This is a genomic window from Hyphomonas sp. (genome assembly GCF_036964145.1).
Classification (GTDB): Bacteria; Pseudomonadota; Alphaproteobacteria; order Caulobacterales; family Hyphomonadaceae; genus Hyphomonas.
This window is the reverse complement of the sequence record NZ_JBALUC010000004.1, coordinates 395,326-436,118: the sequence shown is the minus strand read 5'-3', so window position 1 is coordinate 436,118 and position 40,793 is coordinate 395,326. Positions and strand designations below refer to the sequence as shown.

The 40,793-nt window shown below is 61.6% G+C and carries 34 protein-coding genes (1 of these 34 running past the window's edge); 12 read left to right on the top strand and 22 right to left on the bottom strand.

Going from position 1 to position 40,793, the window contains the following annotated elements; genetic code table 11:
* Positions 1–114: 114 nt before the first annotated feature.
* The 8 genes from fusA to rplJ all read right to left on the bottom strand — a co-directional run bounded on the left by fusA (position 115) and on the right by rplJ (position 13,416).
* Positions 115–2,262 carry an elongation factor G gene (gene fusA / locus V7660_RS14200; protein ID WP_335603712.1) on the bottom strand — a complete coding sequence of 716 codons (2,148 nt, stop codon included), beginning with the start codon at positions 2,260–2,262 and terminating at the stop codon, positions 115–117.
* Between the two features lie 90 nt (positions 2,263–2,352).
* The gene (rpsG, locus tag V7660_RS14195; protein WP_034812523.1) at positions 2,353–2,823 is read right to left on the bottom strand and encodes a 30S ribosomal protein S7; all 471 of its coding nucleotides are present in this window, start codon (positions 2,821–2,823) and stop codon (positions 2,353–2,355) included.
* Positions 2,824–2,835: 12 nt separating this feature from the next.
* Positions 2,836–3,207 carry a 30S ribosomal protein S12 gene (gene rpsL, locus V7660_RS14190; RefSeq protein ID WP_027837380.1) on the bottom strand — a complete coding sequence of 124 codons (372 nt, stop codon included), beginning with the start codon at positions 3,205–3,207 and terminating at the stop codon, positions 2,836–2,838.
* Positions 3,208–3,463: 256 nt separating this feature from the next.
* On the bottom strand, positions 3,464–3,721 hold the full coding sequence (locus V7660_RS14185; protein ID WP_335603711.1) for a hypothetical protein: 258 nt from the start codon (positions 3,719–3,721) through the stop codon (positions 3,464–3,466).
* Between the two features lie 109 nt (positions 3,722–3,830).
* On the bottom strand, positions 3,831–8,051 hold the full coding sequence (gene rpoC, locus V7660_RS14180; protein WP_335603710.1) for a DNA-directed RNA polymerase subunit beta': 4,221 nt from the start codon (positions 8,049–8,051) through the stop codon (positions 3,831–3,833).
* A 119-nt stretch (positions 8,052–8,170) separates the two neighbouring features.
* Positions 8,171–12,304, bottom strand: a complete 4,134-nt coding sequence (rpoB, locus tag V7660_RS14175) for a DNA-directed RNA polymerase subunit beta (RefSeq protein ID WP_335603709.1) — start codon at positions 12,302–12,304, stop codon at positions 8,171–8,173.
* Positions 12,305–12,459: 155 nt separating this feature from the next.
* Entirely contained in the window at positions 12,460–12,840 is a 381-nt protein-coding gene (rplL, locus tag V7660_RS14170; RefSeq protein ID WP_335603707.1) for a 50S ribosomal protein L7/L12, read from the bottom strand.
* Positions 12,841–12,900: 60 nt separating this feature from the next.
* Positions 12,901–13,416: a 50S ribosomal protein L10 gene (gene rplJ / locus V7660_RS14165; protein ID WP_335603706.1), complete on the bottom strand. Its 516-nt coding sequence runs from the start codon at positions 13,414–13,416 to the stop codon at positions 12,901–12,903.
* Between the two features lie 548 nt (positions 13,417–13,964).
* Here rplJ and V7660_RS14160 point away from each other — a divergent pair.
* From V7660_RS14160 to V7660_RS14150, 3 genes are all read left to right on the top strand, one after another.
* Positions 13,965–14,678, top strand: coding sequence for a hypothetical protein (locus tag V7660_RS14160; protein ID WP_335603705.1), 714 nt, complete (start codon positions 13,965–13,967; stop codon positions 14,676–14,678).
* A gap of 140 nt (positions 14,679–14,818) precedes the next feature.
* Entirely contained in the window at positions 14,819–15,241 is a 423-nt protein-coding gene (locus V7660_RS14155; protein ID WP_335603704.1) for a hypothetical protein, read from the top strand.
* A 66-nt stretch (positions 15,242–15,307) separates the two neighbouring features.
* A complete protein-coding gene (locus tag V7660_RS14150) occupies positions 15,308–17,395 on the top strand; it encodes a TonB-dependent receptor plug domain-containing protein (RefSeq protein WP_335603703.1) in 2,088 nt (695 codons plus the stop codon).
* A gap of 248 nt (positions 17,396–17,643) precedes the next feature.
* Here the strand turns inward: V7660_RS14150 and rplA are convergent, their stop codons facing one another.
* The 8 genes from rplA to V7660_RS14110 form a co-directional block, all read right to left on the bottom strand.
* A complete protein-coding gene (gene rplA / locus V7660_RS14145; RefSeq protein WP_335603702.1) occupies positions 17,644–18,345 on the bottom strand; it encodes a 50S ribosomal protein L1 in 702 nt (233 codons plus the stop codon).
* Positions 18,346–18,350: 5 nt separating this feature from the next.
* Complete coding sequence (gene rplK, locus V7660_RS14140; protein ID WP_335603701.1) at positions 18,351–18,797, bottom strand: 50S ribosomal protein L11; 447 nt, start codon at positions 18,795–18,797, stop codon at positions 18,351–18,353.
* A gap of 170 nt (positions 18,798–18,967) precedes the next feature.
* A complete protein-coding gene (locus tag V7660_RS14135; RefSeq protein ID WP_335603700.1) occupies positions 18,968–19,498 on the bottom strand; it encodes a GNAT family N-acetyltransferase in 531 nt (176 codons plus the stop codon).
* Positions 19,499–19,528: 30 nt separating this feature from the next.
* A complete protein-coding gene (locus V7660_RS14130) occupies positions 19,529–20,344 on the bottom strand; it encodes a class I SAM-dependent methyltransferase (RefSeq protein WP_335603699.1) in 816 nt (271 codons plus the stop codon).
* A gap of 146 nt (positions 20,345–20,490) precedes the next feature.
* Complete coding sequence (locus V7660_RS14125; RefSeq protein ID WP_335603698.1) at positions 20,491–20,700, bottom strand: cold-shock protein; 210 nt, start codon at positions 20,698–20,700, stop codon at positions 20,491–20,493.
* A gap of 258 nt (positions 20,701–20,958) precedes the next feature.
* Complete coding sequence (locus V7660_RS14120) at positions 20,959–21,810, bottom strand: M48 family metallopeptidase (protein WP_335603697.1); 852 nt, start codon at positions 21,808–21,810, stop codon at positions 20,959–20,961.
* Positions 21,811–21,935: 125 nt separating this feature from the next.
* A complete protein-coding gene (locus V7660_RS14115) occupies positions 21,936–23,576 on the bottom strand; it encodes a hypothetical protein (RefSeq protein WP_335603696.1) in 1,641 nt (546 codons plus the stop codon).
* On the bottom strand, positions 23,576–25,030 hold the full coding sequence (locus tag V7660_RS14110; protein ID WP_335603695.1) for an OmpA family protein: 1,455 nt from the start codon (positions 25,028–25,030) through the stop codon (positions 23,576–23,578). Before V7660_RS14110 ends, V7660_RS14115 begins: the two co-directional genes overlap by 1 nt.
* A 110-nt stretch (positions 25,031–25,140) precedes the next feature.
* On the opposite strand from V7660_RS14110, the gene V7660_RS14105 reads away from it, so the two are divergent.
* Positions 25,141–25,953 (top strand): TrmH family RNA methyltransferase, encoded by an 813-nt coding sequence (locus tag V7660_RS14105; protein ID WP_335603694.1) that lies wholly within the window; start codon positions 25,141–25,143, stop codon positions 25,951–25,953.
* Complete coding sequence (locus tag V7660_RS14100; protein WP_335603693.1) at positions 25,950–26,843, top strand: class I SAM-dependent methyltransferase; 894 nt, start codon at positions 25,950–25,952, stop codon at positions 26,841–26,843. The genes V7660_RS14105 and V7660_RS14100 overlap by 4 nt, the downstream gene beginning before the upstream one ends.
* A gap of 115 nt (positions 26,844–26,958) precedes the next feature.
* Here the strand turns inward: V7660_RS14100 and V7660_RS14095 are convergent, their stop codons facing one another.
* The 3 genes from V7660_RS14095 to V7660_RS14085 all read right to left on the bottom strand — a co-directional run bounded on the left by V7660_RS14095 (position 26,959) and on the right by V7660_RS14085 (position 33,150).
* Positions 26,959–30,051 carry a TonB-dependent receptor domain-containing protein gene (locus V7660_RS14095; RefSeq protein ID WP_335603692.1) on the bottom strand — a complete coding sequence of 1,031 codons (3,093 nt, stop codon included), beginning with the start codon at positions 30,049–30,051 and terminating at the stop codon, positions 26,959–26,961.
* A gap of 333 nt (positions 30,052–30,384) precedes the next feature.
* Entirely contained in the window at positions 30,385–31,500 is a 1,116-nt protein-coding gene (locus tag V7660_RS14090; protein WP_335603691.1) for a DUF3667 domain-containing protein, read from the bottom strand.
* A 24-nt stretch (positions 31,501–31,524) separates the two neighbouring features.
* A complete protein-coding gene (locus V7660_RS14085; RefSeq protein WP_335603690.1) occupies positions 31,525–33,150 on the bottom strand; it encodes a peptide ABC transporter substrate-binding protein in 1,626 nt (541 codons plus the stop codon).
* A 113-nt stretch (positions 33,151–33,263) separates the two neighbouring features.
* Here V7660_RS14085 and V7660_RS14080 point away from each other — a divergent pair, with 113 nt between their 5' ends.
* Positions 33,264–33,761: a hypothetical protein gene (locus V7660_RS14080; RefSeq protein WP_335603689.1), complete on the top strand. Its 498-nt coding sequence runs from the start codon at positions 33,264–33,266 to the stop codon at positions 33,759–33,761.
* 337 nt (positions 33,762–34,098) lie between these two features.
* Positions 34,099–34,920 carry a mechanosensitive ion channel family protein gene (locus V7660_RS14075; protein ID WP_335603688.1) on the top strand — a complete coding sequence of 274 codons (822 nt, stop codon included), beginning with the start codon at positions 34,099–34,101 and terminating at the stop codon, positions 34,918–34,920.
* A gap of 3 nt (positions 34,921–34,923) precedes the next feature.
* Here the strand turns inward: V7660_RS14075 and V7660_RS14070 are convergent, their stop codons facing one another.
* From V7660_RS14070 to V7660_RS14060, 3 genes are all read right to left on the bottom strand, one after another.
* Positions 34,924–35,595, bottom strand: coding sequence for an SDR family oxidoreductase (locus V7660_RS14070; RefSeq protein WP_335603687.1), 672 nt, complete (start codon positions 35,593–35,595; stop codon positions 34,924–34,926).
* Positions 35,596–35,662: 67 nt separating this feature from the next.
* On the bottom strand, positions 35,663–35,944 hold the full coding sequence (locus V7660_RS14065) for a hypothetical protein (RefSeq protein WP_335603686.1): 282 nt from the start codon (positions 35,942–35,944) through the stop codon (positions 35,663–35,665).
* 269 nt (positions 35,945–36,213) lie between these two features.
* Entirely contained in the window at positions 36,214–36,636 is a 423-nt protein-coding gene (locus V7660_RS14060) for a hypothetical protein (RefSeq protein WP_335603685.1), read from the bottom strand.
* A 205-nt stretch (positions 36,637–36,841) separates the two neighbouring features.
* On the opposite strand from V7660_RS14060, the gene V7660_RS14055 reads away from it, so the two are divergent.
* From V7660_RS14055 to V7660_RS14035, 5 genes are all read left to right on the top strand, one after another.
* The gene (locus V7660_RS14055) at positions 36,842–37,831 is read left to right on the top strand and encodes a Gfo/Idh/MocA family protein (RefSeq protein ID WP_335603684.1); all 990 of its coding nucleotides are present in this window, start codon (positions 36,842–36,844) and stop codon (positions 37,829–37,831) included.
* 56 nt (positions 37,832–37,887) lie between these two features.
* On the top strand, positions 37,888–38,094 hold the full coding sequence (locus V7660_RS14050; protein ID WP_335603683.1) for a ParD-like family protein: 207 nt from the start codon (positions 37,888–37,890) through the stop codon (positions 38,092–38,094).
* A gap of 1 nt (position 38,095) precedes the next feature.
* Complete coding sequence (gene map / locus V7660_RS14045) at positions 38,096–38,875, top strand: type I methionyl aminopeptidase (RefSeq protein ID WP_335603682.1); 780 nt, start codon at positions 38,096–38,098, stop codon at positions 38,873–38,875.
* 81 nt (positions 38,876–38,956) lie between these two features.
* Positions 38,957–39,463: an HdeD family acid-resistance protein gene (locus V7660_RS14040; RefSeq protein WP_335603681.1), complete on the top strand. Its 507-nt coding sequence runs from the start codon at positions 38,957–38,959 to the stop codon at positions 39,461–39,463.
* A gap of 178 nt (positions 39,464–39,641) precedes the next feature.
* On the top strand, positions 39,642–40,793 hold the 5' portion of the coding sequence (locus V7660_RS14035; RefSeq protein WP_335603680.1) for a tryptophanase. 213 nt of this gene lie beyond the right edge of the window; only the first 1,152 of its 1,365 coding nucleotides appear in the window; it begins with the start codon at positions 39,642–39,644; its stop codon lies off the right edge, out of view.

The window sequence follows — 40,793 nt, the reverse complement described above, 5'->3', positions numbered from 1 at the left end:
CAACGTGGCCAATCGTGCCGATGTTAACGTGCGGCTTGTTACGTTCAAACTTTGCCTTGCCCATCGGGCCTCTCCTTTATTCTAAATACAGGACCGGAAACCGGCCTCAATTGCTTACGAACCAGCGACGTCCGAGATGATCTTCTGCGCTTCAGCACGCGGCACTTCATCATAGTGATCGAAGAGCATCGTGAACTGGGCGCGGCCCTGCGACATGCCGCGAAGGTCGGACACATAGCCGAACATGTTGACCAGCGGAACGAAGGCCTTGACCACGACGGCGTTGCCGCGCGGTTCGGAACCCTGGATCTGGCCACGGCGAGAGTTCAGATCGCCGATCACGTCGCCCATATAGTCTTCCGGCGTGACAACTTCCACTGCCATGACCGGTTCCATCAGGCGTGGATCGCCCTGGCCCTTCAGTTCGCGGAACGCAGCGCGGGCTGCGATCTCGAAGGCGAGGACCGAGGAGTCGACATCGTGGAAGGCGCCGTCCGTCAGCGTGGCCTTGAAATCCGTCACCGGATAGCCAGCCAGCAGGCCGTTTTCCTTGGCACTTTCCAGGCCTTTTTCGACGCCCGGAATGTATTCCTTCGGAACAGACCCGCCAACAATCTTGCTTTCGAACACGAAGCCCGAACCCGATTCCAGCGGCTCGAAGTCCAGCTTCACGCGAGCGAACTGACCGGTACCACCGGACTGCTTCTTGTGCGTGTAGTCGATCTGGGCAGCGCGGCCGATCTTCTCACGGTAAGCCACCTGTGGCTGACCGATATTGGCTTCGACCTTGAATTCGCGCTTCAGGCGGTCGATCAGGATGTCGAGGTGAAGCTCGCCCATGCCTTTCATGATCGTCTGGCCGGATTCGAAATCGGTCTCGACGCGGAACGACGGATCTTCTGCAGCAAGGCGCTGCAGGCCAACCGACATTTTTTCCTGGTCAGCCTTGGTCTTCGGCTCAACAGCGATCTCGATCACCGGATCGGGGAACGTCATCGTTTCGAGCACGACAGGCTTGTTCGGGTCACAGACCGTATCCCCGGTCGTGGTTTCCTTCAGGCCGGCGAGTGCAACGATGTCGCCTGCATAGGCTTCCGTGATCTCGTCCTGCTTGTTGGAGTGCATCATGACCATCCGGCCGACACGCTCTTTCTTGCCCTTGGTCGAGTTCATGAAGCTGTCGCCCTTCGACAACGTACCGGAATAGATACGCGTGAAGGTCAGCGTGCCCATGTAAGGGTCGTTCATGATCTTGAAGGCGAGGCCCGAGAAAGGCTGCGCATCATCTGCGCGGCGCTCGATGTTGCGGACTTCTTCTTCATCACCTGGCGCAAAGCCCATGTAAGGCGGCACGTCGAGCGGGCCCGGCAGGTAGTCGATGACAGCGTTCAGCATTGGCTGCACGCCCTTGTTCTTGAACGCGGAACCCGCCATGACCGGCACGAAGGACATGGACAGCGTGCCCTTGCGGATCAGCGACCGCAGGGTAGCTTCGTCAGGCTCGTTGCCTTCGAGATAGGCTTCCATGGCCGCGTCGTCCATTTCGACGGCAATTTCGATGAGCTCGGAGCGCATCTCTTCGGCCTTCTCTTTCAGGCTGTCGCGAATCTCGCGCACGACCCAGCTTGCGCCGAGGTCTTCACCTTCCCAGACCCATTCCTTCATGGTGACCAGGTCGACATGACCTTCCAGCTCGGTCTCAGCGCCGATTGGCAGCTGGATCGGAGCCGGGATCGCACCCGTGCGGTCCTTGATCATGTGAACGCAGTTGAAGAAGTCTGCGCCGATCTTGTCCATCTTGTTGACGAACACGATCCGCGGAACCTTGTAGCGGTCAGCCTGACGCCAGACGGTTTCGGTCTGCGGCTCGACACCGGCGTTCGCATCGAGAACGCACACAGCGCCATCGAGCACGGCCAGGGAGCGCTCGACTTCGATCGTGAAGTCAACGTGTCCGGGCGTATCAATGATGTTGAAGCGGAATTTCGCTTCGTCCGGCGTGTCGCCGTAAATGCCCGATGGGTTTTCGCCATCTTCGGTGCGGAACCAGAACGTCGTGGTCGCAGCGGACGTGATCGTGATGCCACGCTCCTGCTCCTGCTCCATCCAGTCCATCGTGGCAGCGCCATCATGGACTTCACCGATCTTGTGGGACTTGCCGGTGTAGTAAAGGATGCGTTCGGTCGTGGTCGTTTTGCCAGCATCAATGTGAGCCATGATGCCGAAGTTACGATAGCGATCCAGCGTATATTCGCGGGCCATGAGATAAACCTTCGTGTCTGGTTTCCGGGAGGAAGTTCGGAGCGATTTTCGGGCGCGTTACCCGCAATCGCTCCGCAGTTCCAGTGCTGATTACCAGCGGTAGTGTGAAAACGCCTTGTTGGCGTCTGCCATGCGGTGTGTGTCTTCCCGCTTCTTCACGGCATTGCCGCGGCCCTGAGAGGCATCCATCAGTTCGCCGGCGAGGCGCTCACGCATGGTGTTCTCATTGCGGCCAGCGGCAGCAGCGGCCAGCCAGCGAATGGCGAGAGCCTGACGGCGCTCGGTGCGGACTTCAACCGGAACCTGGTAGGTGGCACCCCCGACGCGGCGCGAGCGCACTTCGACGGACGGGGCAACGGCTTCGAGGGCTTCATGGAAGACTTCGACCGGGTTCTTCTTGGCGCGGCCTTCGACCAGGTCAAACGCACCATAGACAATACGTTCGGCAACGGACTTCTTACCGTCGCGCATGATCTGGTTCATGAACTTCGAGACAATGATGTCCTTGAACTTCGGATCAGGAAGGACTTGGCGCTTCTCAGCAGAGTGACGACGAGACATGCTTCGGCTTCCTTACTTAGGCTTCTTCGCACCATAGTGCGAACGGCGTTGCTTACGGTCTTTGACGGGTTGGGTATCCAGGGCACCACGCACGATGTGATAGCGCACGCCCGGAAGGTCTTTCACGCGGCCGCCGCGGATCAGCACAACGGAGTGCTCCTGCAGGTTGTGGCCTTCGCCGGGAATGTAGCACAGCGATTCGAAGCCGGATGTCAGGCGCACCTTGGCCACTTTACGAAGCGCGGAGTTCGGCTTCTTTGGCGTGGTCGTGTAGACGCGCGTACAAACGCCGCGACGCTGTGGGCAAGCCTTGAGGGCCGGTGTCTTGGTACGCGTCGGCTTTGGCTGACGCGGTTTGCGAATAAGCTGTTGAATCGTTGGCATTCGGGCCTTCTGTCTCTTTTGATCTCAGTGGCCCGATGGGCCGGTAACGAATGATGCCCCGAATGCCGAGAATGGCTTCCGGGACGGACGAAAACTTGGGGGCCAGATTGACCGGAACCGCCTGTTCCGGTGCGGCAGTCAGCCTTTTCAAGCTTCCCACCTCTCTGACGATTGGTGGCGTTTAAGCCTCTCAGGGGCTGGCGTCAAGGGCGGGGTGCTGTCTGGCTACAGCTGTTTCGGGCCCGTGATGGTCTCCTCAAAAGGGCAATCCGATCCGCTGGACGCAGGCCGCCTCTTCCACACTCCCCTCCCCGGCCCGCAAGCGGGCCTCCAGCGCGGCCAGATCGGGGTCAGTCACGCCGCCTTCCGCAGAGGCAAAATCGCCGAATCGGAGCAGGTCTCGACAATCTGCCCGGGCCCAGCTGTCGCCCGCCAGGACCGCAATCATGCCGATCGCCAGCACGGCGCAGGCGGCCCCGATCATGTCCTTGCGATCAAACTGCGAACTGCGCATGGCGCTCCCCGATCAGGCTTTCCAGTGCGGGCCAGAATGCAGGCCCAAAAGCAGGAAAGCCCGCCAAGACTGGCAGGCTTTCCCAAAAGGTACAAGCTGGAGGCCCGGCCTATTCGGCGGACGTTTCCGGCTCTGGGGCCGGCAGCGCGGCCGTCGTTTCCAGCGCTTCCTGCTCCTTGGCGGCCGCAGCGGCGCGCTTGGCACGCAGCTTCTGGTCGCGGTCGGCGGCAACGCGGCGGAACTGGCGGATGCCCCCACCCGTACCGGCCGGGATCAGGCTGCCCACGATGATGTTCTCCTTGAGACCTTCCAGCGTGTCGATCTTGCCCATGAGCGCCGCCTCGGTGAGGACGCGGGTGGTCTCCTGGAACGAAGCTGCCGACAGGAAGCTGCGGGTCTGCAGGGAGGCCTTGGTGATGCCCAGCAGGAGCGGGTTGGCTTTCGCCTCGACCTGATCCTTCTTGCGGGATTTGCGCACCGCTTCATTGGCCTGTTCGAACTCGATCACGTCGACATGCTCGCCCTTGATCAGCGCTGTGGAGCCCGGATCGGTGATCTCGACCTTCTGCAGCATCTGACGTACGATCACTTCGATGTGCTTGTCGTTGATCGGCACGCCCTGCAGGCGATAGACCTTCTGCACTTCGTCGATCAGGTAATTGGCGAGCGCCTCGACGCCCAGCGTCAGCAGGATGTCCTGCGGGGCCGGGTTACCGTCCATCAGGTATTCACCACGCTTGATGAAGTCCCCGTCCTGAACGGCAAGGTGCTTGCCTTTCGGCACCAGGTAATCGATCTGCTCGCGATCTTCCTCCAGCGGAACGATCGAGACGCGACGCTTGTTCTTGTAATCGCGACCATAGACGACCTTGCCGTCCACTTCCGCGATGATGGCGTGGTCCTTCGGACGACGCGCTTCGAACAATTCGGCCACACGCGGCAGACCACCGGTGATGTCCTTGGTCTTCGCGCCACCGGTCGTGACACGGGCAATCGTGTCACCGGCAGAGATCGTGTCGCCGTCTGCGACCGACAGGATTGCGCCCACGGACAGCAGGTAGACCGCATCGGAGCCATTCGGCAGCTTCACCGGTTCGCCATCCTTGCCGATGATCTGAACCGACGGCTTGATGTCTGCCGACTTGATGGCGGAACGCCAGTCGATGATGACCCGCGACGAGATGCCGGTGGCTTCGTCGGTTTCTTCGCGGACAGACACGCCGTCGATCACGTCGACCAGCTTGATCTGGCCAGTGACCTCGGAAACGATCGGCTGGGCAAACGGGTCCCAGTCGGCCATCAGCGTACCGGCCGGAATCTTCTGGCCATCCGTGACCATCAGGCGCGTACCATAGGCCGGGCGGAAGGACTGACGGGTGCGACCATCGCTGTCCACCAGTTCCACCTGCATACGACGTCCGACCACGATCAGCGACTTGTCCTTGCGGGCAACGATCTCGGCATCCTTGAAGCGGATCGTGCCTTCGAAGCTCGATTCCACCGAGGACTGGTCAGCCACCTGGGCCGCCCCACCAATGTGGAAGGTCCGCATGGTCAGCTGGGTACCCGGCTCACCGATGGACTGGGCCGCGATGACGCCGACGGCTTCGCCGCGGTTGACCACGGTGCCGCGTGCCAAGTCACGACCATAGCACTGGACACAGATGCCGTTCTTGGCTTCGCAGGTCAGGGCCGAACGGGCCTTGATCATGTCGACGCCGGCTTTCTCGATCGTGTCGGCTAGATCCTCGTCGATATAGGTGTTGGCCGGAACGACCAGTTCGCCTTCGACATTCTTCACGTCGATGGCCGTGACACGGCCAAGGATGCGCTCTGCCAGGGAGACGACCACATCGGCGCCTTCCAGGACAGCCGCGATATCGATGCCGTTTTCCGTACCGCAATCATCTTCGTTGATGATGCAGTCCTGGGCCACGTCAACGAGACGGCGGGTCAGGTAACCCGAGTTCGCCGTTTTCAGAGCCGTATCGGCCAGACCCTTACGGGCACCGTGCGTCGAGTTGAAGTATTCAAGGACGGTCAGGCCTTCCTTGAAGTTCGAGATGATCGGCGTCTCGATGATTTCACCCGACGGCTTGGCCATCAGGCCGCGCATACCGGCCAGCTGTTTCATCTGGTTCTTCGAACCACGTGCACCGGAATCAGCCATCATGTAGATCGAGTTGACCTGGGCTTTCCGGTCGCCCTTGGCAGCCTGTGCCTCAGCGGCCGAATCCATCATGGCGTCAGCAACCTTGTCGGTACAGGTCGACCAGGCGTCGACCACCTTGTTGTACTTCTCACCACGCGTGATGAGACCGTCAGCATACTGACGCTCATACTCGGAGACCTGCTCCTTGGTTGCGTCGACCAGTTTCTGCTTGGCGGCCGGGATGACCATGTCATCCTTGCCGAACGAGATGCCGGCCTTGCAGGCTTCACGGAAGCCCAGCTCCATCATCTTGTCACAGAAGATCACCGTCGCCTTCTGGCCACACAGGCGATAGACCTCGTCGATGATCTTGGAGATCGTCTTCTTGGTCATCGTCGTGTTGACGAGGTCAGGCTGGATGCCTTTGAAGCGTGGCAGGATGTTGGCGATCATGAAGCGACCGGCCGTCGTGTCAATCACACGGCGCCATGAATTGCCTTCATCATCGACGCCTTCATACATCGCCTTGATCTTGGAGTGCAGGCTGATGTGACCATTGTCGAGCGCCTGCTCGATTTCGGCGACGTCGGTGAACATCATGCCTTCGCCCACTTCGCCATCGCGGTCCAGCGACAGGTAGTACAGGCCAAGGACGATGTCCTGCGACGGAACGATGATCGGCTTGCCGTTGGCAGGCGACAGGATGTTGTTCGTCGACATCATCAGGACGCGGCACTCAAGCTGGGCCTCAAGGCTCAGCGGCACGTGCACGGCCATCTGGTCACCGTCGAAGTCGGCGTTGAACGCGGCGCAGACCAGCGGGTGCAGCTGGATGGCCTTGCCCTCAATCAGCTTCGGCTCGAATGCCTGGATGCCGAGACGGTGCAGCGTCGGCGCGCGGTTCAGCAGAACCGGGTGCTCACGGATGACCTCGTCCAGGATATCCCAGACTTCCGGCTTTTCCTTTTCGACCAGCTTCTTGGCAGCCTTGACGGTGCCCGCCAGGCCCTTGGCGTCGAGACGCGCATAGATGAACGGCTTGAACAGCTCCAGCGCCATCTTCTTCGGCAGGCCACACTCGTGCAGCTTCAGGCTTGGGCCAACCACGATGACCGAACGGCCGGAATAGTCGACGCGCTTGCCGAGAAGGTTCTGACGGAAGCGGCCCTGCTTGCCTTTCAGCATGTCGGACAGCGACTTCAGCGGGCGCTTGTTGGTGCCCGTGATCGTGCGGCCGCGACGGCCATTGTCGAACAGGGCGTCGACGGATTCCTGCAGCATCCGCTTTTCGTTCCGGATGATGATGTCCGGCGCGCGAAGTTCCATCAGGCGCTTCAGGCGGTTGTTCCGGTTGATCACGCGGCGATACAAATCGTTGAGGTCGGAGGTGGCAAAGCGGCCGCCATCCAGCGGGACCAGCGGGCGCAGATCCGGTGGGATGACCGGAATCACGTGCAGGATCATCCATTCCGGCTTGGCGCGCGATGTCAGGAAGGCATCGACGACTTTCAGCCGCTTGGACAGTTTCTTGGTTTTCAGCTCGGACGTGGACTCAGCCAGCTCCTCGCGAAGCGTCTCGGCCAGGACCGGCAGCTCCAGGGCCTGCAGCAATTCGCGGATGGCTTCCGCACCGATCATGGCGGTGAACGCGTCCTCGCCAAGCTCGTCCTGCTTGTCCATGTATTCTTCTTCGGTCAGCAGCTGACGCGGCTCCAGCTCGGTCAGGCCCGGCTCGATGACGATATAGCTTTCGAAGTAGAGCACGCGCTCCACATCCTTCAGCGCCATGTCGAGCAGCGCGGAAATCCGGGACGGCAGCGACTTCAGGAACCAGATGTGCGCAACCGGCGCAGCCAGATCGATGTGGCCCATCCGCTCGCGGCGCACGCGCGCCAACGTCACTTCAACGCCGCACTTCTCACAGGTGATGCCGCGATACTTGATGCGCTTGTACTTGCCGCAAAGGCACTCATAGTCCTTCGTCGGGCCGAAGATACGGGCACAGAACAGGCCGTCCCGCTCCGGTTTGAAGGTCCGGTAATTGATGGTTTCAGGCTTCTTGATCTCGCCTGAGGACCAGGACCGGATCTTTTCCGGGCTGGCGATAGAGATACGGATCGCCTCAAAAGTGGGCGACGGGGTATTCGGGTTGAAAATGCTGGCGACGTCCTGGCGCATGGGTGTCTGCTCCTTGGGTGGGCGGTTGTTACGGGGCTGGCGGGCCCCTGCCCTATGAAATCTCAGTTTCGTCCGGGTCGCCCCGCCGGTCTGGCGGGGCTATCCGGTTGGTATCAGCTCTACTCGGCGGCGACGGGGGTATCCGCGTCGTCATTGCCCGAACCTTCTTCGATCAGTTCGACGTTGAGGCCGAGCGACCGCATTTCCTTGACGAGCACGTTGAAGGATTCCGGGATACCGGCTTCGAACGTATCGTCGCCGCGAACGATGGCCTCGTAGACCTTCGCACGGCCGGCCGTGTCATCGGACTTCACGGTCAGCATTTCCTGCAGCGTGTAAGCGGCGCCATAGGCTTCGAGTGCCCAGACCTCCATCTCCCCGAAGCGCTGGCCGCCGAACTGGGCCTTGCCGCCCAGAGGCTGCTGCGTGACGAGCGAGTAAGGTCCGGTCGAACGGGCGTGGATCTTCTCGTCCACCAGGTGGTGCAGTTTGAGAAGATACTTGTAGCCCACCGTGACAGGGCGCGAGAACTGGACCCCGGTCCGGCCGTCGAACATCTTGACCTGACCCGACGAGTCGAGACCCGCCCGTTCCAGCATCGCGTTGATGTCGCTTTCGCGGGCACCATCGAACACCGGCGTGGCCATCGGCACACCATTGCGAAGGTTTCCGGCGAGTTCGATGATCTCGCCATCTTCTGCCGGCAGCTCCTGCTCTTCACCATAGGCGATCTTCAGGGCTTTCTTCAGGCCTTCGACATCATTGTCCTGATGGAACTCGTCGAGCGCGTTCTGGATGATCCGGCCAAGACCACGGCAGGCCCAGCCTGTGTGGGTCTCGAGGATCTGACCGACGTTCATCCGCGATGGAACGCCCAGCGGGTTCAGAACGATATCGACCGGCGTACCATCTTCCAGGAACGGCATGTCTTCCTGCGGGTTGATCTTGGAGATAACCCCCTTGTTGCCGTGACGGCCGGCCATCTTGTCGCCCGGCTGCAGCTTGCGCTTCACGGCCAGGAACACTTTGACGACTTTCATCACGCCCGGTGGCAAATCATCGCCGCGCTGGACCTTCTCAACCTTGTCGTTGAAACGGGCCTCCAGCTCGCTGATCGATCCGTCGAACTGGTCGCGCAGGGCGTCGAGGTCGGCTTGGGCCTTCTCGGACTTCAGGGCGATGTCCCACATCTGGGTTTCGCTCAGCTCGTCCAGGGCGGACGCGCTGATCTTGCCCGGTGTGAAGCCTTTCGGCCCGGCTGCCGCTTCCTTGCCCGTCAGCAGGTCGCGCAGACGGTTATAGGTGTTGCGTTCCAGGATGGCCTGTTCGTCTTCTTTGTCTTCCTGCAGCTTCTCGATCTGCTCACGCTCGATCTGAAGGGCACGCTGGTCCTTGTCGATGCCGTGGCGGTTGAAGATGCGAACATCCACGACCGTACCGGCGTCGCCCGGAGGCACGCGCAGCGAAGTGTCCCGCACGTCAGAGGCTTTCTCACCGAAGATGGCGCGGAGGAGTTTCTCTTCCGGCGTCATCGGGCTTTCGCCCTTCGGCGTCACCTTGCCGACGAGAATGTCGCCAGCTTTGACTTCGGCGCCCACGGCCACGATGCCGGCTTCGTCGAGGTTGCGGAGCGCTTCCTCACCGACGTTCGGGATGTCGCGGGTGATTTCTTCAGGGCCGAGCTTGGTGTCACGGGCCGCGACTTCGAATTCCTCGATGTGGATCGAGGTGAAGACGTCGTCTTTCACGATCCGCTCGGAGATCAGGATGGAGTCCTCGAAGTTGTAGCCGTTCCACGGCATGAACGCGACGAGCACGTTGCGGCCGAGGGCCAGATCACCAAGGTCCGTCGACGGGCCGTCAGCGATGATGTCGTTCTTGGAAACGACGTCGCCCACGCGCACGATCGGACGCTGGTTGATACAGGAGTTCTGGTTCGAGCGGCGGAACTTCGCGAGGCGGTAGATATCGACGCCCGATTTGGAGCCTTCGAGATCTTCCGTGGCACGGACCACGATCCGCATGGCGTCAACCTGCTCGACCACACCGGAGCGGCGGGCCGTGATGGCTGCGCGGCTGTCACGGGCCACGACGGCTTCCATGCCGGTGCCGACGAAGGGCGCTTCCGACTGGACCAGTGGCACAGCCTGGCGTTGCATGTTCGATCCCATGAGCGCGCGGTTGGCGTCATCGTTTTCGAGGTACGGGATCAGCGAGGCAGCCACCGAGACAACCTGTTTCGGCGAGACGTCCATGAACTGGATGTCGTCGCGCGACACCATGGTCGCTTCGCCAGCCACACGGGCGTTGACGAATTCATTGGCCAGCATCCCCTTCTCGTCGACCGTCGCATTGGCCTGGGCGATGGAATAGATGCTCTCTTCCATGGCCGACAGGTAGACCACTTCATCGGTCTGCTTGCCGTTCACGACCTTGCGGTACGGGCTTTCGATGAAGCCGTACTTGTTGACGCGGGCATGGGTGGCCAGCGAGTTGATCAGGCCGATGTTCGGGCCTTCCGGCGTCTCGATCGGGCAGATCCGGCCATAATGGGTCGGGTGCACGTCGCGGACTTCAAAGCCGGCACGTTCGCGGGTCAGGCCGCCCGGTCCAAGCGCAGACAGGCGGCGCTTGTGGGTGATCTCGGACAGCGGGTTGGTCTGGTCCATGAACTGCGACAGCTGCGAGGAGCCGAAGAATTCACGTACCGAGGCCACAACCGGCTTCGCATTGATCAGGTCGTGCGGCATCACGGTATCGATATCGACCGAGCCCATACGTTCCTTGATCGCGCGCTCCATGCGCACGAGGCCGATGCGGTAATTGTTTTCCATCAGCTCGCCAACGGACCGGACGCGGCGGTTGCCGAGATTGTCGATGTCATCGACTTCGCCCTTGCCGTCCTTCAGGTCGAGGATGACCTTCATGACGCCGATGATGTCTTCGTGACGCAGCACGCGCATGTCGTCCGCAGCGGATTCATAGCCGGGCACGCCGACATTCAGGCGCATGTTCATCTTCACGCGGCCAACGGCCGAGAGGTCATAGCGCTCCGGATCGAAGAAGAGCTGGCCGAACAGGGCGTCAGCGGCGTCCTGGGTCGGTGGCTCGCCGGGACGCATCACGCGGTAGATGTCCGACAGGGCTTCGAAACGGGTTTCGTTCTTGTCAGCCTTCAGCGTGTTGCGCAGCCACGGGCCACGGCCGGAGGCGTCAATGTCGAGCACTTCGATCGTGTCGAGGCCATACTCGCGCATCTCGGCGATCATTTCCTCTTCCAGCATGTCGCCGGCTTCCCCGAAGATCTCGCCGGTTTCATTGTTCACGACGTCACGCGCCAGGAACTTGCCGACGAGGGCGTCGGACGGCACGAGGATCTCGTCCGTATCGGCTTCGGCGATCCGCCGCGCCTTCAGGGCGGTGATCTTCTTGCCGGCTTCAGCGACCGATTTGCCGGTCTTGGCATCGACCAGGTCGAATTCAGGCTTCACACCCTTCCACGCATCGGCGCGGAAGCCGGTGATCCAGCCCGCCTTGTCCATGCGATAGATGGAATTGGTGTAGAACAGGTCGAGGATCTGCTCGGTGTCATAGCCGAGCGCGTATAGCATCGTCGTGGCCGGCAGCTTGCGCTTGCGGTCGATCCGGATGTTCAGCACGTCCTTGGCGTCGAACTCGAAGTCGAGCCACGAGCCACGGTAAGGAATGATGCGGGCCGCGAACAGCAGCTTGCCGGAGGCGTGGGTCTTGCCCTTGTCATGGTCGAAGAACACACCCGGCGACCGGTGCATCTGCGAGACGATCACGCGCTCGGTGCCGTTCACGACGAACGTCCCCTTGTCGGTCATCAGCGGGATGTCGCCGAGATAGCATTCCTGCTCTTTCACTTCCTTGACGGAGCGAGCGCCGGTATCTTCGTCAACGTCGAACACGACGAGTTGGAGGCGAACCTTCAGCGGCGCCTGATAGGTCAGGTCGCGCTGGACGCACTCTTCCACGTCGAATTTCGGCGTTTCAAATTCGTAAGAGACATATTCCAGCGTCGCGCGCTCGGAAAAGTCGGAGATCGGGAACACGGATTTGAACACGCCGCCCAGGCCATCATCTGTCCGCTTGTCGGCGGATGTGTGCATCTGGAGGAAGTGTTCGTAGCTTTCGCGCTGAACCTCGATCAGGTTTGGCATTTCGATGGCTTCGGGAATGCGCCCGAAGGATTTGCGGATACGTTTCTTTTCCGTGAAGGAGAGTGCCATCCCAGGATCCCATTTTTTGTGTCGACAGCCACCGGGCTGACAACTTTATCGCCAGAACGCGAGTTCGCGGCGGCCTCAAAAATGAAACCGCCGCGCAAGTCATTGATAGGGCTGCGCCTCGCGCGAACGCCGCCCGGATTTGAAGTCGCCGGAGCTTACTTGAGCTCGACTGTTGCGCCGGCTTCTTCGAACTTCTTCTTGAGCTCTTCGGCTTCTGCCTTGGAAGCGCCTTCCTTGACAGCTTTCGGAGCGCTTTCGACGAGCTCCTTGGCTTCTTTCAGGCCCAGTGCAGGCTGAACTTCGCGGACGAGTTTGATCACGTTGATCTTCTTGTCGCCAGCGCCGGTCAGAACAACGTCGAACTCGGTTTTTTCTTCTGCAGCAGCAGCGCCGCCCGCATCACCCGCAGCGGCTGCAACAGCAACCGGAGCAGCGGCGGAAACGCCCCATTTGTCTTCGAGCAGTTTTGCCAGCTCAGCCGCTTCGAGAACGGTGAGGGCGGAGAGGTCTTCGACAATCTTTTCGAGATCTGCCATGTTTCTAATTCCTATATATGGTTCGGTGTTTGTAGTCTTTAAAGTGCGAAAACGGGTAGCTTATGCGGCATCCTTGGAGCCGTAGGCCGCCACCACACGAGCGAGCTGTCCAGCCGGAGCCTGAACGACGCCTGCAACTTTCGTTGCCGGTGCCTGCAGGAGGCCAACAAGCTTGCCACGAAGCTGGTCGAGAGAAGGCAGTTTCGCGAGGCTTTCGACGCCCTTGGCATCGAGAACCTGATCGCCCATCACCGCGCCGATGATTACGAGTTTGTCGTTTTCCTTGGCAAACTCGTCAGTGGCTTTCGCCGCCGACACCGGATCGGGAGAGTAGGCAATCGCCACAGGACCCGAGAAGAGTTCCTGGGCAGCATCGCCGCCTTGTCCGTCTAGAGCGATTTTCGCCAGACGGTTCTTGACCACCTTAAGCTGTGCGCCATCCTTGCGGAGCATGCCGCGCAGCTTGGTCATTTCCGCAACAGTAAGACCGGTATAGTGCGCCACGACGACAGCACCGGACTCGCCGAAAACCCCTTTGAGGGTTTCGAGAGCCACTGTTTTTCCAGCTTTATCCATAGCGGGTCTCCAGTTTGAGGCGCCCGGACCATCCGGCCGCCCTGGTAATCGCCTTCTGGCCTTGCGGCCGTCCAGCGCCTGCCCAGGGATTGGCCTGCCCGGTTGTTTAACTCAGGGCGCTAACCCCTTGTATCCGAACCGATTATACGCCTCACCCCGTCTGCATAGGTGACAGAAGACTGTCTTTATCCCTCCCGAAAGAGGGGCCTATGGTCTAGGACAGGAAAACGGGAGGTCCCCGATGCATATCAGAGAACTCCCGTCAAGAGCGGGTTGTTAACGCTTCTTGTGGAAACCCGCAACCCCCCATTGTGATAAAAAGTCAAGGGCGGGGCAGAAAGCCTGCTGAGGCTTGCGGGGCCGGTCCGGTGAGTGGCCGCCAGCCCGGCAGCGACCGGGTCCGGATTGCTGCAATTCCTTCACCACGAATCACCCGCCCGCGCAATCGTGCCCGGCCTCTCCGACGAAGTTTCTACTCCCGCCCTCAATCAAATCAACCTCTTGTAAAAAATTCCGGCAATCTCATCCCCCTCCTCTCAGGCTGGGCGATGCTGCAACGCATGGAAACGCATCCCGACCCCTTCCCCACGCCTGCCGAGCCGGAGCGGCTTGAAGCTCTCGCGCTGGACATTATCGCGACCATGGCCACGGCGCTGACCGAACTCGCCGGGCGCGGCCTCGCGCTGGCCCGGCGCGGCATGCGGGATCTCCCTTTCGTCGAAGACCTGCTGCGCCGCGTGATCTATCTCATGGCCCTGCGGCTCGATGTGCCGGCCCCGGCGCCATCACCCGCCGCCCCGTCACAGCGCCGCGACACGCCAACACCGTCTTCCGATGCGCCCCGCGCACCTTCGACGCCCCGCTTCCGCCTGATCGAACCGGAACAGGACCGCGATCCGCGCCCCCTGCTCGCCCCGGCCGATTGCCCGCGCATCACGCTGATGGACAGCGCGGCCCGGCCCTTCATTCCTGATGAACCCACCCCCGCTGCGCCGCGCCCAAGACCAGGACCCGGACTTGAAGACCGCTACCTCCGCCGCACCCTGGCGCTTGCCGACGCCGTGGCCAATCTCGATGCCTATGCCATGCGAATGGCCCGGTGGATCGTCCGGCAGGCATCGGAGAATGCAAAACGCCTCAGCCCGCTCGCCATCGCCCCGGCGCCCGAACATGCCAAGATCGCAAAGACCCAGCCCGCCGTGCCAGTCCTGTCCGATCTCTACCTCCTCGTCCTGATGGCGCTCGGCCCCGACACGAGCTGACGCAAGCAGCCATCGCCAGCCCTCCCGAAACGCCCCGGCTCCGCCGGCGGCGACACCCCTGCTGCTGCCCCCAAGATCAGCCCCCCCGTGTGCAAGTGTCGCGTTCGCATGTCGGGACAAGAGCGCTATAGGCCCGCTCCATGCCTGCCCTGTTCAGACATCTGCGCCTGTTCGCCCTGCTGCTCCTCGTGGCAGGTCTCGGCGTGCGCGGCGCGGTCCCGGCAGGTTACATGGTCGATACGGCTGAGAATGGCGGCATCATCATCCGCATCTGCGGCGATGGGGCAGGCTCGCTGATGCGGCTCGACCCCGAGGCCGGCACGCTTGAAAAGCTGCCGGACGATTTCGACCCGCACGCCCCGGCCGACACCGATGCCTCCGACACCTCGACCTGCCCCTTTGCACTGACAGCAGCCTTTGATCTGCCGCACACGCCGCCCGCCCTGCCGGCCCCGGCAGAGTTCGGCCTGCCCCGGCTCGGCGCCAGCCTCTATGTCCTGCCGCTCACCCAGCGGCCCATCGACACCCGCCTGCCTGCGCGCGGGCCGCCCCTCTCCGCCTGATCTGACTTTTCCCGAATTTCAATCAGACACCGCCTGACCGCTTCGGCAGGCGAAGAGGACTTCCACATGAAACGCATTCTTTCCGCTGGCACGGCGCTGATCGCCCTTGCCACCTGCCCCCTGCTCGCCGCCGCCGAGACGCCTGATCCTGCCCTGCAGGACGTGATCATCGTCACCGGCCACCGCACCACCACCGCCACGGACGCGGCACTTCTCCCCGAGGCTGCCCCGATGGACGGCATGGACATCACCCGCCTGATCGCCCGCACCCCCGGCGCAGCCCGCATCGGCAATGGCGAAATGTCCGGCCAGATGCAGTATCGCGGCCTGTTCGGCCCGCGCCTCAACCTGCGCATCGACGGCCACAGCTTTGCCTCCGGCGGCCCGAATTTGATGGACCCGGCGCTGCACTACGCCCCCACACCCCTCGTCGCGGCGGTCCATATTGATCGCGGCATCAGCCCGGTCTCCGAAGGCCCCGGCATCGGCGGCGGCGCGGACGCCGTCTTCAAGAAGACCGATTATGCCAATTCGTCTGAGGCCACGCTCGGATATGATCTGACGATTGGTGGCCGGACCGTGAATGACAGCCTCTCCACCGGCGGCATCATCGGCGCCTCGACCGATACATGGCGAGCAAACTTGCTCGGCGCCTATGAAGAGGGCGGCGATACGGCGTACAAGGACGGCACGATTGGGGGCTCGGAATTCCAGCGCAGCATCCAGGGCCTCTCCACGGGCCTGCGCACCGATCTTGGCGAGTTCAGCCTCGACTGGCGGCGCCACAATACCGGCTTTTCCGGCAACCCGCCCTTCGGCATGGACATCCGCTTTGTCGACACGGACGTCGTGAAAGCGAGCTATGAGAAAAGCTTCGGCGATGTGCTCATTGAAGCTTCCGCCAGCTATACCGACGCCGCGCATGGCATGAACACGTATGATTTGCGCCCCGCCATGATGCGGCGCGAGGCCCTCGCCTATGCCATCACCCGCAAGGCCGACATCTCCGCCACCTTCCCCGCCTTTGGCGGCAGCCTCCAGCTTGGCGCGGACACGGCGGAAGAAGACCACAACATCCATGTGGTCGAGCCGGAAAATCTCGACAATTACATCTATTCCCTGCCGGACATCGTGATCGACCGCTACGGCGCCTTCGCCGAATGGACCGGCACGCTCGGCGCATTCAATGCCGAGCTTGGCCTGCGCGTGGATGAATATGACGGCAAAGGCGGCACGGCCACTTTTGGCGAAGATGCGTCAATGGGCCAGAAAATGCTGGCCGCCAGCTACAATGCCTCGGATCGCAGGGCGGACGCCACCACGGTCGATGCGGCCGCCCGGCTCTGGCGTCCGATCACGGATGATCTCACCTGGCGTGTCACACTGGCCCGCAAGTCTCGCGCGCCCTTCTATCTCGAATGGTTCCAGTGGCTGCCATCCGGCTCCAGCGCAGGCCTTGCCGACGGCAACATCTATCTCGGCGACCCGTCACTCGACCCGGAAGTCGCCCTGATCGCCGAGACCGGCTTCGACTATGTTACCGAAAACGCCTATATCCGGCCCACGGTCTATATCCGCCAGATCGACGACTTCATTCAGGGCACGCCCTTTGATGACACGCCGGGCGTGGCCGACTCACTGGAAGAGATGATGGCCAGCATGCATGGCAGCTCCGCCGCCCTGCTGCGGTTCACGAATGTCGACGCGCGTCTGATCGGCTTTGACCTTGATGCGGGCATGAATCTGCCCGGACCGTTGCGCGCAGATGCCGTCCTCTCCTATGTGCGCGGCGAGCGGCGCGACCTCGACGAGGATCTCTACCGCATGGCCCCGCCCAGCCTCACCGCCGGCCTGACCTGGGAAGGGCAGGACTGGTCCGCCACGTTCGAGACCCGCGCGGTCGCCGAACAGGACAAGGTCTCGCAAACGCTTCAGGAAGCCGGGACACCGGGCCATGTCACGCTCAGCCTGTATGGCGACTGGCAGGTAAATGACGGCGTGCGCCTGTCGGCAGGTGTCGAGAACCTCCTCGACCAAATCACCCGCGACCACCTCTCCGGCTACAACCGCAACGCCTATGGCGATGTCGCCATCGGCACCCGCCTGCCCGGTTCTGGTCGCGGCGCGTTTGTCCGCCTATCCCTCGTGGGCTGACGATACAAGCTGTCATCCCGGAATACCCAAAGGGCGTATCCGGGATCGACTCCAAGCCCGCGCTCGTGCTTCGACTTCGCTCAGCATGAGCGCTTCGAAAATGCGGAAACAAAGTGCGGACTCATCCTGAGCGGGGCCTGCCCGGTGAAATCCGGGGTCGAAGGATGAGGAGGCCGGCATGAAAAAAAGCCCGGCGCATCTCTGCGCCGGGCTTCAATTTGTTCTCTCTCTGAAATCCGGTGCCGGATTTAAGCCGTCTGGTTGGCCTCGGACGTGTCGATCGTGACGCCGGCGCCCATGGTGGACGACAGGGTGATCTTGCGCACGAACTGGCCTTTGGCGCCCGATGGGCGAGCCTTGGTCAGGGCATCAAGGAAGGCTTTGACATTGGTTTCGATGTCGCCTTCGGTGAAGCTGGCCTTGCCGATACCGGCATGGATGAGACCGGCCTTTTCGACGCGGAACTCGACCGAGCCGGACTTCGCGTCCTTGACGGCCTGTGCCACGTTTGGCGTGACCGTGCCGACTTTCGGGTTCGGCATCAGGCCGCGGGGGCCGAGCACCTTACCGAGACGACCGACAACGGCCATCATGTCTGGCGATGCGATGACGCGGTCGAAGTCCATGAAGCCGCCCTGGATTTTTTCCATCAGGTCTTCGGCGCCGACGAAATCGGCTCCGGCTTCCTTGGCTTCGTCAGCCTTGGCATCCTTTGCGAACACGGCGACGCGAACGTCCTTGCCGGTGCCCGACGGAAGGTTGACCACACCGCGGACCATCTGGTCTGCATATTTCGGGTCAACGCCGAGGTTCACGGCGATCTCGACGGTTTCGTCGAATTTCGCTTTCGCGTTCGACTTCACCAGCGCGACAGCTTCGGTGATCGTGTAGGCCTTGTCGGCATCCACGGTTTCCGCGATTGCGCGGGTACGCTTTCCTGGTTTCGCCATGATGCTTACTCCGTCACTTCGATGCCCATTGCGCGGGCGGACCCGGCAATGATTTTCGAGGCTGCGTCGAGGTCGTTTGCGTTCAGGTCTTCCATCTTCATTTCCGCGATCTCGCGAACCTGAGCCATGGTGACCTTGCCGACCGTCTCATAGCCCGGCTTGTTGGCGCCGGAAGCGGGCTTCTTGCCGAGCTTCAGCTTGGCAGCCTTCTTCAGCAGCACAGTGGCCGGCGGAGACTTGGTGATGAACGTGAACGATTTGTCCTGATAATAGGAAATCACGACCGGGGTCGGAAGACCGGGTTCCATGCCCTGGGTCTTGGCGTTGAACGCCTTACAGAATTCCATGATGTTGATTCCGCGCTGACCGAGCGCCGGGCCGACTGGCGGCGACGGGTTGGCTTGGCCGGCAGGAATCTGGAGCTTGAGATGCCCCAGGAGTTTCTTAGCCATATTGTCCTCTCGAACGTTTCAGATGGGGCGGTGGTCTTTCGATCCGCCCGGTTACTTTGGAGGTTCGTGGTCTGGCCGGGCTAACGGCCTCCCACGGAAGTGGGGCGTATGGCTGAAAGTGCGGGGAATTGCAACTCCCCAGCTGAATCGCCGGGCCACAGCCTGCGCGGCTAATCCTGCGCAATCTTCTTCTTCATCATCACGTCGGTCTGCTCATCGTCCCCCAGGCGGAAACTGTGGCGGCCGAAGGGCTCGAACCCCTGATGCTCGTAAAAGGCGATGGCCCTCTGATTATGCTCCCAGACGCCCAGCCAGACCCAGTCCACACCGGCCTCCCGCGCCGCCTCCAGCGCCGTGGCCATCAGGCACTTTCCGATGCCCCTGCCCTGAAAGGCGCGGGTCGCATAGATGCGTTCGATTTCCATCGCGTTTTCGAGGTCATGCTCGGTCTGGGCAGGCCCGGTATTCAGCTTCAGATATCCCGCAATTTCGGGGCCGGTCCGGGCAAAATAAAAGCGGGAATGGGTATTCTCATACTCTGCCCTGACCCTGTCCATATCGAAGGCGACGGACGTATAGGCGGAAACGTCCTGCGGAGCGTTCTGGCTTGAAAACGTGTCGAGGAAAGTGGCCTCGGCCAGATCCCGCAATACCGGCAGGTCTTCGGGCCCAACCGGGCAAATTCTCATCAGGTCAGTCATGCTGAAGGGCTGCCAGATCACCGGCAGAGTTCAAGTCTTTTTTCCTGCCGGCGTGGCAAACAACAGCCGGCAGGTCGCGCCAATGCGCACGCGGCCATCGGCCTGAACGAAGGGCGCAATCGCGGCGGCATGGGCTGCGTTCACTGCCTCCTCGCCCGAGGCGTCCATGGCCTTCGCCGCCACACCGGAGGCGCCGATCCCGCGCACGGCCAGCGCTTCGCTTTCATATTCCCACGGGCTGGACACATCCACGACCTCCAGCGGCGTCAGCCCGGCCTCGGCGGCGAATGCCCGCAGCCTGGCCTCGTCCGACAGCGCAAACGGTCCGGGTGCGCCCGGTGGCGGGGGCGGCAGGAGCGGTTTTAGCGCGCCCACAATGGCGGCCGCCTCCATGCCCTCCGGCTCGCCCCAGGTCATGATGACCACAATGCCCGAAGGCGCCGTCACGCGCCGCGCTTCGGCCAGCGCTGCGCCGGGATTTCCGGCATATTGGAAAGAGTTGAAGCCGACGACCACATCGAAGCTGTCATCCCCGAATGGCAGGTCTTCCAGGTCGCCCGTCTGGAAAGCGCCCTGCGGGACACGGTCTCGGGCAATCTGGAGCAGCGAGTCCGAGGCATCGATCCCCGTCACCTGCGCGCCGCGATCCGCCGCCAGCGCCGCAGCCATGCCGGATCCGCACCCGGCATCAAGGTAGCGCGTGCTCGACCCGACCGCCGCACGATCCAGCGCGGCAAGGTATCCGGCGCGGAATCCACCCTCCTGCAAATCGGCCCAGTCACGCGAGCGCAGGCCCCACAACCGGCCATTTGTGCCGGCCGTCCTTGGCGTGTTGGTTGCTGTCACCTGTCCCCCCGTTCCTGCGCAGCGCGACGCGCTTTTGCTCCCCGGTCAGGACATCACGAATGACGGAGTAATCCCACCCCCATAACCAAAAAGGCCGCCCCCTTTCGGAGACGGCCAATCTGGTCCTACTGGAAAGTCCTTGCGGACTATTCAGCAGTGATCGTGTCAACGGCGGTCTTGCCGCTGCGCTGGTCAACGGCGGTCGTGAAGGAAACCTTCTGACCTTCGGACAGCATGCGCATGCCGGCGCGCTCAAGCGCGGTAGCGTGGACGAACACGTCGGTGCCGCCATCGTCAGGCTGGATGAAGCCGAAGCCTTTTTGGTCGTTGTAGAATTTTACGGTGCCACTTGTCATGAAACACTCCTGATTAATTTGCGGTCCTGCAACATGCCGGTCCGCGGGAACACGAATTTTGTAAGGGAGGTCTCTGAAAGGAGCTGCAGGGCAAGGCCCTTACGCTCAATGCCTGATCGTCCGGCGAAAAGTCGAAAAACGTATATGCCCCCTTTTTCCGGCTTCCGCAAGGGCGTGTGCACAGGCTGGGCAGTCAGAGGCAGCAAAAAGCCCGGCGGCACGGGGCAACCGGGCTCTCGGAAATTCAGCAGCGACCGCCTACATCAGGGCATAGCCCTTGGCATTGATGTAGCGTTTGAGCTCATCGGCCCGGCGCAGCGGGTCCGGATGGGTGGACATGAATTCAGCCGGGCGCTGGCCCTGAGACTGCGCCGCCATCAACTCCCACAGGCGCACGGATTCACGCGCATCATAGCCGGCATTGTGCATGTAATCGACGCCGAGCTTGTCGGCTTCCAGCTCATGGCGGCGGCTATAGGGCAGGATCACGCCGAATTGCATCGCCGCGCCGCCAAGGGCGCCAATGGCAGTGCCATACTTGCTCAGCTCTTCCGACTGCGCGACCGCGATCTGGCCCGCCATCAGGCCAACCTGCGCCGCAGTCGAGACCGACAGGCGCTCCGCAGCGTGGCGGCCGACCACATGGCCGGTCTCATGGCCCAGCACGGAGGAGAGCTGGTCGTCATTCTCGGTCAGTTCGGTGATGCCGCGATAGATGCCGACCCGATTGCCGGGCATGACAAAGGCATTGACGTCATCGGTGTCGAACACGGCGACATCCCAGTTTGCATTCGGGTCGATATGCCCGGCCTTGGCCGCGCCTGCCGAGGTCCGCTCCCATACGTTCAGCACCTGGTTTTTCAGGCGGGTATTGGACACAACCGGAGTCTGGGACTTCATGTCGGTCCAGGCCGTCGCAGCCATGCTCGCCACCTGGGCTTCATCGAACAGGATCAGCTGGCTGGCCCCGGTCGCCGGATTGGTGGTGCAGCTGGAGATAAAGGGAAACACGGTGCCGGCGGCAATGCCTGTGATCAGCGCGCGGCGTGACAGGCGCACCTGCGGCGCTCCGGCCAGAACTTCACTATCGAATTCGACTAGATCGGCCATCTCAAATCTCCCTATCGCCTCTGGGACGAGGGTAACCCTGCCCAATCAAAAAGCAATCGCACCCCTGCACGATTGGTTCCCAGATTGGACGATCCCGGCTGAATTGGCCCTGAACGGCCCGTTGCCTAGGCGTCCTCGTCGATCGTGTCGCCGGCCAGGATCGCGGCCTGCTGGACCCAGCCTTCGCGCACGATCCGGCCGGAAAAATTCAGCTCATGATCGACCCAGGTAATGTTCTCCGGCGACCATGCGGCGATCTGGTCATAATGCCAGATGCCCATGGCGTTCAGCACTTCCTGGATCTTGGGGCCGATGCCGCCAATCACGGTCAGGTCGTCCGGCGCATTGGCCACCGGCTTGTCGAGCGCCATCGGCTGGACGCCTGCCGGTTCATCGTCAGCTTCGGCCTCTGCCTGCGTGTCGTCCTCGGTCTCGTCTGCATCCGCTTCGGTCAGATCGGTTTCTTCGTCTGCCTCTGATGCGTCCGCGGCATCAGTCAGTTCCAGCGCCGCCAGGATGGCCTGGCTGGCCTCCTCCGCGCTGACCAGATCGGTCTCGCGGGACTCTTCGGACTCCTCCGCCTCGTCCGCATAGTCCTCCGCGAGTTCGTCCTCGACCGGCGTCAGCTCCGCGTCATGGCTCTCCTCTTCCGGCTCTGTGGGCTGGGGATCGGCGAACCGGTCCATAATCTCGAAAGGCGGCACATCCGGCTCGGCGTCGGGGTCGGCGGCCAGCTCGACGGGCGCTTCGATAACCGGCGCGTCCTCGACAGGCTCTTCGGCCTCTGAAAAGTCGTCTGCGGCAGGTTCATCTTCGCTCAGCTGGGCTTCGGCCTCGGCGAGTTCGGTCTCCGGCTCAGGCTCGATTTCGGGCTCAATGTCGGCTTCGGGCTGAATGTCTGTTTCCGGCAGGTCGGCCAGTGGCATCGGCTCGGCCACAATCTCCGCGACAGGCTCCGACGCGGCAGTCTCTTCCGCCTCAGCCTCAGCGCCCTCTTCGGCTGCATCCTGATCGCCTTCAAAATAGGCGAGGCGCCCTTCCAGGAAGCGGTTGCGCCAGCGCAGGCGTGCCAGTTCCTCTTCTGCGTCGCCATTACCCTTGCGCCCGCTCGGCGCAGGCGCCGGGGCTTTCGCCTTGGCGAGTTCGTTTTCCAGCGCCTCGACGCGCTGTTTCAGGAAATTCTTTTGCCATTCGGCCTTCGCCGCATCGGATTCGCTGGCCACTGCAGCAGCGGCCATGACCGGCGCGGCCTCGCCTGTCGGAGCGCTTGCCGCGGCCTCGCCGCCTTCGCCCACGAGCGCTTCCAGATGGCGCACACGGCTTTCCAGATGACGATTGCGCCAGACCAGGGCCGGGTTCGGATCGGTCGCCCCACCGACGGAGGCCAGCGTGCCACCCGCGGCCACTCCGGCGGCCCCTGCCGCTTTCGCGCCGCTTACCAGCGCCTCGTCAGCCTTTGCCTTCAGCGCGTCCAGCTCGCTCTTGGCACGGGCCAGTTCATCGGTCAGGCGCTGCATCTTGACGGTCTGTTCGGCCTGCGCTTCGCGGGCATTCGTATTGCCCACAGGCTGGCCCCGCTGGGCCGCATACAGGCTTTCAATCTCTTCCTTGGCTTGTTCCAGCTCGGTCTGGGTGACATCGCGCTCGACCACGGCCCGGCGCATCCGGCCGACCAGCAACATGCCCCGAATGGACCAGCCGAGCAGCAAGCCGAATACGGCGACCCCTATCAGCGCCGCCCACATATGTGCCAATAGCCACGCCATCATTCGCTCCGTTCTCGAACCTTGAACCCAATCCGGCGATTCTTCGCCCGACCGTCTTCGGTGTCATTACTCTGCACCGCCTCGTCGGGACCATACCCAATTACAGTCAGCCGCGAAGGAGAAAATCCGGCAGACACCATATAATCCCGCACCGCCCGCGCCCGTGCCTCGCTGAGCGCAATGTTTGCCTCCCGCGCCCCCGTGGCGTCGGTATGGCCGCTTACTTCGAACACCAGATCCGACGCACACCGCTGCGAAACGGTCATCACCTTGTCCAGCGTCTGGCCGCTTTCGCGGGTGATATTGGCAAGGCCAGTCTCGAAATTCACCTTGTTGGTCTCCATCACCGCGTCGAAAGCGCTCTGGCAGGCCGCCACCGGGTCTGCGTCAAAGTCGATGCCGCGAATCTCGTCCACGTCCACCTGAACCGTATCGGTGAAGACTGTGACAGGATAAGGGCCGCTCACGGTCGCGAGGTCCTGCTGGAGATAGGCGATGGTGGAACCCGACGCCTCCCCCTCGAAACTGAGGCCGGTCTCCTCCGGATCAAACGCCATTTCACCCGACTGGAAATGCGCAAAATGCGGCAGGCCCACGCGGACCCCTTCCAGCCAGCCCGGATGCGGATCGCCGGCCACCTGCATCTCGTCCCGCACGGTGCGGGCATAGTATTGTCTGGCGATGGCGAGGATTTCCGCGCGCTCGGCCTCGGTCGCCACCTTGCCGGACAGGACCAGTTCGCCCTCGCCATGCACCGCGCTCCACAAGGCCGGCCCGCGCAGGAAAGGCTCGCCCCGGAACGGCGCCGTGACATTGGCGACATCGGCCGAAATCCGCGCCCGTGTGGCCGTGTCCATCGAAATACCGCGCAGGCGCACAGTCTTGTCCTGCAGGCGCACTTCGCCTGAATCGAGTTCCGCCAGGCGTTCAAGCGCCAGCCGGGCCATGCCCTGCCAGTTCGCGGCGGGCGCCCCATTGGCAAGCTGCATGCGGTCCTCGACGGCCGCATCACCCGCATGGGAGGCCGCTTCGCCCATCAGGTCGGCACGAATGGTCCGCGAGGGCACATGGCCGATCAGGATATAGTCGCCGGAATGGGTCTTGATGGCGCGCCAGACATAGGGCGAGACAGGCGGCGCCGTACCGACCCCGCTCTGCACCATCGTCACGCCGCCGAGAAGCACCCCGCCAGCCCCGCTGGAGGTCAACACGGTCTCGGCCGCCGCATCGATCGCATCAATGGATGGTGCCTTGCCGGTCAGCTCGGCGCGCTGGCCGTGCATCCGCACACCCGCCCAGTCAAACCCCTGTTCGGTGAGCGCCGCATTGGCGTTGGCTTGCAGCCGCGCTTGGAGGTTTACAGGCGTGTTGGCCGACTGGTACACGGCCCACCAGCCCGTGCAGACCAATCCCAGCAAGGCTACAAATCCGAAAAGGTAGTCGAGCAGTCTCATAGAGGCCCCACGACCTCCTCCATTGCTAATCCCCTGATAATCAGGGATGCCCTATTCAGCATGTCCTCGCAAGACTTACCCCGCACAGCCAGAGACGCCGAAATTTCCGCATGACCCGCCCCTTAGAGACGATCAGCAGCGCATCAAACCCTCTCATCAAGTCCTTGAAAAGTCTTGAAAGAAAGAAAGGCCGCGCCGAAACCGGCCTGTTTCTCGCAGAAGGCGCACGCCTGATCGGCCAGGGGCTTGCAAACGGTTGGAAGGCGGACTCCCTGATTGTCGCCGCCAGCATGGCAGATCGGCCACACCTCGCGGAATTGATCCGGCAGGCCGAGGCCTCCGGCGCGCGGGTCGTGCTGGCCGCCGACAAGCTGATGTCGCGCATCACCCACAAGGACAATGCCCAGAGCGTGGTCGCCGCCTTCCACCAGCGCCACCTCGGTCTCGATGCCCTGCCGCAGGACGGCAATGGCCTGTTCGTCGCCCTCTATGAAGTGCGCGATCCCGGCAATCTGGGCACGATCCTGCGGACGGCCGACTGCGCTGGCATTTCCGGCGTCATCCTGGTCGAAACCTGCTGTGATCCTTACAGTTTCGAGGCGGTGCGTGCCTCCATGGGCTCGATCTTCGACATGCCGTTCGCGACCGCCTCGTTCGACCCGTTCAATGCTTGGCGCAAAGGCCTCGGCCTGACCATGAGCGCGGCGTCGGTCAACGGCACGGCCCGCCATGACCGCACCGATTTCACCTCCGGCTCGGTCCTCATCATGGGCAATGAACAATCCGGCCTGCCGCCCGAAACCGAAGCCGCCTGCGACCAGCTCTGCCTTATCCCGATGCGCGGCGGCGCCGACAGCCTCAACCTCGCCCAGGCCACAGCCATCATGACCTATGAGGCATGGCGCCAGAGGGATTACACATGAAGACCGAAACCCGCCTCCTGATTGCCGATGACTGGGATGATTACGCCCTGCTCGACAGTGGCCACCTCCAGAAGCTCGAACGCTTCGGCAGCCAGACCGTGATCCGCCCGGACCCGCAGGCCTTCTGGGAACCGGCCCGCCCCGTCGAGAGCTGGCGCGCCGATGCACGGTTTTCCACCAAGTCGCAGGATGATGACGGCGCCGGCAATTGGGACGTGCTCTCCCCCAAGGCGCTCGACAGCTGGCCGATGCAATGGAACGGCCTGACTTTCGAGGCCCGCCGCACCGCCTTTCGGCATATGGGCGTGTTCCAGGAGCATTCGGTCCATTGGCGCTTCGCGCAGGAGAAGATCCGCGCGGCTGGTCGGCCGATCAGGGCACTGAACCTGTTCGGCTATACCGGCATGATGTCACTCGCCTGCGCAGCCGCGGGCGCCGAAGTGGTCCATCTGGACGCGAGCCCGAAATCGAACAATTATGGCAAGGACAACCAGGCCATGAGCGGCCTGCAGGACCGTCCGATCCGCTGGATCGCCGATGATGCGATGAAGTTCACGGCGCGCGAAATCCGCCGCGGCAATACCTATGACGCGATCATTCTCGACCCGCCAAAATTCGGACGCGGCCCGAAGAACGAGACCTGGCGCTTTGAAGAGAACCTTCCCGAATTGCTGGATGTGGTGAAAGAGCTGCTCAGCGACCGGCCGCTCTTCGTGATCCTGACGGCCTATGCCGTGCGCCTGTCCTATCTCGCACTCTCGCAGGCGCTGGCCGACCGGCTCTCCCCGCTCGGCGGCGTGATGGAGACCGGCGAGATGGCCCTGCCCCAGCAAGGCGCGGACCGCCTGTTGCCGACGGCCATCTATGCGCGTTGGCACGCGGGCGCCTGACCCCTGACAGGACCTGAACTCACCGGGCCCCAACCCCTGATTTCAAAACATTTTCCCCAAAAGAAAACGGCGGCTCCGAAGAGCCGCCGTTCCTGTTTCTGGTAAGGCGTTCGACTTAGAAGTCGAGCGTCGCACCGAAGAAGACGTAACGACCGAAGGCGTCATACACCTGCGGGTAGGTGTTACCGTTACCCGGTGCCGTACCAACGATGGAGGAGAGCGGTGGCTCTTCGTCCGTGATGTTGTTGATACCTGCGCGCAGGGTGATCGTGTCGTTTGCCATCCAGTTGCCCGAGAGATCCAGATAGTTCTGGGCGTCGAGGGTTTCGTTGATGGCAGCGAACGAGCCGCTGAGGGCCGCTTGAGACGAGGTTTGCGCAACGCTCACCTCATCATAGTAGCGCCACGTACCCGTCACGCTGACGGCACCGCTTGGAGCCGACCAGGTCAAGGAAGCCTTGTGGCGATATTCCGGGTTGGAAGCACCACAGCTGGAACCGTAGAGGCCTACGCAGTCGTAGATCTCATCGGCGCCGGACGTTGGCAGTGGCTTCGTTTCCAGGCTTTCGAGCCACGTTGCGACGTAATCGAAGTCCAGGCCGCCGCGGGCGTCCAGATCGATTGCGTAGCTGGCCAGAAGGTCAACACCGGAGGTCGAGAGAGACCCCGTGTTGATGTTCGTGGCGGTGATGTAGCCCGTGTTGGAAGCCCAGAGCGTGCCGCCTGCACCGCGATTGATCAGCGAGCAGAAGAACTCGCTGCCAGTCTCAGCACACTGAGACACGGTCAGGGTTTCTGGAACCGTACCAACCAGGTCTTCAACGGAGATGTCGAAGTAGTCGAGCGAAACCGTCAGGCCAGGAATGGCCGAAGGGGTCGCAACGAAACCAACCGTATAAGTATCGGAGGATTCTGGCTCGAGGTTCGGGTTACCGCCCTGAAGCGTGTTGAACTGACCAGCCGGGTTGTCGACGATCGAGCCGTACTGACCTGGCAGAACACCTGTGTTGGCACACTGGGCTTCGGTATAGGTCGGGTTGGCACCCGCACATGGGTCATAAAGACCGTTGTCGCCCTGAGACAGGTCGAACAAGGTCAGGCCCTGAGCAGCAAACAGTTCGAAGATGTTCGCAGCACGAACAGCCCGCTGATAGGAGGCGCGGAAACGAATGTCTTCAACCGGAGCATATTCCACCCCGATCTTGTAGGCGTCCGAAGACACGGCATCATAGTTCGACCGGCGATAAGCCAGGTCAACACCGAGAGACTCGATACCTTCATAGCCTTCGATCAGAGGTGCGTTGACCTCAGCGAAGTAGTCATAGACTTCCTGTGAACCGGCAATCGGGTTCGTGGGTCCGCCTTGACCAGCGCCATCTCCGGAGATGAAGTTCGGGTCCGGACGGGAATTCAGGGAATCCCGACGGTATTCAGCACCGAACGCAACCTTGATGCCCTCTTCGGCCATTGGCGACACTATGCCATAGTCCGCGAGGTCAGCGTAGGTCTTGGCCGTAACAACCGTCTGTTTCACGTCACCATCCCGGAAGAGTGGGTTGACGATGTAGTTCAGAGCAGCGTCGCTTGGGCCTGCACCGGAGAAGATGTCATAAGGTGCACAAGCGGCATCATCATTGTTTGGATCGTCGTCGACGTTGATCGCACAGACCGGATCGCCAGTGACAGGGTCTGCAACCGCATAAAGCGCGGCAGACATCTTCTTGATGGAGAGGTCGTTGTTGTAGACTTCCGAGCGGTGCACATTGGCGTACACAGCTGAGACATCATAGCCCCAAGGCGTATCGCCCAGAGTACCCTGAATACCAATCACGCCGCGATAGGTGGTGTGACGGATATCGTTGTTCCGGCTACCGCCTTCGACGTTACGGCGAAGGAAGTACAAACCGTTGGTTTCGGCTTCCGCATCGAAGAGTCCGACGATGTCGTCACCGCCTGCCCCACGTGCAGTACAGACGAAATCAACCTGCTGAGCGGACAGGAACGGGTTATCACAGTTGATACCGCCATTCTCGCCAGCCACACCGTAACCGAACACACCGGACGGTGCGATCTGGGAATTGGTGCGGTTGTCCATGAACATCATTTCGGCATACGCATTCACGTATTCGTTGATGTCATAATTGGCAAACGTGCCAAAGGAATAGCGCTCGTTCGGACGCTGATAGTGGTTGTACGGGTTGTAGTTGAACGTATCAGGAACCGTACCATCTCGTGCCTGGAAGGTGTCCGTCGTAGGATCAACACGCGCACCTGAGCCGGTTGGCAGCAGGCCATCGAGATCCAGAATGTTTGTGAACTGGTTGGTCGAGGAACCCGCACAAGTGAAGTCCTCACCACCATTGGTGGTCGACAGGGCGCACTGCGAGTAGTCGCGGTTGGCCTGAAGGATTTGCTTCGTGTTGGTGTAGGACAGGAAGCCGGAAACATGGCCGCGGCCATTGTCGAGCTTGCCGCCGAACGCAGCGGTCAGATCGACCGTCTCACCATCCGCGGTGGAGCCATCTGGGACCTGATACTGGGATGGGTTGTCTGCTGCAAAGCCGGACAGGATGTCCTGGATGTAGCTGTTGGAATTGTCGTGCTGGTAGAAGGAGTAGTTACCTTCCAGGCGAACGCCTTCAAACTCGGTGTCGAGCACAAAGTTCACAACACCAGCCACAGCGTCCGAACCGTAGGTCGCGGATGCACCACCAGTCAGGATGTCAACTTTCTTCACGAGTGCGGAAGGAATGAAGTTGATGTCCGGAGCCGCCGTGTTCAGCGAGCCGTAAGGCAGACGACGGCCGTTAAGCAGCGTCAGCGTGCGGGTTGCGCCAAGACCACGCAGGTCAACAGACGACGTACCAGTTGCACCGTTGGCGAGGTTGGACCCCTGCGCGCCGAATGCTTGCGGCAGCGAGTTGATCATGTCTTCCGCACGGACCACACCGCGCACGTCGAAGTCGGCGGAGCCGAGGGACGTGACCGGGCTGGTTTCAACCAGATTGCCGCTTTGCGGGATCAGCGAGCCCGTGACGACGATGGTCTGTTGCACGGAAGCTTCTTCGTCCCCGCCCGCCTCTGTTACAGCAATTACGTCTTCGTCCGCGTCCTGTGCGTACGCTGGCATTGCCGCAGCTGCAGCAAGTGCAGCGCCGGCAAATACCGACGACGCCAATAGGCGCTTCTTCAAGTTAAGTTCGCTCACCTGAACCTCCGAATAGGATTGTCAAAAAAGGTGTCCGCTAGGCACGGACAAACCTGGCCCCCTAGACCAAGTCTTACCCTGCAGTAAGGATGGCGCATTCATTATAGTCAATCGGAGGCAGCGGCACCGGAAAGCAAAATGACGCTGGTGTGACAGAATCGCATCACCTTTTTGGCCCATTTGGGGCAAGATTGTCCTATTTACCCCCAAGAAATCCGAAAAACCACCTAAACGGGGTTTAGCGCCTTGCTATCTCCTGCCCATTTTTTGGGCAAATTTCAGGCCATTGGCGATGGGCCCCGCCCGGTTCTCCCCTCCTGCGACCTGTAGCAGTCAGACCAGCATGAAGCTGACAATGATCAGGATGGCAGCGAGACTCACAAGCACCAAAAAGCTGGTGACGAGCACGATGAAAGTCCGCAATGCCGCCATGAACCGGCCGGTCCCGTACGTCACGCGCAATTGCCGATAGATATAGGCGACAACAAGAATATTCCCGATCAGGACCAACCATCCGATGCTGGCCGGGTTGATCGCGGCAATCACCAGCATCACCGTCATCATGAGGTAGATATAGGTCTGCACATGCAGCGCCGTGACCACATGGTCATAGATGTAGCGGCTGCGGTGCCACGCATAGAGAAGGGTCAGGACCAGGGCCAGGATCGGCATGAACATCAGACTGAACCGGGGCGCCCACTCCCGCATCCGGGCCCCGTACCGGTCCTGGTTCTCGTACACGGTCGCAGCGTGGTCGGCTGTGCGCCAGGCCTGTTCTCGTTCAGCCGGCGTCGCCTCTTCACTGAGGCGCGAGGTGACTTCCTCATACAGGGCATCCCGGTTGATCCGGCCATCTTCCTGCAGAATACGCCGGAGCGAGATGCCCCCCTCGGCCTGGGCAAGCTCCATCGTCGCGGCCTGCTGCTCTTCCGCGCTGAGATCCGGATCTTCGGTCCGTTCCCGCAAGGTCTCAAGCCGGTCCTCGGTAATGACCGGGATCGGCTCCTCCCCTTCCGCCAGGGACTCGACCCCATCCTCGACAAGACCGTCAATCTTGAGGGCGGAGTACCACCCCATCTGCTCTCCGAGCGTGAACAGGGTCAGGAAGAAGATCACCGATGCCATCAGGAACATGCGGAACGGCGGCACATAGCGTGCGCGCTTTCCATTCAGATAGTTACGAGTCATCCGGCCGGGCCGGAACAGCAGCATCGGCAGGGATCGCCACAACCGGCCATCCAGCGCGAACACGTCCGCCAGGCTGCTCATGACGAGGTCCCAGATCGGGCGATGGAAGTCAGACGCGAGCTGGCCGCAAGTGGTACAGAACCGGTCCTCGACGACCGTCTCGCAATTGGCGCAGGGTTCGCCCGACTTTACCGGATGATGGTCCCCGGTCGACAGGCCACTGGCCGAACCAAGGCCTGCCGCTTCCATTTCATGTTCCATCTCGAGACCCCCGTCTTCTTGCCCCTATTCAGCGTCCAGCCCCTGCCGACACAGGAAGCGGGAGCGGTGCTGGTCCTTGGCATTCTCTTCCCAGCCGGTAATGGCCGGATCAACCATGTTCTTGGTCACCTGGAACCACATCGGCGTGATCGGATATTCCTCCAGCATCAGCGCTTCGGCCTCCGCGAACGTCTCCGCCCGCTTCTGAAGGTCCAGCTGCTGGTTCGATTGCTTCAGCAGCGCATCATATTCGGGATTGGAATAATCGCCATAATTTTGCTGGCCGGTATTGGATTCGAGCAGGTAGAGAAAATTGATCGGATCATCGAAATCGGCCACCCAGGCCGCATCCGCGGCGACAAAGTTGCCGGTCCGAAGACGCGAATACAGAACCTTGGTGTCCTGTTTCACGATGGTTGGATTTACCCACGGGGCAATATCACTCCAATTGGACTGGGCGACCGGCGCGACCTTCGGATTGTCATCCGTCGAGCGGTGGATGAATTCGAAATCGAGCGGATTGTCCGGCCCGAACCCGGCCTCTTGCAACAGGCGGCGCGCTTCGGCCAGACGCTCTTCACGCGGCATGTCCTTCCACGACATCGAAGGCCGCTCGACATCGTAATTGTCGATGCCCGGCGGCACGAAGGAATAGGCCGGCAGATAGCCCTGGGTCAGCACGTTGCGAACCATGAATTCCCGGTCGAGCGCCATCGCCAGCGCCTTGCGCACCCGGGCATCGTCGAAGGGGGCAACGGTCGTGTTGAAGGTCCAATAGGTCGAGATCAGGGACGGCGTCGTGCGCAGCCAGCCGGGAAATTTCGAATCCAGTTCGGTATAGCGCGAGCCGTCAAAGGCATTGTTGATATCCAGTTCGCCGGCAGCGATCTTGTTCTCAACCGCTGTCAGGTCTTCCAGTTCGAGATACACGACCCGGTCGAAACACGCTTCTGGCGCGCCGAACCCGGTCGGGTTCTTGTCGGCCACCAATTGGTCGCCGGTGCGCCAGTAGACCAGTTTGTACGGCCCGTTCACCACAATGTTCTCGGGCTGGATCCAGGCATCGCCATGCGCTTCGATGGCCCAGCGCGGCAGCGGATAAGTCGTGTAATGGCTGAGCAGGCCCAGCAGGTAGGGCGCGGGATACTCCAGCGTGATCTCAAGCGTCTTGTCATCAACCGCTTTCACGCCCAGCTCTTCCGGCGGCAGTTCCTGCTCGCTAACCTTTTGTGCATTCTTGATCAACCAGAGAAGCGATGCGTATTGCGATGCGGTTTCCGGCTGCTGGATACGGCGCAGGCTGTAGACAAAGTCTCCGGCTGTGACGGGCGTCCCGTCGGACCAGACATGATCGCCCAGCGTGAAAGTCCAGATGAGGCCGTCTTCGCTCACATCATAGCTCTCCGCCATGCCGAGTTGCGGGCGCCCATCCGGGCCGTCCGTGGTCAGGCCGATGATCATGTCGCCGATGATGATGTTTTCCCACTGGGCGGATGATTTGTTCGGGTCCAGAGTGTCCACCTTGGCCGAAATGCCCCGGCGAAGCGTCGGCACATCGGATGCCCCGGAATCCCCTCCACCTCCACACGCGGCCAGGGTCAGGGCAAGCGCAGCGGCCAGGCCGGTGCTCATCAAGGCGGTCAACTTCATGGGTTTTGTGTCTCCAATGTCTTTTCGGCTCTCGCACGATTTGCAACAGTGCTGCCAGACCATTACGGTTTTGCAAAGCCTTCCTGCTGGAAGTCGCACATGAGGTAACAGGAATGACCCGAATTTGGTGCATTGCAGGGATGGTTTTTGCGCTCGGCGCAACAGCCACTGCACAAGACGTTTCAACAGACGACGTTTATGCCTGCACATCTGTCGCCGAAGATGCTGATCGCCTTGCCTGTTATGACGCAGCCGTTGGTCGTCTTCAGGAGGCCGAAGCGGCCGGCGACGTCACCACCGTGACCCGCAAGGAAGTCGAGCAGGTGCGGCAGGATTCCTTCGGCTTCTCCATCCCCTCCCTGCCCTCGCTGATGATCGGCAAGTCCGACGATAACAGCCTCACGGAAGTGGTCCTTCCCGTAAAAGCCGTTCGCGGCGCGCGCGGCAATCTCGTCATCACGCTGGAGAACGGGCAAGTCTGGCGACAGATCGATTCCAAGCCCCTGCGAAACAATGATCAGACCGAAGCCCAGATCTATGAAGCAGCCCTGGGCAGCTTCAAGATGAAGCTCGATGGCGGCATCGCGTTCCGGGTCGAACGGGTCAAATAGCGGCGGGACCCCCTGCCGCAAACTTCGGCGCATCCTGCCCGGAGCCCTCGCAAGTGAGGCCCGGCACAGCCTATTCCGGCGTCGCGCCTTGCCAGATCGATGAAACCTTTCACAGGCTGGGGCGTAGTCCCGACTGACCATTGAAAGGGGATCGCGTATCCGGACGAAGATCAGCGCCCACAGAAATACCCGCTGGCTGAAGCGCTTTCGCCCTCCGGTCCTGTTCGCACTGGCCGGGGCGGCGCTGGTCTTCGCTGCGCCTTATCTTCATCGCTACATTCCCGACACCGTCATCGCAGCCCCGCAAGTCGAGCAGGTCGCGGAAATCGGCTCCGGCGTGCTGTTCATTGTCGCCTTCGGCTGGCTGGTCGGCACGATTGTCGATGCGCTGCTGAAGCGCCGGCTGGCTGGCCTTCATCTCGATGCAGAGGACAATCTGGAGGCGCGCAAATCCGCCACGCGGCTCGATGTGGTGCGACGTATCTGGATCGTCCTGGCCGGAATTGTCACGCTCGCCGCCGCGCTCACCGTCATTCCCGGCGTGAAACAGATCGGGGTCAGCCTTTTCGCCTCCGCAGGTATCGCGGGCATCGCCCTCGGTCTGGCCGCGCGGCCCGTGCTGAGCAACCTCATCGCGGGCCTGCAGATCGCCTTTACCCAGCCAATCCGGCTGGATGACGCCGTCGTGGTCGAAGGTGAATGGGGCTGGATCGAGGAAATTGGTCTCTTCTATGTTGTCATCAAGATCTGGGACTGGCGGCGCCTCGTCGTGCCCCTCTCCTATTTCATCGAGACACCTTTCCAGAACTGGACACGCAAGAGCGCTTCCATCATCGGCAGCGTCTACTGGACGGTCGACTATCACGCGCCAATTGCAGCGATGCGCGAGAAACTGGAAGAGATCTGCAAGTCTACCCCGCTCTGGAACGGCGAGGTAGTGAATTTGCAGGTAACCGAAGCGGCGGGCAATTCCGTGACGGTGCGCGGGCTCGCTTCCGCCAGCACATCGCCAAAGGCCTGGGACCTTCGCTGTCTGATCCGTGAGCAGATGATCGAATGGCTACAGGCCGAGCATCCCGAAGCGCTGCCGCGCCTGCGCGCCGATACCGCGGTGAATTTACCAGAAGACTTTGGTGGCTTCACGCCCCAGCAGGGATAATCCCTACCAGGGGTGCGTCTGTCCTTCGAAATCGAGAAAGCGCAACTCGCTGGATGGCCCTGCGGTGGTAATCACCTTGTAGAGCCCCGCAGCGCTCTGGACCGGACTGACCGGCGCCTGCTTGCCGCCCATGTCGGTATGCACCCAGCCCGGATGCAGGGCCAGCAGGGTGATCCCCTTCTCGGCAAGTTCCGGCGCAGCTGCGCGCAAGGCCATGTTCAGGCCGGCCTTGGAGGTACGGTACATCAGCCCGTAGGAGGCGGTCGTGTTTTCGATGGAGCCCATCATGCTGGACAGGCTGGCGGCCATCTTCACATCACTGGCGGCGACATTGTCGAGAAACGTGTCGATCATCCGCACAGGCGCAATCGTGTTTACCGCCAGGATATGGGCGAACTCGTCAAAGTCGACATCCTTGAAGCCGGCGAAGCTGCCAATGCCCGCATTGTTGATCAGATAGTCGATTGGCCGATCTCCGAGACTGGCCTTCAGGGCCGCGACCGACCCGGCATCTGTCACCTCCAGCGGATAGATGGTGGCACCCGTCGCATTCAGCTCATCGGCCTTGCCCGGCTCGCGCGCGGTGGCGATCACGTCATGCCCTTCAGCGAGAAATTTCCGAACCAGTTCAAGGCCAATCCCGCGATTGGCGCCGGTGATGAGGGTGGTGGGCATGATGTCTCTCCGTCAGGCTGCTGTCCGGAGAAGGGATATGCCATTCAGGGCATTCGGCAAGGGCCGATCAGGCCTCCGGCAGGATCCGGTAGACGGCCGTCGCCTTCATGACCGGCGTATCGCCCTGGCGGGCCATGCCGCCGGTGAACAGGATGGTCCGCGTCCGCCGGTCGATCCGGGGTTCGATGATCGTCTCGGCGCCCTGCCCGGCCTCGGACGAGACATCAATCGTGACCGACACCATCTCGACGGGGCTTGGCGCACAGGCCGCCTCGGCATCGGCGCGGATGGCCGCCATCAGGTCCAGCGCCAGGCGCTCGTCGGGTTTCACGGAATTGACGTCCTGCATGTGGCGCGGCCCCTCTTCTTGTCGCCGATGCACATAGACAGGCTCGGCCCAAAAGAAAAGGGCCAAGCCGGCGGGGGGAAGAGAGGGGGAGTCCGACTTGGCCCTACATTGGGAACCTCTTGAGGCACTGACAATGTCAGGGGGTATGCCTTCAAGATACAGGCTTTACGCTCCATGAGCGGATTGGTTCAAATTGAATGCAAAAAAAATTTGCTGCATGAAAAAGCCGCCCTGAGAGCGGCTGGTTCAGCTTGGATTGTGACCCGTCATCAGGCCGCTTGCGCAGCCGCTGCAATGGCGTCGAGGTCGGATCCGATCAGGTCGCCGAGATGGCCGAACCCGACAAGGCCATGATGCTCGTCCATATAAGTCGAGATGCATGGGAGGAGCTGGCCTATGGCCTTGTGATCGAGGCCCAGCCTGTGAAGCTCGGTAATCATGGATTGGGCGACAACCCGCTTGCCGCCAGGGGTCTGCTCGATCAGGCGGGCGATGGCGCCGGTCGGTGCGCCGATCTCGCTGCCGGTACGGGCGGACAGGGCACGGGCGCCCGGAACGGTCTTGAACATCGCCGCGGCGAAAGGAGACTCCTGACGCTCGGCAGCATTCAGGACAATCCCCAGAGCCTGTTTGGATGTTTCCTCCGAGAGGCCGTTATGCCGGGCGAGGTGCGCAGAGATATCGTTCAACATGTGCGGAAGCACTCCTGAGATTAACGGCTTCGGAAATGCCATTAACCCTTATTGTGCTTACCGCTTGGTTACCGGACATGTTCATGTGCGATCCAAAAGGGACAAAGAGCGTTAAGACGCGTTAGGGCCGGGTAAACAAACCCGGTCAATTCGTTTACCTTTTAACCGACGTTTTCCCCTCCAGCCCCCTCGACAAGGAGCCCTCATGATCCGCATCGGCATTCTCGGCGCAGCCAAGATCGGCCCCAAGGCCATCATCGATCCAGCCGCAGCCCGCAGCGACTGTGAGATTGTCGCCGTTGCGGCGCGAGACGAAGCGAAAGCGCGCACCTATGCCAAAACGCACGGCATTGCCCATGTCGAGACCGATTATGGCGCGCTGGTGCGCCGCGCGGATGTGGACCTGATCTACAATGCCCTGCCCCCGCACCGGCACGCCGATCTGACCATTGCCGCCCTGGAAGCCGGCAAGGCGGTCCTGTGCGAAAAGCCCTTCGCCATGAACACCGCCGAGGCGATCCGGATGGTGGACGCCGCGCACCGCACCGGACAGCCCCTGATCGAAGCGTTTCACTATCGGTTCCATCCTGCCTTCCTGCGCGTGCTGGAGATCGTGCGCAGCGGGGAACTCGGCGCGATCAAGACGATGGATGCCGTCTTCAATGTGTCGATCCCCTACCGGGAGGGGGAGCTGCGCCATACGCTCAACCTCGGTGGCGGCGCGCTGATGGATCTTGGCTGCTATTCCATCCACATGATCCGCACCTTGGCGGACGCCGAGCCCAATGTGCTGTCAGCCAGCGCGCAGTGCGACCGGCCGGGCGTCGACATCAGCACGAAGGCGCACCTCGGCTTTTCGAGCGGCGCGTCAGCGAGCGTCGAATGCAGCATGGCCGACGGCGAGCGCAAGATCTGGCTGGAAGTCGTCTGCACCGATGGCTGCGTCTCCCTGCTCAATCCGGTGCACCCGCATCGCGGCCATGAAATCACCATCCGGCGCGGCGGAGACGTGCGCACCGAGACGGCCGAAGGCAACATCACCTATGAGCACCAGTTGGACCATGTGATGGATGTGCTCACCGGACGGGCCCTTCCGCTAACCGGCGGGGCGGACGCCATCGGCAACATGGCCACGATTGATGCGATCTATGAAGCGGCAGGCCTGTCGCCACGGAGTGATCTCCCGCCCGCTTGACCGCTCGATATATGAAACGTATACGATATGTATATGTTTCGTATGGAGGGGCACTCATGGGTATCGTGAAAATTGACAATGACCTGCATGAGGAGGTCCGACGGGCCAGTGCGGTCATGTGCCGGTCCATCAATGCACAGGCCGAATTCTGGATAAAGATGGGCCGGCTCGCTGAGGCCAACCCAACCCTGTCCTTCAATGACATCGTGAAGATGCAGCTTGAAGCGGCAGACCTGCCCGTGGCGGATTTGAAAGTCGCCTGACATGGTCAAGACGCCGGACGAACTCACGCTCATGCGTAAATCGGGCAAGCTGCTGGCATCCGTCTTCGAAATGCTGGACCAGAAGAACCTGGCTGGCATGTCCACGCTTCAGGTCAATGATCTGGTCGACCGTTTCATCACGGTCGACCTCAATGCGCGCCCAGCAAGCAAAGGACAATACGGATTCAAATATGTCCTGAACTGCTCAATCAATCACGTCGTCTGTCATGGCGTACCCAATCCGGACGAGATTATCCGCGATGGCGACATCATCAATCTCGACATCACGCTGGAGAAGAACGGCTTCATCGCGGATTCGAGCAAGACCTACATGGTCGGGAACGTCTCCCCTGCCGCAAGGCGGATCGTCCGGATCGCCCAGACGGCGATGTGGAAAGGCATTGGACAGGTCCGGCCGGGGGCTTATTTGGGCGATATCGGGTTCGCGATAGAACGGCACGCCAAGAAGAATGGCTGCTCGGTCGTGCGGGAGTATTGCGGACACGGCATCGGCCGCGAAATGCATGAAGACCCGCAAGTGCTGAATTTCGGAAGACCCGGAACGGGCCTCAAGCTGCGCGAAGGCATGGTCTTCACCATTGAACCCATGATCAATCTGGGCACACGCCTAGTCTCGACAGAGGCTGATGGCTGGACCGTCGTAACCGATGACGGAAAACTGTCCGCCCAGTTCGAGCATACGGTTGCTGTAACGAAAACCGGTGTTGAAGTCCTGACCCTGCGGCCCGACGAGACGCCCATGCAGGCGCGCCGGGCGTAGTCAATACGGCAGAGTCCGGTACAAGCGCATGGCAAGACATGATAGGCTGAACCGGTCTGAATTCGACCGGGAGCTGATCACATGAAAATCGCAGGCATCATCTTTGTCATCCTCGGCGCACTGGCCATCCTCTTCCCCTATGTGGCCGGGCTCTCCTACAATTTCATCCTCGCCTATCTGATCATCTTCGCAGGAGCGGCCCATCTCTGGTGGGCCTGGCGCCCGAGCCTGGAAGGGCGCACGCAGCATTTGCTGCTTGGCCTACTCTTTCTGGCAGGCGGGATCAGCCTGCTTGTCTTCCCGTGGATCGGGCTCATCTCCTTCACCATCATCCTTGGCGTCTCCTTCCTGATCCAGGGCGGGGTTCAACTCGCCCTCGCCTCCAACAGTCCGCGTCTACGCGGCAACAGCAAGACCATGCTGATCGTGGCAGGCCTTGCCGGCATCATCGCAGGCGCGCTGATCCTGATCGGCCTGCCCAGCACGGCGGCCTGGGCCATTGGCACGCTAGCCGGGATCAACATGCTGTTCTTCGGTGTCGCCCTGCTGGCAATGGACAAGGCCCTGTCGGACGTCTTTAACGACTGACAAGCGCCCTGCGCGGCATCTTGCGCCGCGCGCCGGCTCCATGATATTCGACCCATCTCACAACAGGCGCTGAGCGCGGTCGCGTCACCAAGACGAGGCAACCGCGGCGCAGGATAAGTCCTGTGTGTGCGCCGCTGTCGGCACCCCCCAGGACATTCAGAGCCAGGAGTGCTGACAGATGAAAACCATTATCGAACCCTTCCGCATCAAATCGGTCGAGCCGATCCGCATGACCACGCGGGACGAACGCGAACGCCTGCTGAAAGAGGCTGGCTACAACCTCTTCAAACTGCATTCGGATGACGTGCTGATCGACCTGCTGACCGATAGCGGCACCTCGGCCATGAGCGCCGCCCAATGGGGCGCGGTCATGACCGGCGATGAGAGCTATGCCGGCGCGCCGAGCTTCTACCGGTTCGAAGCGGCCGTGAAGGATCTGATGGATTTCAAGCACATCATCCCGGCCCACCAGGGCCGCGCGGCAGAGCACCTGCTTTTCTCGCTGATTGCCAAACCCGGTCATGTCATTCCGTCCAATACGCATTTCGACACGACGCGCGGCAATATTGAAGCCGCAGGTGCCGAAGCGCTGGACCTGCCCATTGCAGAGGGCAAGATTCCGTCCCTCGACCATCCCTTCAAAGGGAACATGGACCTGGACGCCCTCGCCAAGCTGATGAGCGAGCGCGGCGACGCCGTGCCGTGTGTGATGATGACGATCACGAACAATGCGGGCGGCGGCCAACCGGTCAGCCTCGCCAATATTCGCGGCGCGGCCGAGATCGCCCATGCACATGACAAGCCCTTCTTCATTGATGGCTGCCGGTTCGCCGAGAATGCCTGGTTCATCAAGCTGCGCGAGGACGGCCAGCAGGATCGCTCGATCAAGGAGATTGTCCGCGACACGTTTGACGTGGCCGACGGCATGACGATGAGCGCCAAGAAGGATGCCTTCGCCAATATCGGTGGGTGGCTCGCGCTGAATGATGACGCACTGGCCGAACAGGCTCGCACAAGGCTGATCCAGACCGAGGGCTTCCCGACCTATGGCGGCCTTGCCGGACGCGACCTCGACGCCATAGCACAGGGCCTGACCGAGATCGTGGATGAGGATTATCTGCGCTACCGCGTGCGCACCAATGCCTATATTGCCGAACGGCTGGACGCGTTGGGCGTGCCGGTGATGAAGCCGGCGGGTGGCCATGCGGTGTTCATCGATGCGCGGGACTGGCTGTCACACATTCCGCCGCTGGAATATCCGGGCCATGCCCTCGCCTGCGCGCTGTATGAGGAAGGCGGCATTCGGGGCTGCGAGATTGGCACGGTGATG

Excerpts from the sequence above, each read along its gene's own strand:
- fusA (WP_335603712.1), bottom strand. The coding sequence starts at position 2,262 with ATGGCCCGCGAATATACGCTGGATCGCTATCGTAACTTCGGCATCATG.
- rpsG (WP_034812523.1), bottom strand. The coding sequence starts at position 2,823 with ATGTCTCGTCGTCACTCTGCTGAGAAGCGCCAAGTCCTTCCTGATCCG.
- rpsL (WP_027837380.1), bottom strand. The coding sequence starts at position 3,207 with ATGCCAACGATTCAACAGCTTATTCGCAAACCGCGTCAGCCAAAGCCG.
- V7660_RS14185 (WP_335603711.1), bottom strand. The coding sequence starts at position 3,721 with ATGCGCAGTTCGCAGTTTGATCGCAAGGACATGATCGGGGCCGCCTGC.
- rpoC (WP_335603710.1), bottom strand. The coding sequence starts at position 8,051 with ATGCGCCAGGACGTCGCCAGCATTTTCAACCCGAATACCCCGTCGCCC.
- rpoB (WP_335603709.1), bottom strand. The coding sequence starts at position 12,304 with ATGGCACTCTCCTTCACGGAAAAGAAACGTATCCGCAAATCCTTCGGG.
- rplL (WP_335603707.1), bottom strand. The coding sequence starts at position 12,840 with ATGGCAGATCTCGAAAAGATTGTCGAAGACCTCTCCGCCCTCACCGTT.
- rplJ (WP_335603706.1), bottom strand. The coding sequence starts at position 13,416 with ATGGATAAAGCTGGAAAAACAGTGGCTCTCGAAACCCTCAAAGGGGTT.
- V7660_RS14160 (WP_335603705.1), top strand. The coding sequence starts at position 13,965 with ATGCTGCAACGCATGGAAACGCATCCCGACCCCTTCCCCACGCCTGCC.
- V7660_RS14155 (WP_335603704.1), top strand. The coding sequence starts at position 14,819 with ATGCCTGCCCTGTTCAGACATCTGCGCCTGTTCGCCCTGCTGCTCCTC.
- V7660_RS14150 (WP_335603703.1), top strand. The coding sequence starts at position 15,308 with ATGAAACGCATTCTTTCCGCTGGCACGGCGCTGATCGCCCTTGCCACC.
- rplA (WP_335603702.1), bottom strand. The coding sequence starts at position 18,345 with ATGGCGAAACCAGGAAAGCGTACCCGCGCAATCGCGGAAACCGTGGAT.
- rplK (WP_335603701.1), bottom strand. The coding sequence starts at position 18,797 with ATGGCTAAGAAACTCCTGGGGCATCTCAAGCTCCAGATTCCTGCCGGC.
- V7660_RS14135 (WP_335603700.1), bottom strand. The coding sequence starts at position 19,498 with ATGACTGACCTGATGAGAATTTGCCCGGTTGGGCCCGAAGACCTGCCG.
- V7660_RS14125 (WP_335603698.1), bottom strand. The coding sequence starts at position 20,700 with ATGACAAGTGGCACCGTAAAATTCTACAACGACCAAAAAGGCTTCGGC.
- V7660_RS14120 (WP_335603697.1), bottom strand. The coding sequence starts at position 21,810 with ATGGCCGATCTAGTCGAATTCGATAGTGAAGTTCTGGCCGGAGCGCCG.
- V7660_RS14115 (WP_335603696.1), bottom strand. The coding sequence starts at position 23,576 with ATGGCGTGGCTATTGGCACATATGTGGGCGGCGCTGATAGGGGTCGCC.
- V7660_RS14110 (WP_335603695.1), bottom strand. The coding sequence starts at position 25,030 with ATGAGACTGCTCGACTACCTTTTCGGATTTGTAGCCTTGCTGGGATTG.
- V7660_RS14105 (WP_335603694.1), top strand. The coding sequence starts at position 25,141 with ATGACCCGCCCCTTAGAGACGATCAGCAGCGCATCAAACCCTCTCATC.
- V7660_RS14100 (WP_335603693.1), top strand. The coding sequence starts at position 25,950 with ATGAAGACCGAAACCCGCCTCCTGATTGCCGATGACTGGGATGATTAC.
- V7660_RS14090 (WP_335603691.1), bottom strand. The coding sequence starts at position 31,500 with ATGGAACATGAAATGGAAGCGGCAGGCCTTGGTTCGGCCAGTGGCCTG.
- V7660_RS14085 (WP_335603690.1), bottom strand. The coding sequence starts at position 33,150 with ATGAAGTTGACCGCCTTGATGAGCACCGGCCTGGCCGCTGCGCTTGCC.
- V7660_RS14080 (WP_335603689.1), top strand. The coding sequence starts at position 33,264 with ATGACCCGAATTTGGTGCATTGCAGGGATGGTTTTTGCGCTCGGCGCA.
- V7660_RS14070 (WP_335603687.1), bottom strand. The coding sequence starts at position 35,595 with ATGCCCACCACCCTCATCACCGGCGCCAATCGCGGGATTGGCCTTGAA.
- V7660_RS14065 (WP_335603686.1), bottom strand. The coding sequence starts at position 35,944 with ATGCAGGACGTCAATTCCGTGAAACCCGACGAGCGCCTGGCGCTGGAC.
- V7660_RS14060 (WP_335603685.1), bottom strand. The coding sequence starts at position 36,636 with ATGTTGAACGATATCTCTGCGCACCTCGCCCGGCATAACGGCCTCTCG.
- V7660_RS14055 (WP_335603684.1), top strand. The coding sequence starts at position 36,842 with ATGATCCGCATCGGCATTCTCGGCGCAGCCAAGATCGGCCCCAAGGCC.
- V7660_RS14050 (WP_335603683.1), top strand. The coding sequence starts at position 37,888 with ATGGGTATCGTGAAAATTGACAATGACCTGCATGAGGAGGTCCGACGG.
- map (WP_335603682.1), top strand. The coding sequence starts at position 38,096 with ATGGTCAAGACGCCGGACGAACTCACGCTCATGCGTAAATCGGGCAAG.
- V7660_RS14040 (WP_335603681.1), top strand. The coding sequence starts at position 38,957 with ATGAAAATCGCAGGCATCATCTTTGTCATCCTCGGCGCACTGGCCATC.